This window comes from Pseudomonas helvetica, assembly GCF_039908645.1.
Lineage (GTDB): Bacteria > Pseudomonadota > Gammaproteobacteria > Pseudomonadales > Pseudomonadaceae > Aquipseudomonas > Aquipseudomonas helvetica.
Map to the genome: position 1 here is coordinate 1,071,956 of NZ_CP150917.1, position 57,671 is coordinate 1,129,626.

At 59.9% G+C, this 57,671-nt stretch carries 50 protein-coding genes, 1 other RNA gene and 1 pseudogene (2 of these 52 running past the window's edge); 30 read left to right on the top strand and 22 right to left on the bottom strand.

Features of this window, described 5'->3' with window-relative positions; translation table 11 throughout:
* Positions 1-324, bottom strand: the 5' portion of a protein-coding gene (locus AABM55_RS04820; protein ID WP_347928953.1) for a YraN family protein. The gene continues 39 nt to the left of window position 1, outside the view; 324 of the gene's 363 nt are visible here — the first part of the coding sequence; the start codon lies at positions 322-324; its stop codon lies beyond the left edge, outside the window.
* Complete coding sequence (locus tag AABM55_RS04825) at positions 324-2,135, bottom strand: penicillin-binding protein activator (RefSeq protein ID WP_347928954.1); 1,812 nt, start codon at positions 2,133-2,135, stop codon at positions 324-326. Before AABM55_RS04825 ends, AABM55_RS04820 begins: the two co-directional genes overlap by 1 nt.
* Before the next feature lie 208 nt (positions 2,136-2,343).
* Here AABM55_RS04825 and rsmI point away from each other — a divergent pair, with 208 nt between their 5' ends.
* The 18 genes from rsmI to lpxC all read left to right on the top strand — a co-directional run bounded on the left by rsmI (position 2,344) and on the right by lpxC (position 21,882).
* The gene (rsmI, locus tag AABM55_RS04830; protein ID WP_054598243.1) at positions 2,344-3,216 is read left to right on the top strand and encodes a 16S rRNA (cytidine(1402)-2'-O)-methyltransferase; all 873 of its coding nucleotides are present in this window, start codon (positions 2,344-2,346) and stop codon (positions 3,214-3,216) included.
* 75 nt (positions 3,217-3,291) lie between these two features.
* An RNA gene (rnpB, locus tag AABM55_RS04835) (RNase P RNA component class A) lies at positions 3,292-3,645 on the top strand.
* Positions 3,646-4,048: 403 nt separating this feature from the next.
* Positions 4,049-4,504 carry a division/cell wall cluster transcriptional repressor MraZ gene (mraZ, locus tag AABM55_RS04840; protein WP_019693566.1) on the top strand — a complete coding sequence of 152 codons (456 nt, stop codon included), beginning with the start codon at positions 4,049-4,051 and terminating at the stop codon, positions 4,502-4,504.
* A gap of 2 nt (positions 4,505-4,506) precedes the next feature.
* Complete coding sequence (gene rsmH / locus AABM55_RS04845; RefSeq protein WP_102667287.1) at positions 4,507-5,448, top strand: 16S rRNA (cytosine(1402)-N(4))-methyltransferase RsmH; 942 nt, start codon at positions 4,507-4,509, stop codon at positions 5,446-5,448.
* Positions 5,445-5,738: a cell division protein FtsL gene (gene ftsL / locus AABM55_RS04850; protein ID WP_054595708.1), complete on the top strand. Its 294-nt coding sequence runs from the start codon at positions 5,445-5,447 to the stop codon at positions 5,736-5,738. Before rsmH ends, ftsL begins: the two co-directional genes overlap by 4 nt.
* Complete coding sequence (locus tag AABM55_RS04855) at positions 5,738-7,477, top strand: penicillin-binding protein 2 (RefSeq protein WP_216741349.1); 1,740 nt, start codon at positions 5,738-5,740, stop codon at positions 7,475-7,477. Before ftsL ends, AABM55_RS04855 begins: the two co-directional genes overlap by 1 nt.
* The gene (locus tag AABM55_RS04860; protein WP_054595710.1) at positions 7,477-8,940 is read left to right on the top strand and encodes a UDP-N-acetylmuramoyl-L-alanyl-D-glutamate--2,6-diaminopimelate ligase; all 1,464 of its coding nucleotides are present in this window, start codon (positions 7,477-7,479) and stop codon (positions 8,938-8,940) included. Before AABM55_RS04855 ends, AABM55_RS04860 begins: the two co-directional genes overlap by 1 nt.
* The gene (murF, locus tag AABM55_RS04865) at positions 8,933-10,300 is read left to right on the top strand and encodes a UDP-N-acetylmuramoyl-tripeptide--D-alanyl-D-alanine ligase (protein ID WP_347928955.1); all 1,368 of its coding nucleotides are present in this window, start codon (positions 8,933-8,935) and stop codon (positions 10,298-10,300) included. The genes AABM55_RS04860 and murF overlap by 8 nt, the downstream gene beginning before the upstream one ends.
* The gene (gene mraY, locus AABM55_RS04870; RefSeq protein WP_054595712.1) at positions 10,300-11,382 is read left to right on the top strand and encodes a phospho-N-acetylmuramoyl-pentapeptide-transferase; all 1,083 of its coding nucleotides are present in this window, start codon (positions 10,300-10,302) and stop codon (positions 11,380-11,382) included. The genes murF and mraY overlap by 1 nt, the downstream gene beginning before the upstream one ends.
* Before the next feature lie 5 nt (positions 11,383-11,387).
* The gene (murD, locus tag AABM55_RS04875; protein WP_054595713.1) at positions 11,388-12,734 is read left to right on the top strand and encodes a UDP-N-acetylmuramoyl-L-alanine--D-glutamate ligase; all 1,347 of its coding nucleotides are present in this window, start codon (positions 11,388-11,390) and stop codon (positions 12,732-12,734) included.
* Positions 12,735-12,736: 2 nt separating this feature from the next.
* On the top strand, positions 12,737-13,948 hold the full coding sequence (gene ftsW, locus AABM55_RS04880) for a putative lipid II flippase FtsW (RefSeq protein ID WP_216741348.1): 1,212 nt from the start codon (positions 12,737-12,739) through the stop codon (positions 13,946-13,948).
* Positions 13,938-15,008 carry an undecaprenyldiphospho-muramoylpentapeptide beta-N-acetylglucosaminyltransferase gene (gene murG, locus AABM55_RS04885; protein ID WP_054595715.1) on the top strand — a complete coding sequence of 357 codons (1,071 nt, stop codon included), beginning with the start codon at positions 13,938-13,940 and terminating at the stop codon, positions 15,006-15,008. The genes ftsW and murG overlap by 11 nt, the downstream gene beginning before the upstream one ends.
* Positions 15,001-16,461, top strand: coding sequence for a UDP-N-acetylmuramate--L-alanine ligase (gene murC, locus AABM55_RS04890; RefSeq protein WP_054595716.1), 1,461 nt, complete (start codon positions 15,001-15,003; stop codon positions 16,459-16,461). Before murG ends, murC begins: the two co-directional genes overlap by 8 nt.
* Complete coding sequence (locus AABM55_RS04895; protein WP_347928956.1) at positions 16,458-17,426, top strand: D-alanine--D-alanine ligase; 969 nt, start codon at positions 16,458-16,460, stop codon at positions 17,424-17,426. Before murC ends, AABM55_RS04895 begins: the two co-directional genes overlap by 4 nt.
* 4 nt (positions 17,427-17,430) lie before the next feature.
* Positions 17,431-18,297: a cell division protein FtsQ/DivIB gene (locus AABM55_RS04900; protein WP_054595718.1), complete on the top strand. Its 867-nt coding sequence runs from the start codon at positions 17,431-17,433 to the stop codon at positions 18,295-18,297.
* A 14-nt stretch (positions 18,298-18,311) separates the two neighbouring features.
* A complete protein-coding gene (gene ftsA, locus AABM55_RS04905; protein ID WP_347928957.1) occupies positions 18,312-19,574 on the top strand; it encodes a cell division protein FtsA in 1,263 nt (420 codons plus the stop codon).
* A 90-nt stretch (positions 19,575-19,664) separates the two neighbouring features.
* Positions 19,665-20,858, top strand: coding sequence for a cell division protein FtsZ (gene ftsZ, locus AABM55_RS04910; RefSeq protein ID WP_054595719.1), 1,194 nt, complete (start codon positions 19,665-19,667; stop codon positions 20,856-20,858).
* 112 nt (positions 20,859-20,970) lie between these two features.
* Positions 20,971-21,882: a UDP-3-O-acyl-N-acetylglucosamine deacetylase gene (lpxC, locus tag AABM55_RS04915; protein ID WP_054595720.1), complete on the top strand. Its 912-nt coding sequence runs from the start codon at positions 20,971-20,973 to the stop codon at positions 21,880-21,882.
* Between the two features lie 351 nt (positions 21,883-22,233).
* Here the strand turns inward: lpxC and AABM55_RS04920 are convergent, their stop codons facing one another.
* From AABM55_RS04920 to AABM55_RS04960, 9 genes are all read right to left on the bottom strand, one after another.
* Positions 22,234-23,019, bottom strand: coding sequence for an AraC family transcriptional regulator (locus AABM55_RS04920; protein WP_347928958.1), 786 nt, complete (start codon positions 23,017-23,019; stop codon positions 22,234-22,236).
* An 11-nt stretch (positions 23,020-23,030) separates the two neighbouring features.
* Complete coding sequence (locus tag AABM55_RS04925; protein WP_347928959.1) at positions 23,031-24,413, bottom strand: MFS transporter; 1,383 nt, start codon at positions 24,411-24,413, stop codon at positions 23,031-23,033.
* Between the two features lie 431 nt (positions 24,414-24,844).
* Positions 24,845-26,347, bottom strand: a complete 1,503-nt coding sequence (locus AABM55_RS04930; protein WP_347928960.1) for a sensor domain-containing diguanylate cyclase — start codon at positions 26,345-26,347, stop codon at positions 24,845-24,847.
* A 149-nt stretch (positions 26,348-26,496) separates the two neighbouring features.
* Positions 26,497-27,816 carry an OprD family porin gene (locus tag AABM55_RS04935; RefSeq protein ID WP_347928961.1) on the bottom strand — a complete coding sequence of 440 codons (1,320 nt, stop codon included), beginning with the start codon at positions 27,814-27,816 and terminating at the stop codon, positions 26,497-26,499.
* A 194-nt stretch (positions 27,817-28,010) separates the two neighbouring features.
* On the bottom strand, positions 28,011-28,235 hold the full coding sequence (locus AABM55_RS04940; protein ID WP_347929992.1) for a hypothetical protein: 225 nt from the start codon (positions 28,233-28,235) through the stop codon (positions 28,011-28,013).
* A gap of 258 nt (positions 28,236-28,493) precedes the next feature.
* A complete protein-coding gene (locus AABM55_RS04945) occupies positions 28,494-29,858 on the bottom strand; it encodes a heavy metal sensor histidine kinase (protein WP_347928962.1) in 1,365 nt (454 codons plus the stop codon).
* On the bottom strand, positions 29,848-30,525 hold the full coding sequence (locus tag AABM55_RS04950; RefSeq protein WP_103319145.1) for a heavy metal response regulator transcription factor: 678 nt from the start codon (positions 30,523-30,525) through the stop codon (positions 29,848-29,850). Before AABM55_RS04950 ends, AABM55_RS04945 begins: the two co-directional genes overlap by 11 nt.
* An 8-nt stretch (positions 30,526-30,533) precedes the next feature.
* Entirely contained in the window at positions 30,534-33,629 is a 3,096-nt protein-coding gene (locus AABM55_RS04955) for a multidrug efflux RND transporter permease subunit (protein WP_347928963.1), read from the bottom strand.
* Positions 33,626-34,795, bottom strand: coding sequence for an efflux RND transporter periplasmic adaptor subunit (locus AABM55_RS04960; protein WP_347928964.1), 1,170 nt, complete (start codon positions 34,793-34,795; stop codon positions 33,626-33,628). Before AABM55_RS04960 ends, AABM55_RS04955 begins: the two co-directional genes overlap by 4 nt.
* A gap of 211 nt (positions 34,796-35,006) precedes the next feature.
* Here AABM55_RS04960 and AABM55_RS04965 point away from each other — a divergent pair, with 211 nt between their 5' ends.
* A complete protein-coding gene (locus AABM55_RS04965) occupies positions 35,007-35,252 on the top strand; it encodes a hypothetical protein (protein ID WP_103319149.1) in 246 nt (81 codons plus the stop codon).
* A gap of 23 nt (positions 35,253-35,275) precedes the next feature.
* Here AABM55_RS04965 and AABM55_RS04970 read toward each other — a convergent pair whose 3' ends face one another.
* The 5 genes from AABM55_RS04970 to norR all read right to left on the bottom strand — a co-directional run bounded on the left by AABM55_RS04970 (position 35,276) and on the right by norR (position 39,710).
* Positions 35,276-36,025 carry a YkgJ family cysteine cluster protein gene (locus AABM55_RS04970; protein ID WP_347928965.1) on the bottom strand — a complete coding sequence of 250 codons (750 nt, stop codon included), beginning with the start codon at positions 36,023-36,025 and terminating at the stop codon, positions 35,276-35,278.
* A gap of 83 nt (positions 36,026-36,108) precedes the next feature.
* The gene (locus AABM55_RS04975; RefSeq protein ID WP_054595727.1) at positions 36,109-36,420 is read right to left on the bottom strand and encodes a hypothetical protein; all 312 of its coding nucleotides are present in this window, start codon (positions 36,418-36,420) and stop codon (positions 36,109-36,111) included.
* A 91-nt stretch (positions 36,421-36,511) separates the two neighbouring features.
* Positions 36,512-36,994 carry an N-acetyltransferase gene (locus AABM55_RS04980; protein ID WP_347928966.1) on the bottom strand — a complete coding sequence of 161 codons (483 nt, stop codon included), beginning with the start codon at positions 36,992-36,994 and terminating at the stop codon, positions 36,512-36,514.
* Positions 36,995-36,997: 3 nt separating this feature from the next.
* A complete protein-coding gene (locus AABM55_RS04985) occupies positions 36,998-37,906 on the bottom strand; it encodes a chemotaxis protein (protein ID WP_347928967.1) in 909 nt (302 codons plus the stop codon).
* A 247-nt stretch (positions 37,907-38,153) separates the two neighbouring features.
* Positions 38,154-39,710 (bottom strand): nitric oxide reductase transcriptional regulator NorR, encoded by a 1,557-nt coding sequence (norR, locus tag AABM55_RS04990; RefSeq protein WP_054595730.1) that lies wholly within the window; start codon positions 39,708-39,710, stop codon positions 38,154-38,156.
* Positions 39,711-39,868: 158 nt separating this feature from the next.
* Between norR and hmpA the strand changes: the two genes are divergently transcribed.
* The 8 genes and pseudogenes from hmpA (at position 39,869) to AABM55_RS05030 (ending at position 48,448) form a co-directional block, all read left to right on the top strand.
* Positions 39,869-41,050, top strand: a complete 1,182-nt coding sequence (gene hmpA / locus AABM55_RS04995; protein ID WP_347928968.1) for an NO-inducible flavohemoprotein — start codon at positions 39,869-39,871, stop codon at positions 41,048-41,050.
* 300 nt (positions 41,051-41,350) lie between these two features.
* A complete protein-coding gene (locus AABM55_RS05000; protein WP_256585262.1) occupies positions 41,351-41,860 on the top strand; it encodes a disulfide bond formation protein B in 510 nt (169 codons plus the stop codon).
* Between the two features lie 815 nt (positions 41,861-42,675).
* Positions 42,676-43,626, top strand: coding sequence for a ubiquinol oxidase subunit II (cyoA, locus tag AABM55_RS05005; RefSeq protein WP_054595733.1), 951 nt, complete (start codon positions 42,676-42,678; stop codon positions 43,624-43,626).
* A gap of 3 nt (positions 43,627-43,629) precedes the next feature.
* Entirely contained in the window at positions 43,630-45,660 is a 2,031-nt protein-coding gene (gene cyoB / locus AABM55_RS05010; RefSeq protein ID WP_347928969.1) for a cytochrome o ubiquinol oxidase subunit I, read from the top strand.
* Between the two features lie 3 nt (positions 45,661-45,663).
* The gene (locus tag AABM55_RS05015) at positions 45,664-46,290 is read left to right on the top strand and encodes a cytochrome o ubiquinol oxidase subunit III (protein ID WP_054595735.1); all 627 of its coding nucleotides are present in this window, start codon (positions 45,664-45,666) and stop codon (positions 46,288-46,290) included.
* Complete coding sequence (cyoD, locus tag AABM55_RS05020) at positions 46,291-46,629, top strand: cytochrome o ubiquinol oxidase subunit IV (protein WP_054595736.1); 339 nt, start codon at positions 46,291-46,293, stop codon at positions 46,627-46,629.
* A gap of 11 nt (positions 46,630-46,640) precedes the next feature.
* The gene (gene cyoE, locus AABM55_RS05025; protein WP_347928970.1) at positions 46,641-47,528 is read left to right on the top strand and encodes a heme o synthase; all 888 of its coding nucleotides are present in this window, start codon (positions 46,641-46,643) and stop codon (positions 47,526-47,528) included.
* Between the two features lie 700 nt (positions 47,529-48,228).
* Positions 48,229-48,448 (top strand): annotated as a pseudogene (locus tag AABM55_RS05030) (transcriptional regulator).
* A gap of 60 nt (positions 48,449-48,508) precedes the next feature.
* On the opposite strand, the gene AABM55_RS05035 reads toward AABM55_RS05030, so the two are convergent.
* Positions 48,509-48,787, bottom strand: coding sequence for a DUF3077 domain-containing protein (locus tag AABM55_RS05035; protein ID WP_054595738.1), 279 nt, complete (start codon positions 48,785-48,787; stop codon positions 48,509-48,511).
* 544 nt (positions 48,788-49,331) lie between these two features.
* Between AABM55_RS05035 and AABM55_RS05040 the strand changes: the two genes are divergently transcribed.
* Positions 49,332-49,832 carry a phosphate-starvation-inducible PsiE family protein gene (locus tag AABM55_RS05040; RefSeq protein ID WP_347928971.1) on the top strand — a complete coding sequence of 167 codons (501 nt, stop codon included), beginning with the start codon at positions 49,332-49,334 and terminating at the stop codon, positions 49,830-49,832.
* Here AABM55_RS05040 and AABM55_RS05045 read toward each other — a convergent pair.
* The 3 genes from AABM55_RS05045 to AABM55_RS05055 all read right to left on the bottom strand — a co-directional run bounded on the left by AABM55_RS05045 (position 49,829) and on the right by AABM55_RS05055 (position 53,107).
* Positions 49,829-50,146, bottom strand: coding sequence for a DUF3509 domain-containing protein (locus AABM55_RS05045; protein ID WP_103318168.1), 318 nt, complete (start codon positions 50,144-50,146; stop codon positions 49,829-49,831). The two genes, AABM55_RS05040 and AABM55_RS05045, sit on opposite strands and share 4 nt — an antisense overlap.
* A gap of 219 nt (positions 50,147-50,365) precedes the next feature.
* Positions 50,366-51,667: a serine/threonine transporter gene (locus AABM55_RS05050; protein WP_347928972.1), complete on the bottom strand. Its 1,302-nt coding sequence runs from the start codon at positions 51,665-51,667 to the stop codon at positions 50,366-50,368.
* A gap of 63 nt (positions 51,668-51,730) precedes the next feature.
* Entirely contained in the window at positions 51,731-53,107 is a 1,377-nt protein-coding gene (locus AABM55_RS05055) for an L-serine ammonia-lyase (protein ID WP_347928973.1), read from the bottom strand.
* Positions 53,108-53,242: 135 nt separating this feature from the next.
* On the opposite strand from AABM55_RS05055, the gene AABM55_RS05060 reads away from it, so the two are divergent.
* Both AABM55_RS05060 and AABM55_RS05065 read left to right on the top strand, forming a co-directional pair.
* A complete protein-coding gene (locus AABM55_RS05060) occupies positions 53,243-54,190 on the top strand; it encodes a LysR substrate-binding domain-containing protein (RefSeq protein ID WP_019693524.1) in 948 nt (315 codons plus the stop codon).
* Positions 54,191-54,403: 213 nt separating this feature from the next.
* Positions 54,404-54,811, top strand: a complete 408-nt coding sequence (locus AABM55_RS05065) for an HPF/RaiA family ribosome-associated protein (protein WP_054595743.1) — start codon at positions 54,404-54,406, stop codon at positions 54,809-54,811.
* A gap of 131 nt (positions 54,812-54,942) precedes the next feature.
* Here the strand turns inward: AABM55_RS05065 and pbpC are convergent, their stop codons facing one another.
* Positions 54,943-57,258 carry a penicillin-binding protein 1C gene (gene pbpC, locus AABM55_RS05070; RefSeq protein WP_347928974.1) on the bottom strand — a complete coding sequence of 772 codons (2,316 nt, stop codon included), beginning with the start codon at positions 57,256-57,258 and terminating at the stop codon, positions 54,943-54,945.
* Positions 57,255-57,671, bottom strand: partial view of an alpha-2-macroglobulin gene (locus tag AABM55_RS05075; RefSeq protein WP_347928975.1) — the 3' portion only. 5,415 nt of this gene lie beyond the right edge of the window; 417 of the gene's 5,832 nt are visible here — the last part of the coding sequence; the start codon falls outside the window, past its right edge; its stop codon occupies positions 57,255-57,257. Before AABM55_RS05075 ends, pbpC begins: the two co-directional genes overlap by 4 nt.

Here is a 57,671-nt window from a genome sequence, read left to right on the forward strand (position 1 = left end):
CGCGCTGCCGTCTATGGCAACCACGTCGAAACGGCAGGGGGAGTTGGCCCAGCGCGACTCGCGCTGCAGAAAATACTGCGCGGCGAGTATCAATTTCTGACGCTTGCGCGCATCGATACTGCCGAGCGCGCCACCCCATTGGGTGTTTTGTCTGTAGCGGACTTCGACGAATACTACTGTATCGCCGTCAAGCATGACCAGATCAAGCTCGCCGCGTTTACACAACAAGGTCTGCGCCAGGAGGCGCAGACCTTGTTGCTGGAGATGCTTGAGCGCCTGGCTTTCAGCATCTCGACCACTTTGTTGGCGTGACCTGTCGGGCATCAGCGCGGCGTATCAGGCAGGCGTTGAACCTGGCCATTGATGAACTGTGCCCATGGCAGTTGACGCTGAACGCGTTGCGACGAGGTCATGCTCAGGGTGCCCGACTGACCTTCGATGGTGCTGTCTGGCAGTGCCTTGAGTTGGCCCAGGCGCGGCGCCAGGCGATAGGCGTCGACGCCCATTGCGTAAAGGCGGCCCAGGCTGCCCGCAGCTTGCGGCCATTGAGCGGTCACTTGTCTGCGCAGCGGGTCGTTGGCGTCCAGCAGCCATGGGGTTTCGCAGAAGCGAACGCCGTTCATGTCGTTGTACTGGTTCTGGTCGCCGCTGGCGCTGAATACGTGTGACGTGGCGTAAACCGGTACGTCACCTGCGTATTGGAAGTTCAGCGTTGGCTTGATCTGCTGGGCTTGCTGCGGTGTCGAGGCGAGGAAAATGAACTCGATGTCCTGGCGGCGCGAAGGCTGTGCAGCGACCTGCGAGCCTACGGTGCTTTGCAGGCTCTTGGCGCGACCTTCGCTCTGACGCAGTTGGAACAGGTCGGCGATTTGCTGGGCCAGGGCCACTGGCTGATCAACGCGTTCAATGCCCACGACGGTGCCGCCGTTGGCTTCCCAGTCCTGGCGGAAGGCTTTAAGCACGCGATCGCCCCATTCGCCTTTCGGCACCAGGGCAGCGGCGCGGTGCAGGCCGTCGGCGCGTGCCCGGCGGGAAACTTCGCGGGCTTCGTCTTCGGCAGCCAGGCCGAACTGGAACAGTTGGGCTGGTCCTTGCTCGCCTTCGCTGTAGTTCAGCGCCAGCGTGGTGATCGGCAGTTGCGGGCGAGCGCTGAGTTGTTTGACCAGCGGTTTTTCCAGCGGGCCGATGACCAGTTGCACGCCGTCGGCTTGTGCCTTGCGATAGAAGTCGTCCAGCGAGGTCAGGTGCGAGCTGTCATAGAACTCGATGGCAGGCGGCTTCTGCCCGGCTTGTTGAGCCTGGTAGTGAGCGGCCATGAAACCTTCGCGCAGTGCCTTGGCGACCGACGCCAGTGGACCGTCTTGCGGCAGCAGCAGGCCGATCTTGCTGATCGGTTGGCTGGCCAGTTCCTTGAGTTTGGTCAAGGGCAGTGGCAGCACAAGTGCAGCAGGGTGTTTAGGGTGCTGGGCGCGCCAGTTGTCGATGGCGGCCTGCTGCTGTTCCAGCGTAGCGGCGTTTTTCACCGCCACGGCCAGGCTCATCCAGCCGCCGAGGTCGTCGGTGGTGATGGGTTGCAGTTGATCGGCCGGCAAGGACGCAATGAGTGCCCAGATGGCCTCGTGGTTTTTGCTGGCCGCGTCATCCTTGAGCAGTGGGGCGATAAAGATGCGTTCGCGGGCGGCGGCCAGGGTCTGACCGTCGGCTTCAAGGGCGCGCGCATGGACGGTGCCAGTGCGTACTTGCTGCTCGACCGGCATCTCGCTCAGGTGTTGCTGGCTCGGATGGCTCAAGGCGGTCAGTGCTGCCTTGGGCTGGTTGCGAGTCATCGCCAGTTCGGCGGCCAGGGTGCTGGCGTATACCTGTTGGCCGGGTTTCAACTGGTCCATTGGGACCTGCTGAAGGATTTGTGCCGACTGGCCGGCATTACCCTGGCGGTAGGCCAGGTCTGCCGCGCTCAGGCGCAACAAGGCGGCCTTCTCCGGCGTTTTGCTGGTGGCGGCCTGTTCGAGCAATTGCTCGATACTGGCATCCGCAGTCCGTGGAAGTTCGCCAAGGCTGGAGGAGGGCGAGCTGGCGCAAGCCGCCAACAGAGCAGCGAGGCAGAGGGCAGAGAACAGCCGCAGGCAAGCGATCATGTAATGTTCCTGATACTCGATCAAATTAGCGTGGAATTGTACCCAAGCGCTGGCCGGGGCGCGATGTTACTGGCGTGAAACCTTCAATTTAGGTCGTGTAAATGTTACGGCGATCAACAAAAGGGCGTGGAGCAAGATGATCGCTGCGCGTATTCAAGGCACTTCTACGCGCTACAATGCCGGTTTTACCGATCATGAGGTGTGCGCTTTGACTGCTCCAGGTGCTTTGAATTCCGTTGCTGGCTCGCTTTATGTGGTGGCGACGCCCATCGGCAACCTGGATGACATCAGTGCGCGGGCGCTGAAAATCTTGCGTGACGTGGCGTTGATCGCGGCTGAAGACACTCGTCACTCCTTGCGGTTGCTGCAACATTTCGGGATCGCCACGCCGCTGGCGGCGTGTCATGAGCACAATGAGCGCGATGAAGGCAGTCGCTTCATCACGCGTTTGCTGGCTGGTGACAATGTCGCGCTGATCTCCGATGCGGGAACGCCGCTGATCTCTGATCCGGGTTATCACCTGGTGCGTCAGGCGCGGGCGGCAGGTATCAATGTAGTGCCGGTTCCCGGTGCCTGCGCGCTGATTGCGGCGTTGTCTGCGGCGGGGTTGCCATCCGACCGGTTCATCTTCGAAGGCTTTTTGCCGGCCAAGGCGGTGGGGCGACGTGCGCGCCTGGAGTCCATAAAGGAAGAGCCGCGTACGCTGATCTTTTACGAAGCGCCACACCGGATTCTCGAATGCTTGCAGGACATGGAGCTGGTATTTGGTCCTGAGCGTCCGGCGCTGCTCGCTCGCGAGCTGACCAAAACCTTCGAAACCCTCAAGGGGCTGCCGTTGGCCGAGTTGCGTGCATTTGTCGAGAACGATAGCAATCAGCAGCGCGGCGAGTGTGTGGTGTTGGTGTCTGGTTGGTCGGCGCCTGAGAGTGAGGAGGCGGTGAGTAGCGAGGCGATGCGTATTCTCAATCTGCTGCTCGAGGAAATGCCGCTCAAGCGTGCTGCGGCGTTGGCGGCGCAAATTACCGGTGAGCGCAAGAACGTTCTCTACCAGGTGGCCCTGGATAAACAGAAAGGCGAGTAAAAACGCGGGTTGTAGAGCGGCAAAAGGCTTTTATCGCTTGTTCTTCGGGCTCTCTGCCGTTAACCTTTGCGGCGGAGAGTCGATTGGACAGTCGCTGCCCTCTATGAAAATTAGGGGGGGGAGGAAAGTCCGGGCTCCATAGGGCGAAGTGCCAGGTAATGCCTGGGAGGCGTGAGCCTACGGAAAGTGCCACAGAAAATAACCGCCTAAGCACTTCGGTGCCGGTAAGGGTGAAAAGGTGCGGTAAGAGCGCACCGCACGACTGGCAACAGTTCGTGGCTAGGTAAACCCCACTTGGAGCAAGACCAAATAGGGTCCCAAGGCGTGGCCCGCGCTGGGACCGGGTAGGTTGCTAAAGATGTCCAGTGATGGCCATCGTAGACGAATGACTGTTCAAGACAGAACCCGGCTTATAGATCGACTCTCCACCTTTTTGTTCCTTCGGCTTGAATCTTTGGCGGAAGGACGTGGTAATACTGGTTGGCCATCTGCTGAGCCCCAAGCAGAGGCATTGATGTAGTGGCGATTACCCTCCCTGCTTGAATCAATAGCAGAAGCGCTTTTGTAATACCGAAAAAATCTTACTCTTAACAAATCACTTTAACTTCTGAACGTAGCCTTCAGTGCTGCTTCAAGTTATTGAGCAAAATCATCCGCCAAATACTCGTAACCCCTTCTTTTACAGCGCTAAATCTCCGATCTGTAAGGGTTTTCCTTCAATCCGTGCCTTGACGGTGTGGTGGGCGCATTCCTATAGTGTGCGCAAGTGGCGGAAAGTGGCATGAAGTGGGTTTTTTAAGCGTAAAACGCTAAAATTTGGAGAAACGCTGACGTGTTTCGCGGAGCTAACGCTATCAGTCTCGATGCAAAAGGCCGTCTCGCCATGCCGAGCCGGTATCGTGACGAGCTCGTTTCGCGAAGTTCCGGGCAGTTAATTGTCACAATTGATGCCGTTGATCCTTGTTTATGTGTTTACCCGCTCGATGAGTGGGAGCTGATTGAAACCAAACTGCGCGCACTGCCTTCGCTTCGCGAAGAGAACCGTCGTTTGCAACGTTTGCTGATTGGTAATGCCGTCGACCTCGAGCTCGATGGCAGTGGTCGTTTTCTGGTTCCACCGCGTCTGCGCGAATACGCCAAATTGGATAAGCGCGCGATGCTGGTAGGCCAACTGAACAAGTTCCAATTGTGGGACGAGGATGCCTGGGATGCGGTTTCTGCTGCTGACCTGGCTGCTATTCAACAACCGGGCGCTATGCCTGATGAACTGCGTGATTTGATCCTGTGACTATTGATAGCGGCTTTAACCACATCACCGTACTGCTTGACGAAGCCGTTGAGGCTCTCGCCGTACGCCCTGATGGCTGCTATCTGGATGGCACGTTCGGGCGCGGCGGGCATAGCCGCCTGATTCTCAGCCAGCTTGGACCCGATGGTCGGTTGCTGGGGTTCGACAAAGATCCTCAGGCGATTGCCACCGGGCAAACGCTAGCGGCCGAAGACGGCCGCTTTGTCGTTGTGCAGCGCAGCTTTGCCGAGCTCGGTTCGGAAGTTGCCGAACGCGGTCTGGCCGGCAAGGTCAGCGGCGTTCTGCTCGACCTGGGCGTGTCTTCGCCACAGCTCGACGACCCGGAACGTGGCTTCAGCTTCCTCAATGACGGCCCGCTGGACATGCGCATGGACCCGTCTCGCGGGATCAGTGCGGCAGAGTTCGTCAATACCGCACCCGTCGAAGAAATTGCCCGCGTGTTCAAGGAGTACGGCGAAGAGCGCTTCTCCGGTCGTATGGCCCGTGCCGTGGCCGAGCGCCGCGATATCAAGCCCTTCGAGCGCACTGGCGATCTGGCTGAAGTCCTGAAAGTCGCCAACCCTGCCTGGGAGAAGGGCAAGAACCCGGCTACCCGCGCGTTCCAGGGCCTGCGAATTCACGTCAACAACGAGTTGGGCGATCTTGAGACCGGCCTCGAAGCCGCGCTTGAAGCTCTCGAAGTCGGTGGTCGCCTGGTGGTGATCAGCTTCCACTCGCTGGAAGACCGCATCGTCAAACAGTTCATGCGCAAACTGGTCAAGGGCGAAACCGACAACCTGCCGCGCAACCTGCCGGTACGTTTCGAAGCCTTTGTGCCGAAAATCAAGATTCATGGCAAACCGCAGTTCGCTGGCGAAGCCGAACTCAAAGCCAACCCTCGTTCCCGTAGCGCCGTCATGCGTGTCGCGGAGAAACTTCGGTGAGCAAGCTCTTCGCCAAGCCACTTCCAGGCGGAAGCTTTTTCATGCTGCTGCTATTTATTGCCGTATTGGTCTCCGCGATCGGAGTTTCCTATAGCGCTCACTGGAACCGTCAACTGCTGAACTCGCTGTACAACGAGTTGAGTGTGCGCGACAAGGCGCAGGCAGAGTGGGGCCGGTTGATTCTTGAGCAGAGCACCTGGACCGCTCACAGCCGTATCGAAGTATTGGCCACTGAACAACTGAAGATGCGCATTCCCGGCGCCGCTGAAGTACGGATGGTGGCGCCATGATGAAACTCGAAGGGGCACTCTTTCCGTGGCGGTTTCGCGTGGTGCTTGGCTTGCTGGGTGTCATGGTGGTTGCCATCGCGTGGCGCATTGTCGACCTGCAGGTGATCGACCGTGACTTCCTGATTGGTCAGGGCGATGCGCGCAGTGTTCGACACATCCCGATCCCGGCTCACCGTGGTTTGATCACCGACCGTAACGGCGAGCCGTTGGCCGTGAGCACGCCGGTCACCACCCTGTGGGCCAACCCCAAGGAAATGCAGCTGGCCAAGGAAAAGTGGCCGGCACTGGCGATGGTGCTGGGCCAAGACCCTAAAGTCCTGGCCGAGCGACTTGAAGCCCAGGCGAATAAAGAATTCATCTATCTGGTGCGCGGGCTGACCCCCGAGCAGGGCCAGGTCGCGCTCGATCTGAAAGTGCCGGGCGTTTACGGCATCGAAGAGTTCCGGCGTTTCTACCCGGCCGGCGAAGTCACTGCGCACATGGTCGGCTTTACCGACATCGATGACCACGGGCGTGAAGGCGTGGAGTTGGCGTACGACGAATGGCTGGCTGGTGTCGCTGGCAAGCGTCAGGTCATCAAGGACCGGCGCGGCAGACTGATCAAAGACGTTCAAGTGACCAAAAACGCCAAGGCCGGCAAGCCCTTGGCGTTGTCGATTGACCTGCGTCTGCAATACCTGGCGAACCGCGAGCTGCGCAACGCGATCATCGAGAACGGCGCCAAGGCTGGCAGCCTGGTGATCATGGACGTCAAGACCGGCGAGATTCTCGCCATGGTCAACCAGCCGACCTACAACCCGAACAACCGTCGCAACCTGCAACCGGCGATGATGCGTAACCGCGCGATGATCGATGTGTTCGAACCGGGTTCGACCATGAAAGCGATCTCCATGAGTGCCGCGATCGAAACCGGCCGCTGGAAACCGAGCGACACCGTCGAGGTGTACCCGGGCAGCTTGCAGATTGGTAAATACACCATCAAGGACGTATCCAAGACCGAAGGCCCGGTGCTTGACCTGACCGGCATTCTGATCAACTCCAGTAACGTCGGCATGAGTAAGGTCGCCTTCGATATCGGCGGCGAAACGATTTTCCGTCTTGCGCAGAAAGTCGGCCTCGGCCAGGACACCGGCCTGGGTTTCCCGGGCGAGCGCGTCGGCAACCTGCCGAACTACCGCGAATGGCGCAAGGCCGAGACGGCCACGCTGTCGTACGGCTACGGCATTTCGGTGACCGCCATTCAGCTGGTCCACGCCTTCTCGGCGCTGGCCAACAACGGCCGTATCGCACCGCTGACCCTGATCAAGACTGACAAGGCCGCGCAAACTACTCAAGTGATTCCTGAAGCCGTGGCGAAAACCATGCAGGGCATGTTGCAGCAGGTGATCGAGGCGCCGCGCGGCGTATTCCGTGCGCAAGTGCCGGCCTATCACGTCGCTGGCAAGTCCGGTACTGCACGTAAGACATCGGTGGGCACCAAAGGCTACGCAGAGAACTCCTACCGCTCGCTGTTCGCAGGTTTTGGTCCCATGAGCGACCCGCGCTACGCGATCGTCGTGGTCATTGATGAACCGAGCAAGGCCGGTTACTTCGGTGGTCTGGTTTCGGCTCCGGTGTTCAGCAAGGTGATGTCCGGGACTCTGCGTCTGATGAATATCACACCGGACAACCTGCCGCCCACCCAGCAAGCCAACGCGGCCCCGGTTACCCCTGTTAAAGCCAATGGAGGGCGTGGCTGATGTCGCTTAGCCTGAACAAGATTTTCGCCCACGCTGACCGTGATCTATTGATTCGCGAACTAACCCTGGACAGCCGTAATGTCCGAGCGGGCGACCTGTTCCTGGCCGTCCCAGGCGCTAAATTCGACGGTCGTGCGCACATTGCCGATGCCTTGCAACGTGGTGCCGCCGCAGTCGCCTACGAAGTCGAAGGTGCGACTGTTCTGCCGATTACCGATGTGCCGCTGATTCCGGTCAAGGGCCTGGCCGCGCAATTGTCGGATATTGCCGGGCGTTTTTATGGCGACCCGAGCCGTAACCTGAACCTGGTTGGCGTGACCGGCACCAACGGCAAGACCAGCGTGACCCAACTGGTCGCGCAAGCGCTGGACCTGTTGGGGCAGCACTGCGGCATTGTTGGCACTCTGGGCACCGGTTTCTACGGCGCACTGGAAAGCGGCCTGCACACCACGCCGAACCCGATTGCAGTACAGGCAACCCTGGCCGACCTGAAAAAGGCCGGCGCCAAAGCCGTGGCCATGGAAGTGTCCTCCCACGGCCTGGATCAAGGGCGCGTGACGGCATTGGCGTTCGATGTGGCGGTGATGACCAACCTGTCGCGCGATCACCTGGATTATCACGGGACCATGCAAGCCTATGGCGAGGCCAAGGCCAAGCTGTTTGCCTGGAACGATCTGAAGTGCCGGGTGATCAACCTGGACGACGCGTTCGGTCGGCAACTCGCGGCTGAAAAGGGTGAGTCGCGACTGATCACTTACAGTCTCGAAGACGCCAGCGCCTACCTCTATTGCCGTGAAGCGCAGTTCGACGATGAAGGCGTGCGCGCCACACTGGTAACGCCGCAGGGCGAACACCATTTACGCAGTGCCTTGCTCGGCCGTTTCAACCTGAGCAACGTACTGGCCGCTGTCGGTGCCTTGCTCGGTCTGGATTACGCGCTGGATGAAATCCTCCACGTACTGCCACAACTCGAAGGTCCGGCCGGTCGCATGCAGCGTCTGGGCGGCGGTACTCAGCCGCTGGTGGTGGTCGACTACGCCCATACCCCGGATGCGCTGGAAAAAGTCCTGATGGCCCTGCGTCCACACGCCAAGGGCAAATTGCTCTGCCTGTTCGGTTGCGGCGGTGACCGCGATCGCGGCAAGCGTCCGCTGATGGCCGAAGTGGTCGAGCGTCTGGCTGACGGCGTGCTGGTCACCGATGACAACCCGCGCAGCGAAGACCCTGCACAGATTTTCGACGACATCCGCGCCGGTTTCACGGCGGTGGATAACGTTCGATTCGTCGCCGGTCGTGGCCAGGCGATTGCCCAGTTGATCGCCAGCGCCAGCGCCGATGACGTGATTGTGCTGGCCGGTAAAGGTCATGAGGACTACCAGGAAATCAACGGCGTGCGCCATGACTTCTCCGATCTGGTGGAGGCCGACCGTGCCTTGACCGCGTGGGAGGTGGCCCATGCTTAAAGCCTTGAAATTGAGCGAAGTGGCTGGCCCATTGGCCGGCCGCCTGCTGACTGCCGACAGCAGCTTCGATGGCGTCAGCATCGACAGCCGGGCGATCAAGCCGGGCCAGTTGTTTGTTGCCCTGACCGGGCCGCGTTTCGATGGACATGACTACCTGAATGACGTGGCTGCCAAAGGCGCGGTCGCGGCCCTGGTCGAGCGTGAAGTGACGAACTCCACGTTGCCTCAGCTACTGGTCACGGATACTCGTCAGGCCCTTGGCGAACTCGGCGCGCTGAATCGTGCGGCGTATTCGAATCCGGTCGCGGCGATTACCGGCTCCAGCGGCAAGACCACGGTCAAGGAAATGCTCGCGAGCATCCTGCGCACGCGCGGTCCGGTACTGGCGACCCGTGGCAACCTGAACAATGACCTCGGCGTTCCGCTGACCTTGCTCGAACTGGCTGCGGAACACACCGCAGCCGTTATCGAACTGGGTGCTTCGCGGATCGGCGAGATTGCCTACACCGTCGGCATGACCAAGCCGCATGTAGCCGTGATCAACAACGCCGGGACCGCCCACGTCGGCGAATTCGGCGGCCCGGAAAAAATCGTTGAAGCCAAGGGCGAGATTCTCGAAGGGCTGGACGCCGATGGCGTCGCCGTTCTGAACCTCGACGACAAGGCGTTTGATATCTGGAAGAAGCGTGCCGTGGGTCGTCAGGTGCTGAGCTTTGCCCTGAACGACAGCCGTGCCGATTTCCATGCCACTGATCTGGCTCGAGACGTCCGCGGTTGCCCGTCCTTCACGCTGCACAGTCCGCAAGGCGTCGAACAGGTTCAACTGAACCTGCTTGGCACCCACAACGTTGCCAATGCCTTGGCCGCCGCGGCTGCCGCGCATGCTCTGGGTGTGTCGCTGTTCGGTATCGCCACGGGGTTGAATGCGGTGCAACCGGTCAAGGGCCGTGCCGTGGCGCAACTGGCGACCAATGGCATGCGCGTAATTGATGACTCTTACAACGCGAACCCCACCTCAATGTGCGCCGCCGTTGATATACTCGCCGGCTTTTCCGGCCGCACCATTCTGGTGCTCGGAGATATTGGCGAGTTGGGCGAGTGGGCGGAGCAGGGGCACCGTGACGTTGGCGCGTACGCCAGCGGCAAGGTTTCCGCGCTTTATGCCGTTGGCCCGATGATGGCGCATGCCGTCGCAGCCTTCGGTGAACAGGCTCGTCACTTTGCCAATCAGGCTGATCTGATCGCGGCGCTGGGCGCCGAACACGATACAAACACCACTATTTTGATCAAGGGCTCGCGAAGCGCTGCGATGGAAAACGTCGTTGCGGCTTTGTGCGGTTCGAGCGGGGAGAACCATTAATGCTGCTGTTGTTAGCGGAGTATCTGCAACAGTTCTACAAAGGCTTCGCGGTCTTTCAGTACCTGACCCTGCGCGGGATTCTCGGTGTGCTGACCGCGTTGTCGTTGTCGCTGTGCCTGGGTCCATGGATGATCCGCACGTTGCAGAACCGCCAGATCGGCCAGTCTGTCCGTAATGACGGCCCGCAATCGCACTTGTCCAAGTCGGGCACTCCGACCATGGGCGGCGCACTGATTCTGACCGCCATCGGTGTCAGCACCTTGCTTTGGGCAGACCTGCACAACCGCTATGTGTGGGTCGTGTTGCTGGTCACGCTGCTGTTTGGTGCCGTGGGCTGGGTCGACGATTACCGCAAAGTCATCGAGAAAAACTCTCGTGGCTTGCCGAGCCGCTGGAAATACTTCTGGCAGTCGGTGTTCGGCCTGGGCGCGGCGATATTCCTTTATATGACTGCACCCAGCGCGGTTGAAACGACCTTGATCGTGCCGATGTTCAAAGACGCCAGCATCGCGCTCGGCATTGGCTTCGTGGTCCTGACCTACTTCGTGATCGTTGGCTCCAGCAACGCGGTCAACCTGACTGACGGCCTCGATGGCCTGGCGATCATGCCAACCGTGATGGTCGGCGGCGCGCTGGGGATCTTCTGCTACCTGTCGGGTAACGTGAAATTCGCCGAATACCTGCTGATCCCTTATGTACCGGGCGCAGGTGAGCTGATCGTGTTCTGCGGTGCGCTGATCGGCGCCGGCCTGGGTTTCCTCTGGTTCAACACCTACCCGGCTCAAGTCTTCATGGGCGACGTCGGCGCACTGGCGCTGGGCGCAGCGTTGGGCACCATCGCAGTGATTGTCCGCCAGGAAATCGTCCTGTTCATCATGGGCGGCGTGTTCGTGATGGAAACCCTGTCGGTGGTCATTCAGGTTGCCTCTTTCAAGCTGACCGGTCGCCGCGTGTTCCGCATGGCACCGATTCACCACCACTTTGAACTCAAGGGCTGGCCCGAGCCACGCGTGATCGTCCGTTTCTGGATCATCACCGTGATTCTCGTACTGGTCGGCCTTGCCACCCTGAAGCTGAGGTAGAACAAGTGTCTCTGATCGCTTCTGACCACTTCCGCATCGTTGTCGGCCTCGGCAAGAGCGGCATGTCCCTGGTTCGCTTCCTGGCGAACCGGGGAGTGTCGTTCGCTGTCGCCGATACGCGGGAAAATCCACCGGAGCTGGCCACGCTGCGTCGTGACTACCCGCAGGTGGAAGTGCGTTGTGGCGAGCTGGATGTCGAATTCCTCTGCCGTGCCGACGAGCTCTACGTGAGCCCTGGCCTGGCCTTGGCGACACCGGCCCTGCAGGCGGCGGCTGCCCGTGGCGTGAAGCTGTCGGGTGATATCGAATTGTTCGCACGTAATGCGAAGGCGCCGATTGTCGCCATTACCGGCTCCAACGCAAAAAGCACCGTGACCACGCTGGTCGGCGAAATGGCGGCAGCGGCCGGCAAGCGCGTGGCGGTGGGCGGTAACCTCGGTACTCCGGCACTCGATCTGCTGAGCGACGACGTCGAGCTATACGTGATGGAACTCTCGAGCTTCCAGCTGGAGACCACCGATCAGCTGGGCGCCGAAGTGGCCACCGTGCTGAACATCAGCGAAGACCATATGGACCGTTACAGCGGTCTGCCGGCCTATCACCTGGCCAAGCACCGGATCTTCCGTGGCGCGAAGCAAGTGGTGGTCAATCGTCAGGATGCGTTGAGTCGTCCGTTGATGGGCGAGGGCCTGCCGTGCTGGACCTTCGGGCTGAACAAGCCGGATTTCAAGGCCTTTGGTCTGCGCGAGGAAAATGGCGAGAAGTATCTGGCCTTTGAATTCCAGAACCTGATGCCGGTACGCGAGTTGAAAATTCGTGGCGCGCATAACCAGTCCAACGCCCTCGCGGCCTTGGCCCTGGGGCACGCCGTGGGCCTGCCGTTCGATGCCATGCTCTCGAGCCTGCGGACTTTCGCCGGGCTTGAGCATCGCTGCCAGTGGGTCCGCGATCTGAATGGCGTGAGCTACTACAACGATTCCAAAGCCACCAACGTTGGCGCTGCCTTGGCCGCTATCGAAGGCCTGGGCGCAGATATACAAGGCAAGCTGGTGCTGATCGCCGGTGGCGATGGCAAAGGTGCCGAGTTCAAGGACCTGCGTGATCCGGTCGCGGCCAACTGCCGCGCCGTAGTGTTAATGGGGCGTGACGCCGAGCTGATTGGCCAGGCCATCGGCGATGCCGTGCCACTGATTCGCGTCAACTCGCTGATCGAAGCGGTCGAGCAATGCCGCGCCATCGCCCAGCCAGGCGATGCGGTGCTGCTGTCGCCGGCGTGCGCCAGTTTTGACATGTTCAAGAACTACGAAGAGCGTGGGCACCTGTTCGCCCGGGCCGTGGAGGACTTGGCATGAGCTTGAGAAATATCATCAAGCCGTACCCGTCGCCGATCATCACCGGGCGCGGTATCGACCTCGACTTCCCGATGCTCGCCGGTTGCATGGCGTTGCTGGGGCTGGGGCTGATCATGATTGCATCGGCATCGACCGAAGTGGCGGCAGTGCAGTCGGGCAGTGCCCTGTATTACATGATTCGTCACCTGATTTACATCGTGCTCGGCTTGGGTGCCTGCATCGTCACCATGATGATTCCGATCGCTACCTGGCAACGCCTGGGCTGGCTGATGCTGATCGGTGCATTCGGTTTGCTGGTGATGGTAATCGTCCCGGGGATCGGCCGTGAGGTGAACGGTTCGATGCGCTGGATCGGTTTCAGCTTCTTCAACGTCCAGCCTTCCGAGATTGCCAAGGTCTTTGTGGTGATCTACCTCGCTGGTTATCTGGTGCGTCGCCAGAAAGAAGTGCGCGAAAGCTGGATGGGCTTCTTCAAGCCGTTCATCGTGCTGCTGCCAATGGCCGGCCTGCTGCTGATGGAGCCCGACTTCGGTGCCACCGTCGTGATGATGGGGGCCGCGGCGGCGATGCTGTTTTTGGGCGGCGTCGGGCTGTTCCGCTTCACCTTGATGGTGATACTGGCGGTGGTGGCGGTGGTGCTGCTGATCAAGATGCAGCCTTATCGAATGGCGCGTCTGACCACCTTCACCGATCCTTGGGCCGACCAGTTCGGTTCCGGCTACCAGTTGACCCAGGCACTGATCGCCTTCGGTCGCGGTGAGTGGCTGGGCGTTGGCCTGGGCAACAGCGTGCAGAAACAGTTCTACCTGCCGGAAGCGCACACCGACTTCGTGTTCTCGGTTCTGGCCGAAGAACTGGGCGTGGTCGGCTCCCTGGCCACCGTCGCGCTGTTCGTCTTCGTGTGCATACGCGGCATGTACATCGGGTTGTGGGCAGAAAAGGCCAAGCAATTCTTTGCCGCCTATGTCGCCTACGGCTTGTCGTTCCTGTGGATTGGTCAGTTCCTGATCAATATCGGGGTGAACGTCGGCCTGCTGCCGACCAAGGGCCTGACCTTGCCGTTCCTCAGTTACGGCGGCAGTTCGTTGGTGATCTGCTGCGCCTGTCTTGGCTTGTTGTTGCGCATCGAATGGGAGAGTCGAACCCACTTGGGCAGCGAAGAGATGGAATTCAGCGAGAGTGACTTCGCCGAGGAGCCGACCCATGGGCGCTAACGTGCTGATCATGGCGGGCGGCACCGGTGGCCACGTGTTCCCGGCGCTGGCCTGCGCTCGCGAATTTCAAGCGCGCGGCTATACCGTGCACTGGCTCGGGACGCCTCGCGGAATCGAAAACGAACTGGTCCCGAATGCCGGCCTGCCGTTGCACCTGATCAACGTCAGCGGCCTGCGTGGCAAGAGCAAGCTGTCGCTGCTCAAGGCACCTTTTGTATTGCTCAAGGCGATCTGGCAGGCCCGTGCCGTCATTCGCCAGCTGAAGCCGGTCTGCGTCCTGGGCTTTGGCGGATATGTCACCGGTCCTGGTGGCGTAGCCGCCAAACTGGCTGGCGTGCCCGTGATCGTTCATGAACAGAACGCCGTCGCCGGTACCGCCAATCGGTTGCTGGTGCCGTTGGCCGCGCGAGTCTGCGAAGCTTTCCCGGACACCTTTGCTGCCAGTGGCAGCCGGCGCACTACCGGTAACCCGGTGCGCACCGAGTTGTTCCTCGATACAGCGCGTCCAGCCCTGGCCGGACGCAAAGCGCGTTTGCTGATCCTGGGCGGAAGCCTGGGCGCAGAACCGTTGAACAAATTGCTGCCTGAAGCCCTGTCGCAGGTGCCTGTTGAACTGCGTCCGGAAGTGTTTCATCAGGCCGGTAAAAACCACGATGAAGTGACTGCCGAGCGCTATCGCACGGCCGGTGTCGAGGCGCAAGTGCAGCCTTTCATCAAAGACATGGCCCAAGCCTATGGCTGGGCCGACCTGGTGGTCTGTCGCGCTGGCGCGCTGACTGTCAGTGAGCTGGCTGCTGCCGGTCTGCCCTCGATGCTGGTGCCTTTGCCCCACGCGATCGACGATCACCAGACCCGCAATGCCGAATATTTGGCTCGTGAAGGCGCTGCCTTCCTGATGCCGCAAAGAACGACTGGCGCAGCGGATCTCGCTGCACGCCTGACAGAGGTCTTGATGCAACCGCAACGACTCAACGACATGGCTGGCGCCGCTCGTCGCCTGGCCAAACCTGATGCAACCCGCAACGTGGTCGATATCTGCCTGGAGGTGGTTCATGGTTGAAAATCAGAAAGCCATGCCGCAACCGGAAATGCGCCGCATCCGTCGCATCCACTTCGTCGGAATCGGCGGTGTGGGCATGTGCGGCATTGCCGAAGTGTTGCTGAACCTGGGCTATCAAGTGTCCGGTTCCGACCTGAAGGCGTCGCCGGTGACCGAGCGTCTCGAATCGTTCGGCGCCCAGATTTTCATCGGCCACCGCGCCGAAAATGCCGCGACCGCCGATGTACTGGTGGTGTCGAGTGCCGTGAACCCTTCCAACCCGGAAGTCGCGACGGCCCTTGAACGTCGTATCCCCGTGGTGCCGCGTGCCGAAATGCTCGCCGAGCTGATGCGCTACCGCCACGGCATCGCCGTCGCCGGTACTCACGGCAAAACCACCACCACCAGCCTGATCGCTTCGGTGTTCGCGGCCGGTGGCCTGGACCCGACCTTCGTGATCGGTGGCCGCCTGAATGCAGCAGGCACCAATGCCCAACTGGGCACCAGCCGTTACCTGATCGCCGAAGCCGACGAAAGCGACGCCAGTTTCCTGCACCTGCAGCCGCTGGTGGCCGTGGTCACCAACATCGACGCCGACCACATGGCGACCTACGACGGTGACTTCAACAAACTGAAGAAAACCTTCGTCGAGTTCCTCCACAACCTGCCGTTCTACGGTTTGGCGGTGATGTGCCTGGACGACCCGGTGGTGCGTGAAATCCTGCCGCTGGTCAAACGTCCGACCATGACCTACGGCTTCAGCGAAGATGCCGACGTACGCGCCATCAATGTTCGCCAGCAAGGCATGCAGACCTTCTTCACCGTGCTGCGCCCTGATCGCGAACCATTGGATGTCTCGGTGAACATGCCGGGCAATCACAACGTACTGAACTCGCTGGCGACCATCTGCATTGCGACCGACGAGGGCGTCAGCGATGAAGCCATCGTTCAGGGGCTGTCGGGCTTCCAGGGTGTTGGCCGACGCTTCCAGGTCTACGGCGAACTGCCGGTCGAAGGCGGCAACGTGATGCTGGTGGACGACTATGGTCACCACCCGACCGAAGTTGCAGCGGTGATCAAAGCCGTGCGCGGTGGCTGGCCAGAGCGCCGCCTGGTGATGGTTTACCAGCCGCACCGCTACAGCCGCACCCGCGACCTGTACGACGATTTCGTCAATGTCCTGGCCGACGCCAACGTGCTGCTGCTGATGGAAGTCTACCCGGCCGGCGAAGAGCCGATTCCGGGGGCTGACAGCCGCAAACTGTGCAACAGCATCCGCCAGCGCGGTCAGCTCGACCCGATCTACATCGAGCGCGGTGTCGACCTCGCGCCTGTGGTCAAGCCGCTGCTGCGTGCCGGCGACATCCTGTTGTGCCAGGGCGCCGGTGATATCGGTGGTCTTGCACCGAAACTGTTGAATAGTCCGTTGTTCGCGGGTGCGGTTGTCGCTCCTAACGAAGGAAAGTTGAAATGACTGCAGCCTACGCCAACCTGTTCTCGACAATCGCTCCGAAAGACTTCGGCCGCGTGGCCGTGCTGTTCGGTGGCAAAAGCGCCGAGCGTGAGGTTTCGCTGAAATCCGGTAACGCGGTGCTTGAAGCGCTGCAGTCCGCTGGCGTGGATGCGTTCGGCATCGACGTCGGCGACGATTTCCTGCAGCGCCTGCTGAACGAAAAAATCGACCGCGCGTTCATCATTCTCCACGGTCGTGGCGGTGAAGACGGCAGCATGCAGGGTTTGCTCGAATGCCTGGGTATTCCGTACACCGGCAGCGGCATCCTTGCCTCTGCACTGGCCATGGACAAGCTGCGGACCAAACAGGTCTGGCACAGCCTCGGCATTCCGACGCCACGTCACGCGGTACTGACCAGCGAAGCCGACTGTATTTTGGCGGCGACGGAACTGGGCTTCCCTTTGATCGTCAAACCGGCGCATGAAGGTTCAAGTATCGGTATGGCCAAAGTGACTTCGGCAGCAGAATTGATCGAAGCCTGGAAAGCGGCCAGTACCTACGATTCGCAAGTGTTGGTCGAGCAATGGATTCAAGGTCCGGAGTTCACCATTGCGACCCTGCGTGATCAGGTGTTGCCACCGATCGCTCTGGGCACGCCTCACACTTTCTACGACTACGACGCCAAGTACCTGGCTTCCGATACCCAGTACCGGATCCCGTGTGGCCTCGATAGCGCTAAAGAACAAGAACTCATGGACCTCACGGCAAAAGCCTGTGAGGCGCTGGGTATCGCCGGTTGGGGAAGGGCTGACGTGATGCAGGACGCCGATGGGCAGTTCTGGTTCCTGGAAGTCAATACCGCACCGGGCATGACCGACCACAGTCTGGTCCCGATGGCCGCACGCGCCGCCGGTCTGGATTTCCAGCAGTTGGTGCTGGCGATCCTGGCGGCCAGTGTTGGCAGTCACGTAGAGCCGCGAGGTTAAGACCATGCAAGGCGCCCAGCTACGTCATCAGCCATCCGCACCCGGCCGCAAGCCGGTGCCGCGGGGTGCCAGCCGAATGGTGGCCAAAGAGCCGATGTCGGTGCGCCTGCCGAAAGCCAATTTTGGTTTTCTCAAAGCCTTGTTCTGGCCCGTGCTGTTGGTCGCGTTGGGGTTCGGTACTTACGAAGGTGCACAGCGCTTGCTGCCGTACGCCGATCGGCCGATCACCAAGATCAACGTGCAGGGCGATTTGAGTTACATCAGCCAGCAAGCAGTGCAGCAGCGGATCGCCCCGTACGTGGCGGCGAGCTTCTTCACCATTGACCTGGCGAGCATGCGTACCGAGCTGGAACAGATGCCATGGATTGCCCACGCCGAAGTGCGTCGCGTCTGGCCTGACCAGGTGGTGATTCGCCTGGAGGAGCAACTGCCCGTGGCCCGTTGGGGTGACGAAGCGTTGCTGAACAACCAGGGGCAGGCGTTTACGCCGCGTGAATTGGCCAACTACGAACATTTGCCACAGCTGTTCGGCCCACAACGGGCCCAGCAGCAAGTGATGCAGCAGTATCAGGTGTTGAGCCAGATGTTACGGCCATTGGGCTTCTCGATTGCCCGGCTGGAATTGCGTGAACGCGGCAGCTGGTTTCTGACCACTGGCGCGGGTAGCGCGGGCCCTGGGATCGAGCTGTTGCTGGGACGCGATCACCTGGTGGAAAAGATGCGCCGCTTCATTGCCATCTACGACAAGACGCTTAAAGAACAGATTACGAACATTGCGCGCATCGACCTGCGTTATGCCAACGGCCTGGCCGTTGGCTGGCGGGAACCTGTAGCGCCCACGACGGCCCAACGCGCTGTCGCGAAGAATTGAGAAGAGGCAGGACCATGGCAAACGTGCAAAGCGGCAAAATGATCGTCGGTCTGGATATCGGCACCTCCAAGGTGGTGGCGCTGGTAGGCGAGGTCGCGGCCGATGGCCAACTGGAAATCGTCGGGATCGGTACTCACCCCTCCCGCGGCCTGAAGAAGGGCGTGGTGGTGAATATCGAATCCACCGTGCAGTCCATTCAGCGTGCGATCGAAGAAGCGCAACTGATGGCTGGCTGCCGGATTCACTCGGCGTTCGTCGGTGTGGCGGGCAATCACATTCGCAGCCTGAACTCCCACGGCATCGTGGCGATTCGTGATCGCGAAGTCAGCTCGGCCGACCTTGAGCGCGTGCTCGATGCGGCCCAGGCCGTGGCGATTCCGGCGGATCAGCGCGTACTGCACACGCTGCCGCAGGATTACGTGATCGATAACCAGGAAGGCGTGCGCGAGCCTTTGGGCATGTCCGGCGTACGTCTGGAAGCCAAGGTCCACGTGGTCACCTGCGCGGTGAACGCTGCACAGAACATTGAGAAATGCGTGCGTCGTTGTGGCCTGGAAATCGACGACATCATTCTCGAACAACTGGCGTCGGCGTACTCGGTACTGACCGATGACGAGAAAGAGCTGGGCGTGTGCCTGGTGGACATCGGTGGCGGTACCACCGATATCGCGATCTTCACCGAAGGCGCGATTCGTCACACCGCGGTGATCCCGATTGCCGGTGACCAGGTGACCAACGACATCGCCATGGCGTTGCGCACTCCGACCCAGTACGCCGAAGAAATCAAGATCCGCTACGCCTGCGCCCTGGCCAAACTGGCCGGCGCCGGTGAAACCATCAAGGTCCCAAGCGTCGGTGATCGTCCGCCGCGCGAGCTGTCCCGTCAGGCCCTGGCCGAAGTGGTCGAGCCGCGTTACGACGAGCTGTTCACGCTGATCCAGGCCGAGCTGCGTCGTAGCGGCTACGAAGACCTGATCCCGGCCGGCATCGTGCTGACCGGCGGTACTTCGAAGATGGAAGGCGCGGTCGAACTGGCCGAAGAGATTTTCCACATGCCGGTACGCCTGGGCGTACCGCATGGCGTCAGAGGCCTGGACGACGTAGTGCGCAACCCGATTTATTCCACCGGCGTTGGTTTGCTGATGTATGGCCTGCAAAAGCAGTCCGATGGCATTTCCTTCTCGGGGATCAGCAGCAGTCGCGATAGCTACAACAACGAAGAGGCCAAAAGCCCGTTGATCGATCGCATCAAAAGCTGGGTCCAGGGCAATTTCTGAAGATTTACCGCAACACCGTGACACCGCAGCACCGTTGTACGCAGTAGGCGCAGTAGGCGAAAAAAACTAGAGAATGTAAGGAGAGGGAAAATGTTCGAACTCGTAGACAACATCCCCGCAAGCCCGGTTATTAAAGTTATCGGTGTTGGCGGTGGCGGCGGCAACGCTGTGAATCACATGGTCAAGAGCAACATTGAAGGCGTTGAGTTCATCTGCGCCAACACTGATGCCCAAGCGCTGAAAAGCATCGGCGCGCGGACCATCCTGCAATTGGGCACCGGCGTGACCAAAGGTCTGGGTGCTGGCGCGAACCCTGAGGTCGGTCGTCAGGCCGCTCTGGAAGACCGCGAGCGCATCGCCGAAGTGCTGCAAGGCACAAACATGGTGTTCATCACCACCGGCATGGGCGGCGGTACCGGTACCGGTGCTGCGCCGATCATTGCCGAAGTGGCCAAGGAAATGGGGATCCTCACCGTTGCGGTAGTGACTCGTCCGTTCCCGTTCGAAGGTCGCAAGCGCATGCAGATCGCAGACGAAGGCATCCGCCTGCTGTCTGAAAGCGTCGACTCGCTGATCACCATTCCCAACGAGAAGCTGCTGACCATCCTCGGTAAAGACGCAAGCCTCTTGTCGGCTTTCGCCAAGGCCGACGATGTACTGGCCGGTGCCGTTCGCGGTATCTCCGACATCATCAAGCGTCCGGGCATGATCAACGTCGACTTCGCCGACGTCCGTACCGTGATGAGCGAAATGGGCATGGCGATGATGGGCACTGGCTGCGCCAGCGGTCCTAACCGTGCGCGTGAAGCGACCGAAGCGGCTATCCGTAACCCGCTGCTCGAAGACGTGAACCTGCAAGGTGCACGCGGTATCCTGGTGAATATCACCGCCGGTCCTGACCTGTCTCTGGGTGAGTACTCCGACGTGGGTAGCATCATCGAAGCCTTCGCTTCCGAACACGCCATGGTCAAGGTCGGTACCGTTATCGATCCGGACATGCGCGACGAGCTGCACGTTACCGTGGTTGCCACCGGTCTGGGCGCGAAAATCGAGAAGCCTGTCAAGGTCATCGACAACACCGTTCACACCTCCATGGCTTCGCAGCCACAACAACAATCCCCTGCACGCCAGGAACAGCCAGCGGTAAACTACCGTGACCTGGACCGTCCGACCGTCATGCGCAACCAGGCTCAAGCCGGTGCTGCGACTGCCGCGAAGATGAATCCGCAAGACGATCTGGACTACCTGGACATCCCGGCATTCCTGCGTCGTCAGGCCGATTGATGGAATGTATCAGGGCTATGAAGGTGATTGGTGTTCAGCAAAGGTCTGGTCTGCTATTATCGCCAGCCTTTGTTGATACCAGTTCGCAATTTGCGCTGAAGCGGCCCAAGCCATGATTAAACAACGCACCCTGAAAAATATTATCCGTGCCACAGGTGTAGGCCTGCACTCCGGGGAGAAGGTATACCTGACCCTCAAGCCAGCACCTGTAGACACCGGCATCGTGTTTTGTCGTGCCGACCTGGACCCTGTGGTGCAGATTCCTGCTCGCGCGGAAAACGTTGGTGAAACCACTATGTCGACGACACTGGTCAACGGTGACGTCAAAGTGGACACGGTGGAGCATTTGCTCTCGGCCATGGCTGGCCTGGGCATCGATAACGCCTACGTCGAGCTCTCCGCGTCCGAAGTCCCGATCATGGATGGTAGCGCTGGACCCTTCGTATTCCTGATTCAATCGGCTGGCCTGGAAGAACAGGACGCAGCCAAGAAGTTCATCCGGATCCTGCGTGAAGTGACAGTGGAAGATGGCGACAAGCGCGCCACTTTCGTCCCTTTCGAAGGCTTCAAAGTGAGCTTCGAGATCGATTTCGATCACCCGGTGTTTCGTGACCGCACTCAAAGTGCCAGCGTGGATTTTTCCAGCACTTCGTTCGTAAAAGAAGTCAGCCGCGCCCGGACCTTTGGTTTCATGAGTGATATCGAGTACCTGCGCAAGCACAACCTCGCACTCGGCGGTAGCGTTGAAAACGCCATCGTGGTCGACGCGGATGGAGTACTGAACGAAGACGGCCTTCGCTACGAAGACGAATTCGTTAAGCACAAGATCCTCGATGCAATTGGTGACCTCTACCTGCTGGGCAATAGCCTGATTGGTGAGTTCAAAGGCTTCAAGTCGGGCCACGCACTGAACAACCAGCTTCTGCGCAAATTGATTGAGCAGAAAGATGCTTGGGAAGTCGTGACGTTTGAAGACGCCAGTACTGCACCGATCTCTTACATGCGTCCCGTTGCGGCCGTGTAAGCAAAAACCTCTCTAGTTTTTAAAGGCTGCCTTCGGGTGGCCTTTTTTTATGGTGCGTAAGGCATGCATGGCGCGTTGCGCGCAAACGCAACCAGCTTGGCTGTGGTGGCGACGCTGGTGACTCGGAGGTGGACGTCTTCTACACCCGACAAAAGGGAAGTGTTAGCCAAGGGCAATGATGCTGTGGACGGCCGTGCGTTATTTTTCGGTAGTATGCCAAGTGGCGCATCAGAAGATTTTCAGGGTTAACAGATCCAGGTCAAAATGGCTTTGCAGCATCACCAGCAAGATCAGTGACGTGCATGTCGCCTGACCTACAACCCCCGGATGGATCTGCTGAGCAGCCGGCAGTCATTGCTCGGAGCCCGTGCTCACGGCCTGCAAGGTACTGCGCACCTGGCCTGGGCTACTACCGGTGACGCGCCGAAACCAGTGACCAAACGAATCGCCCGAGGCAAATCCCAGGTGCTGCGCCAGGGTCTCGTTGGTGTTCTCGACCGCCAGGCCACGGTATGCCTCCACGAGCAGCAGACGGTTGTGCCAGTCCGTGTAACGTAAACCGGTATCCTTGCGAAACAGGCGCGCCAGAGTCCGCTCGGTGGCGCCTACCTCGCGACCCCATTCGGTCAGGTTCCTACGCATCCCAGGCTTGGCAATCAGTTGCTCGGTGACACGCTTGAGCCGTGCGTCACGCGGTAAAGGCAGGACCATATTGCTGGGCGCCAGTTCTTCGATGTCCTCGAACAACAATTGCAACATGCTGCCGCGCCGTTGTTTGGAAAGCGGCCGAGTGCTTTCCTCGGCCAATCGGTCGCACAGGGCGATGATCAGCAGGGAGGCATCGATCAGCTTGATGCTCGGAGAGAGGCGTTCGCACAGTTCAGGGCCAAGGTACAAGACCGTGAGGTCTACCTGTGTGTAAGCCTCACCAGAGTGCAAGGTCTGTGGCGGAATCCAGACCGCCATTCCCGGTTTGAGTAACCAGCGTTGCTCGATGGCATTGCCATGGAGCACGCCCTTTTTCACTAACACGAATTGCCCGAGATGGTGTCGATGAGGCTCGCTCTCCTCATCGGCCATCCTGCTCAACTGCCTTTCAATAACTAATGCTGTGTGATCCATGTCAGCGAAACGCATTGCTACTCCGTCTACCTTTTTTGCGGTCCGCCGCGCGAAGGCAGTCCAAAGGCAAAGAGTAAACCGACCGTCATCAAAAGACCTAGCAGCAGGAAAGTGACCTGGTAGGCCCGGTTGGGCGGCAGGTACAGCGCAATAGCCACCATCGCATTGACGCCGAACGCCGCGCCAAGGTTACGCAGAAATTGCACCGTGGACGTGTAGGCTCCCAGCTGATCATGCGGGGCGCTGTTCTGCGCGAGCACCAGGGTCGTAGTGGCCGTCAAGCCCATCCCCAGTCCGACCAGTACCTGGCCTGCACCAATGGCCAACCACTGCGACCATTGCAGTCCCGCAGCCACCCCTATGCAACCGAGCATCAGCATCGACATCCCAGCTATTGCCATGGACCTGAAGCCGACGCTCGACAGACGCTTGCCACAGACGGTCGCGCCTACCACCCAGCCCAACGCGGCCAGCATGATCAGCAACCCTGTCGACAATGCGCTGCCCGACGTACGGCTGAGAGCGATGGGCAACAAGCTGACCGTGGCGTACAAGCCGATGCTCGAGATAACCACCAAAGCCATGACCGCTCCCAGCGCTGGCCGATCAAAGAAACTCAACGGCACCGGACTGCCGGCGGGTGCCGCGCGAACTCGAGCTACCAGTGCTACAACACTGATGAGCATCACAATCGCCAGCGTCGATATCGGGTGCGGGATCATGTCAAGGTGCTGACTGCTTAACATGAACAGTCCTGCACAAGCGGCGATGGCCAAAAAAACCTGCGCTATGGGATCCACAGTCCTGGCTGATCGGCCTCGGCCGATCACGGGGGTGAAAAGCAGCACCATCAATGCCAAAAAGCCCAGTGGCAGATTGAGCCAAAAAACTGCACGCCAGCTCAAGGTGCTGCCCAGTGCCGTACCCGCTACAGGGCCCAATACTGCAGCCAGGCCCCAGACACTGCTGAGCATTCCCTGCATGCTGGCACGCTTTGGCCCTTCGAAGAGTGATGCCAGCATCGAGTAGGAAAGAACGATGATGCCACCCGCCCCGATACCTTGCAGGGCTCTGCCTGCAATCAGCATGACCATGCTCTGGCTACTGGCAACCACTGCCGATGCGGCGATGAAGATCAGCAGGCTGCCTTTCATCATCGAAGAAATTCCGAACCGATCAGCCAGTGCGCCGGCCAGCGGCGCAATCAGTGCCAGAGGTAGCAAGAAGCCCGAGACAACCCAGGGATAGAGCGTTGTGTCCTGCATTTGCGCATTGATCTGCGGCAGTATGGTGCTGACTGCAGTGCTGTCCATGGCAGCGAGAAACAGAGCGACGAGCACGGCCAGGACACTCAAGGAATGCTTCTCCTGGCTGATCGAGTCAATGGGTGCAAGCGTTTGCGGCGTCATGCCGGCGTCCTCAGTGGAAGTATTGGGTGTGAATCGCGTTGGCCCTGGAAAACTCCCACACGATGGCCGCAGTATCGAAATCCATGTGCTCATCGACATTGCGAATCAGGTCGTGCGACTGGAAGATCTCTTTGAAGCGCAGGCGGTTAGCGTTCCGCTCGTGCGGTCGCGACGGGAAATCAGCTTACGTAACTGCCTGGGTTACGAAAATGCTCAATCAGGACAACTAATCGAATGAAACGGACGATGGCCATCGGTCGTGCTTCAGCACTCTCGACGTCCTGACAGTGACTCAATCAACTGTCTTTTTTGAGAACCTGCATCCCGTAGAGGCTGCTCAAAAGAAAAAGGCCAACGCTCGGCGTTGGCCTTTCATGGTTCTTTTAAAAGATCCGCAGCCTGCGGCAGCTCCGACGACTGGCTGCGATCTTTCAACTGGCGACCACCCGGTTACGTCCGCGATGCTTGGCCTGATACAGCGCCTTGTCGGCCGCATACATCAGGTTTTCCAGGCTCTCGCCCGGTTGTCCTGTAGAGGTACAGAGGCCGATGCTGACGGTGATGGGGGACTCGTCGCCTTCGAACGGTGGCAGTTGCTCGACTGCAGCGCGGATATTTTCGGCAATTCGCAGTGCACCGCTTCTGTCAGTCTCGGCCAGCACCACGGCAAACTCCTCACCGCCATAGCGCGCGGCGAGATCGGAGGGGCGACGGATGTTTTCGCTGATGACCCTGGCGAGCACGCGCAAGGCATCGTCGCCGCTCTGATGGCCGTGGCGGTCGTTGAACGACTTGAAGTGATCGGCGTCGATCATCAGCACCGACAACGGTTTGCCCGAGCGCTGGGCGCGGGACCATTCATGGTTCAGGGCCTGGTCGAGGGTGCGCCGGTTAGCCACGCCGGTGAGGGCATCGATGGCGGCCTGTTGCGCCAGTTCCTGCTCGGCGTGATGGCGCAGGCGTAATTCGCGGCATAGCAGCAAGGTCAGCCACATCAAGCCGATACACAACACACCGGTTGCGCCACTGATCACGTACGCGGTGCGTCTCCAGCTGGCGAAGATTTCGTCCATGGAGAGCGCGACGCTGACCGTCAACGGCAGGTTGCCGACGCGCGAGAAGGTGTACAGACGTTCCTGGTGGTCCATGCTCGACAGGCTACTGAAGCTGCCACTGCCTTCACGCATGATGCGTATGACGTTGGGACGATTGCCGAAACTCTTGCCAATGCTGGCATCGGTCAGCATGGGCTTTTGCGCCAGCAGTATGCCGTCCTTGTCGAGCACGTTGAGGGTACTGTTGGAGCCGATGTCCAGGCTGCTGAACAGCTCGTCAAAGTACGCCAGTTGCATGGACGCGACGGCAACGCCAAGAAACTCGCCGGTGGGCGAAGAGATGCGCCGGCTGAAGCTGATGCGCCACTGATCGTTCTCGGGGCAGTCGCAACGGGGTTTGAACGGGCGACTGATAAACATCCCGCTATCGCTGTTGCCGACGTGAGCCTGGAAGTAGTCACGGTCAGAAAAATTGCCCTGTTTGGGCTGAATTGACGACGAGTTGGCGATTACCTTGCCCTGCTGGTCGAGTAGCAGTACATCGCCCTTGTAACGTGCGGTGCTTGCGCGGTCGAACAGCACCAGATGGCGGATCTGCGCCGAAACCTTCTGCAGGTCGTCACGTTGGGCGGCAGCGATCAATCCTTGCAGTGACAGGTCATAGAGCTCGACGTTGCGCAGCACATCGGCGTCGATCAGTTGCACGATGTTGGTCGCACCCCGCGTGGCCGCCTGCATGGCATTGGCGTGTTCGCGGATCAGCAGGAAGGTGACGATGGCGATGATCGCGACGACGGTCAGCGAGCTGCCGAGAACCAGCAGCAATTCCGGTCGGCGGGCGGAGCCTGTTATGGCGTGGTATGTGCGGTTTGCACTCATGGTTCTGATTTCTGCACAGGGACATCATCAGCGTAGTTCCCGGACACGCCGGGCGGCATTGCAGATATCAGTTCGTTGATCTCAGTGCATGTATAGATCCCGGATACAAAAAAGGCCAGCACCGGTGCTGGCCTTTTTGTGAATTTTTCTCAGAAAACGTTCAGTGGGTAGTCGACGATCACCCGGTATTCATCGGTGTCGGTATCCAGCGCGCCGTAGCCGTTGCCGCCGCGATTGGTGGCCCATTGCAGACGCACCGCCAGATCCTTGGCCGTACCGCCCTGGACCACGTACTTGAGATCGACATCACGCTCCCAGTGTTTGGCATTTTTACCCGCTTCGTTATAGAAGCTGGCATAACCGCGACTGTTCGGGTCAACCTTGGTCAGGTCCAGCGTGCCACGCGAATACGACACGGCGGAGGTCAGGCCCGGCACACCGACGCCAGCGAAGTCATAGGCATACTTGAGCTTCCACGAACGCTCGTTCGGGCCGTTGAAGTCCGAATACTGCTGTGAGTTGTCGAGGAAGATGCTGTCGCCCTGAGCGATGTAATCGAACGGCGTGTTGCCGTTCACGCGCTGGTAAGCGGCGGTGACGCTGTGGCTACCGACGCCCACGGTGAAGTGCAGGCTGTAGGTGTTGTTGTCGATTTTTCCGAGCAGTGCGTCGCCAGTGTCCTGGGTGTGATAGTAGTGCAGGCCCGGGTTGAGGCTGATCAGCTCATTGACCGCGTAGGTGTAGTCCAGGTCGTAGTAGTACTGGTTCCAGATGTCCTTGAGCTCGGACGCATAGAGGCTGCTGGTCAGGCCCGGCAGGCCGCTCCAGGCTACGCCGGCCCAGTTCAGGTGCTGGCTTTTGTCGCCGTCTGCCAGTTTGCCGTAGGACGTCCCGATACGCTGGTGCCCGCTCTGGTTGTAAGGCTTGGTGAAGCTGGCCTGGCCGCCCTCGATCAGCCAGCCGTCGAAGCTGTGGTTGGTCAGGCTGACACCGCGAAAGGTCTGCGGCAGCATGCGGCTCATGCCACCGGCGATTACCGGGTTGTTGAGGAACAGGTCGCCGGCTTTCAGCTCGGTGTCGAGGGCGCGCATTTTCAGGGCACCGCCAGCGCTTGAAAACGAGCCCGGCGCTTTGCTGTTGTCATCGCCGATCGGCAGGATGCTCGAACCACCGGTGCCGCCGCCACCGTCGAGTTTGAGCCCGAGCATGGCGTTGGCATCCACGCCAAAACCGACCGGGCCCTGGGTGTAGCCCGATTCGAAGATACCGAGGAAACCCTGGCCCCATTCGATGTTGTCGTTAGTCTGCTGCTGACGGTTGCGGTTCAGGTAGTAGTTGCGGGCATTGAGTTTAAGGCTTGCACCTTCAACGAAACCTTCGCGGCTGGAATCGTCGGCGGCCTGGACGTTTGCGGCCATCGTTGCGGCCATTGCAATGAATAGCGGACTGAGTTTGAGGGTGATGCTCACGCGGGGTACAGCTCCTTGGGTCAATAACAAGCGTTGTTATAGTTAATAATCCGGGTGTTTCTTATTGGGTAATAACGAAGGAATGCCTGACAAATACACAACGAAAAAAAGCCGCTGATAGCAGCGGCTTGAAGACAACTTCTCAAGGGAAAGAGCCCTGAGAAGTGTCGAGGGAAACTGAGTGGTGTTGCCGATCAGCTGTCTTTTTCAACCTGTGGTTGAGCCTGGCTGGCCGATGTTTGCCGGGTTTGCTCAGACTTCTGTGCTTTTGCGGTCAGTTCAGCCTGGGCCTTGTCGAAGGCTGCGGCACGCGCAGCATTATGCGCGACAAATGCCGGCGATTCTTCAGCCATGGCAAAGGGAGACAACAACAAGGACGACAAAACGAAAGCGCTGGCAATACCCATACTGTTGGACATCTTGAAAACCTTCTTGCTTGGCAAGTGCTGTTTGGTGTGGCCAAGGTAAAGGTCTTGGGGGGTGGGAAAAAGAGCGGATTGCATAAAGGACTGTTGCATCAAGAGCAACAGTCGCACCGACCTGTGGCGAGCGAGCTTGCTCGCGCTCGGCTGCGTAGCAGTCGTAATTCGGGGCAGGTGGTATATCTGATTAAACACGGTTGATTGTCTTGGGGCCGCTTCGCAGCCCAGCGCGAGCAAGCTCGCTCGCCACAGGAATCAAATCGGCAAATAGATCCCGAAGGTATTCACGCCGTTATCGCTGTGCACAAACACATTGCCGCCGTGCATCAGCGCGATCGCCTTGACGATGGCCAGCCCCAGTCCATGGTTGGCGCCGCTGTTGCTGCGCGAGGCGTCGACCCGGTAGAAGCGCTCGAACAAGCGCGGCAGGTGTTCGCTGGCGATGGGCTCACCAGGGTTGGCGACGCCGATACTGACCTGATGCTCCTGAACATCAATCTGCACCCGAATGACCTGGCCGGGAGCGGTGTGCTGCACGGCGTTGTTCAACAGGTTGATCAGCGCCCGACGCAGGTGGGCGATTTCAATCTGCACCTGGGCATCGCCGCTGACCTGAACCTTGACCTGCGCATCTTCGAGGATGAAATCCAGGTAGTCCAGAGTGGTGGCGACTTCATCCGCAAGCGAGGTGGTGGTCAGTTTGGTGGCCTTGCTGCCCTGGTCGGCGCTGGCCAGAAACAGCATGTCGTTGATGATCGAGCGCAGCCGTTCGAGTTCTTCGAGGTTCGATTGCAGCACTTCGAAGTAGTGCTCTGCCGAGCGCCCACGGGTCAGGGCAACCTGGGTCTGACCGATCAGGTTGGTCAGCGGCGAGCGCAGTTCGTGGGCGACATCGGCGTTGAACGATTCAAGTCGCGTGTAGGCTTGCTCGACCCGCTCCAGCGTCGAGTTGAACGAGCTGACGAACTGATTGAGTTCTGGCGGCAGCGGCGACAGTTGCAGCCGTGAGGACAGCAACGGCGGTGCCAGTCGTTGCGCTTCCTGCGACAACTTGATCAACGGTTTGAGGCCGATTCGCGCCACCCAGTAACCCAGCGCCGAAGCCAGCAGCACACCGATGATTGCCAGGCTGATCAAGGCGATCAGCAAGTGATGCTGGGTCTCATAGAAGGTTTGCGTGTCGATGCCGATCATGAAGCGCAGCGGTGGACGCTGGTCCTTGGCCGGAAACTGGCTGACCAGCACTTTCATCGGATAGGGCTGCCCCGGCAGTTGTACGTCGCGCTTGCCGGTTGGCCCTTGCGCCAAGGCACGGATCTGCGGGGTGATGTTGCCGTACTCGTAGTTGGCATCGCCGCTGATGATCCAGAAGCTGATGCGCTTGTCCTCTTCGCTAAGCAGGTTGAGTTTGTTGTTGATCTTCACCCAGTGCTCTGGCGTACCAAAGCGCCCGACCGTGGATTCGAGCACGCTGTAACGCGCATCCAGTTCGGCTGCCGGCAACAGCGCCAAACCCTTTTCGACCTGTTGATACAGCGCCCAGCCGATCAACAGAAACACCAGCGCCGCCACCAATGTGAACATGCCGCTCAGGCGCAGGGCGATACTGTTACTGCGCACTGCGGCTCTCCAGCACATAGCCCATGCCGCGAATGGTGTGCAGCAGTTTCTCTTCGAACGGCCCGTCGATCTTCGCCCGCAGACGCTTGATCGCAACTTCGACGACGTTGGCGTCGCTGTCGAAATTGATGTCCCAGACCATCTCGGCAATCGCGGTTTTCGAGAGAATTTCACCCTGACGCCGGGCCAGCACGCTGAGCAGCGAGAACTCCTTGGCGGTCAGGTCCAGCCGCGTACCGGCACGGGTGGCCTTGCGGCTGATCAAGTCGACCCACAGGTCGGCGATGGTCACTTGCACCGGTTCATGGCCACCGCTGCGGCGGGTCAAGGCTTGCAGGCGGGCGACCAGTTCGAGGAACGAGAAAGGTTTGCCCAGGTAATCGTCGGCACCGTCGCGCAGGCCTTTGATCCGGTCTTCGACACGCTCGCGGGCGGTCAGCATGATCACCGGGGTCTGTTTGCGGGCACGCAGGGCGCGCAGCACGCCGTAGCCGTCGAGACCCGGCAGCATCACGTCGAGGATGATCACCGCGTAATCGTTTTCGAGCGCCAGGTGCAAACCTTCGACGCCGTCCGGGGCGCGGTCCACGGTGTAACCCTGTTCGGTCAAGCCGCGGTACAGATAGTCCGCGGTTTTCTCTTCGTCTTCGATAATCAGAACGCGCATGACCCGCCTCAGTGTGTGGTCGCCAGCGCAGGCGCTGGTGTGGAGCGATGGAACACCCGCTCAAGCCATAAGTATATGACTGGCGTGGTAAACAGCGTCAGCGCCTGGCTGACCAGCAAACCGCCGACCACCGCGATCCCCAGCGGTTGACGCAGTTCGGCGCCGGTGCCGTAACCGAGCATCAGCGGCAGCGCGCCGAGCAGGGCGGCGAGGGTGGTCATCATGATCGGCCGGAACCGCGTGAGGCATGCCTCGAAAATTGCTTCTTGCGGGGACAGCCCGCGATTGCGCTGGGCGTCGAGGGCGAAGTCGATCATCAGGATGCCGTTCTTCTTGACGATACCGATCAGCAGCACCAGGCCGATCAACGCCATGATCGAGAAGTCCTGGCCGAGGATCCACAGCAGTATCAAGGCGCCGAGGCCAGCGGAAGGCAAGGTCGAGATGATCGTCAGCGGGTGCACGAAACTTTCATAGAGCACGCCAAGAATGATGTATACCGCCACCAGCGCCGCCAGAATCAGCCACGGCTGGCTGGCCAGCGAACTCTGGAATGCCTGGGCCGCGCCCTGAAAGTTGCCGTTGACCGAGGCCGGCATACCGATGTCGTTCTTCGCCTGATTGAGCAAAATCACCGCATCACCCAAGGCCACGCCGGGCGCCAGGTTGAACGACAGGTTGGCGGCCGGGAACATGCCGTCGTGGGCGATGGACAACGGGCCGATGGTTGGCGCATCGAAACGGGCCAGCGCCGACAACGGCACCATCTCGCCACTCAGCGGCGAACGCAGGTAGAAATAGGCGAGGCTTTCAGCCTTGCCGCGCTGGCGGGTGTCGAGTTCGAGGATAACGTTGTACTGGTTTATTTCGGTCTGGAACTCGTTGACCTGCCGTTGGCCGAAGGCGTCATAAAGCGCCTCGTCGACATCGCTGGCGGTCAGCCCGAAACGCGCCGCAGCGGCACGGTCGATGTGGATGTGGGTGATGCTGCCGCCCAGTTGCAGGTCGTTGGAAATGTCGCGGAACGCCGGGATGCTGCGCAGTTTTTCGGTCAGGCGCTGGGTCCAGAGGTTCAGTGTCGGACCGTCGTTGCTCTTGAGCACGTATTGATACTGGGCGCGGCTGGGGCCGGAGCTGAGGTTGATGTCTTGCCCGGCGCGCAGGTACAGCACAATGCCCGGGACCTTCAGCAGTTGCGGACGAATCCGGTCGATGAAGGCGCTGGCGGACACATCGCGGTCGCCGCGTTTTTTCAAGGAGATCCAGAAGCGCCCGTTGGCGATGGTCTGGTTGCTGCCGGAAACACCCACCGAATGCGAAAAGGTCTGCACTGCCGGGTCGGCGGCGAGGATGTCGGCCAGGGCCTGGTGCTTTTTCACCATCTCCGGAAACGACACGTCGGCGGCGGCTTCGGTAGTGCCGAGGATAAAACCGGTGTCCTGTATCGGGAAGAAACCTTTGGGGATAAACACGTAGCCGGCAACCGCCATGCACAGCGTCAGGCTGAAGATCCCCAGCATCAGTTTCTGATGCGCCAGGGCGCGGCGCAGTGCGCGTTCATACAGCGCCAGCAGGCGCTCTCCGAAACCGGGTTTGGCATGGGCGTCGTGTACCGGCGCGCGCATGAACAGGGCGGCCATGGTCGGTGCCAGGGTCAACGACACCACCACCGAAATCATGATGGTCGAGGTGGCGGTCAAGGCGAACTCCTTGAACAACCGGCCGACCACGCCGCCCATGAACAGCAGCGGAATAAACGCCGCCACCAGCGAGAAGCTGATCGAGACCACGGTAAAGCCGATCTCTCCAGCGCCCTTGATCGCGGCCTCGCGCATGCCGTCGCCGGCCTCCAGGTGGCGGTGGATGTTCTCCACCACCACAATCGCATCGTCGACCACAAACCCCACGGAAATGACGATCGCCACCAGCGTCAGGTTGTTCAGGCTGAAGCCCATGATGTACATCAGCGCGATACTGGCGATCAGCGAGACCCCGAGTACGCTGGAAACGATCAGCGTCGCCGACCACTGGCGCAGGAACAGCGCCATCACCGCGACCACCAGCAGGACCGCGATCAGCAGGGTGACTTCCACTTCGTGCAGTGAAGCGCGGATGGTCTGGGTCCGGTCGATCAGCACGTTGACCTGTATCGACGCCGGAAGCATCGCTTGCAGGCCCGGCAACGCGGCTTGAATCCGGTCCACGGTGTCGACGATGTTCGCGCCCGGTTGCCGCAGGATCACCAGGTTGACCCCCGGCCGATCGCCAGACCAGGCCTGGACATAGGCGTCTTCCGAGCCACTGACCACGGTGGCGATGTCCCGGAGCTGGACCGGTGCACCGTTCTTGTAGGAGACGATGAGCTGACCGTACTCGTCGGGATGGAACAGCTGATCGTTGGTCGATAGCGTGGAAATGCTCGACTCACCGTACAGCGCACCTTTGGCCAGGTTGAGACTGGTTTTCTGAATGGCCAGGCGCACATCGGCCAGGGTCAGGCCGATGGCGGCGAGTTTGTCGGCCGAGGCCTGGACCCGGATCGCCGGGCGTTGCTGGCCGGTGATGTAGATCTGGCCGACGCCGTCGATCTGGCTCAATTGCCGCGCCAGCAGGGTTTCGGCGTAGTCGCTGAGTTCGGTGCCGGGCATTTGCGTCGAGCTGACGCTGAGGATCAGCACCGGGCTGTCGGACGGGTTGACCTTGCGCCAGGTCGGCAGCGTCGGCATGTCCTTGGGCAGCTTGCCGGCGGCGGTGTTGATCGCGGCCTGAACTTCCTGCGCGGCGGTGTCGATGCTTTTGTTGAGGGTGAATTGCAGGGTCAGGTTGGTCGAACCCAAGGCGCTGCTGGAGGTCATTTGGGTCATGCCGGGGATGGCGCTGAATTGCACCTCCAACGGTGTCGCCACCGACGAAGCCATGGTGTCGGGGCTGGCGCCGGGCAACTGCGCGGCGACCTGAATGGTCGGGAACTCGGCTTCCGGCAAAGGGGCGACGGGCAGGCGCGGGAAGGCGATCAAGCCCAGCAGCACCAGGGCGAAGGTCAGCAGTGCCGTGGCGACCGGATGGTCGATGCACCAGGCCGAAATACCGCCATGGACTTTCATGGCTGTTGCTCCGCCGCAGTGCTTTGCGTGAGCGCTGGCGGCTCGCCGAGAATCTGCACGCTGGCCCCTGGCTTGAGCCGCGACTGACCATCGCTGACCAGCACATCACCGGCCTTTACTCCTGTGATGATGTTCAGCCCGCTGTCCTGATAGACCATTTGCACCGGAACCGATTCGACCTTGTCGCCGTTGACCCGGTAAACGAAATGCTGATCCAGCCCGCGCTGGACCACCGACGGCGGCACCACCAGCGCATGCTGGTCGACGGCGGTCTGGATCTTCACGGTCACCAGTTGCCCGGGCCAGAGTTTTTGCCCGGCGTTGCTGAATTCGGCCTTGGCGCGAATGGTCCCGGTGTTGGCATTGATCTGGTTGTCGATGAGCGTCAGATGGCCTTCGCCGAGCAAGTCGCCGGTCTGGCCATTGGTGTCGGCGCCGAGGTAGGCATTCACGTCAGCCGGCGGGGTTGCGCTGATCAACCGTTGCAGCGTCGGCAGCATTTGCTGTGGCAGGGAGAACTCGACGGCAATCGGGTCGATCTGGGTGACCGAGAACAATCCCTGGGTATCGCTCATGCGCAGGAAGTTGCCTTCATCCACGGTGCGAATACCGACGCGGCCCGTCACCGGCGAGCGAATCTGTGTGTAGGAGAGTTGTACCTGCGCCGCATCGATGGCCGCCTGATTGCCCTGCGCCGTGGCTTTCAACTGATTGACCAGGGCTTGTTGCTGGTCGTAAGTCTGCTTGGAAACCCCGTCATCGACACTCAGCAATTTGTAGCGTTTGAGGTTGACCTCGGCGACCTGCAACTGCGCCTGGTTTTCGCCCAATTGCGCACGGGCCTGATCGAGGCTGGCGCGGATCGAGCGATCGTCGATAGTTGCCAGCAGGTCACCGGCCTTCACCAACTGACCTTCCTTGACCAGTAGTCGGGTGAGGATGCCATCGATCTGCGGACGAATAACCACGCTGTGCAACGACAGCACCGAGCCAATCGCGCTGACGTAGCGCGGCACGTCGCGTTCGACGACGCTGACCACCCGCACCGGAATCGCGGTGGGGGTCGAGAGTTTGCTCGTTGCCGGTTTGAGCGCAACGCCAATGGCCACGGCAGTGACCGTCACCAGCAACGCGGCGATCAGCAGTTTTTTTCCTGGAATGGGCATGAGCATCGAACGCCGGGGCAAAAAGACGGGAAATAATGGCCTAGTTATAGTCCTTCGTTGCGGTCAGCAGGGTGACGGCTAACTGACAGGGCTGTCAGCAAAGGTGACCATTCATGCGTCGGGAGGTTAAAGATCACGGGCGCGCAGGTATACTGCCGGCCTTTCGCGGCCCACCCATCGGGCCCGACTCACTGTAACACCCGGAGCATTCATGACTTCCCCGATACAAGCGCCTGCTGCTGACGAACAGGCTGACCTGCCAGACAGCGTCGACTCCAGCGCCGACAGCGAAACCAAAGCGGCGATTCCGGCCTTCAAGTTCCCGTTCAAACCGGGCGAGTTGGCCTCCGCCAAAAACGCCAGCCAGCCGTGGTACAAGAACGGCGCCAAGAATGGCCACACCAAGGTCCCGGGCGCAGCGCCTCCTGGCACCCGTCGCTCGATGGGCAAGCGCTGAGTGGTCCCTCTCGGTTATAAATCTCAGGCCGCGCGCAACGAGATAAACGCATAGTTCAGCGGTTCTGCCGTGACCACGTTCGCGCCAGCGGCCTGCACTTGCTCAGCAATGTCGTTGCCCGACACATGGAACAGCCATTCACCGGCCGAACCCGGCAACGGCGCTGCCTGAACCTGATCAATCGCCGAGGCAAACGCCGCCATGTCCGGCAGGTAGGCGGTAAACCCGTCACCCTTGAGCGCCGTGGTGCGAATCCCCAGAAGTTCGCAAATCGCTTCCTTGGCCTGGACATCGTCGCGGTCTGCCTGACGCGAGCGCTGGATCAGGTCGGCCAATGCCTGATCAACCAACTGACCGCCGACAATCAACGCAGGACCTTGCTCCCACGATTCGGGCGGGCAGTCCTTGGCGGTTGGCGTCAGGGGAATGTGCGGATTGATTTCCATCGGATAGATGCGGCACACCAGCGGCCGGCGATCGTAGATGCGGCAGAGGTTGTCTTCGTCAAGATTCCGGCAGCGACCGGCGTTGTATGCAGCGAAGGTAATCGCTACGTGGGCCTGGGTCGCACCGCTGGGCACCACCACGGAACGGCGTTCGGCGTGCTCGCGTTGCAAGGCCGGAAGGCCCAGGCCATTGCCGAGAAAACCTTCCACCAGCACGATCACGGTACCGCCGTCAGCCGCCCACATTCGGGTCTCGGCGAGGGTCAGGGGCACATGGTGGTCGGTGCAGCACTTGCCGCAACCTACGCAGGAAAACGTCGTATTCATTAGGCGACCGGTCACATTCCAGAGGCGTCAGCGATGGCGGAAAACCACCGCGCGGGAGGGGGCCAAAGCAAGTTGTGCGCCAGTCATGGACGTACAGAATCCCATTCGGTGATATACGCGGTTTTACTCTTTTTGTTGTAGAGGCACAGTTCAGTGCCTTGTTGGCCTTTCATATGTTTTTGCGGGTACTGGCCTTGCAGCAACAGTGCGGTATAGCCGACGCGATCATCGAACTGCGCAGCATTGCCAACGGGTTTGGCGTGACTCAATTGGCTGGCTTTGGTGCAACTGGCGAGAACGGCTTTGTCATGGGCGGCCCATGCATCCGGGCTAGAAGCGAAGGCTTGGCTGGTGATTGCGGTCAGGCTGATGAATATCAGACTTGAGGCTTTCATGGTTCGGGCATCCTTGGGTGAATTTTGGCCAAGGATTGAGTATGCCTGAAGGATTGAGGAGGGTTGTGCGGGGAGCTTCGCGATAGCGGTATCAGTCTGGAACCAGCTCCCGGCGCACCACACGCATCCCGGCGCTTTCATACAGTCGCCGAGCGCGCTGGTTATCTTCCAGTACCTTGAGGTCAACAAACCCTTCGCGGCGCTGTTGAAACACACTGAAGGCATGCAACAACAACGCTCGTCCCAAGCCTTGACCCTGAGCCCGTGGATGCACCACCAGATTCTTGATGTAGGCGCTGGTCCAGCACTGGGCCACGCCGACAATGCCTTGAGGGTCCGAGGCGATGAAACACAGCGCCGGGTCATATTCCGCATCGCTTTCAAAGCGCTCGCGCCACACCTCCAGCGCTGGTACTCGACCGCCGCCGTGCTGATAACCCTGCTCCATCAGTTGATGAACCGCTTCGGCCAGCTCGGGGCGGTATTGGTTCAGCGCAATGCCTGGAGGCCAGGCAATGGCGGGCAACACTCCAGCGAGGTCGCGCCGCAGCAGCAGGCAATACTCTTCAGCCAAGGCTCAATGACCTTGTTCTTGCTGCGCGACAGCTTTTGCGGCGGCGATCAGGCATCTGGTCAGCTCTGGCGAGGAGAACTTGGTCAGCACCGCATTTGCCCCGGCCAGACGGGCTTTTTCGCTGTTCATCGCACTGTCCAGCGAGGTGTGCAGCAGGATATAGAGGTGGGAAAAGTCCGGGGTTTCACGCAGGGTCCGGGTGAGGGCGTAACCGTCCATCTCGGACATTTCGATGTCCGAGACAATCAGGTTGATCTGCTGTGCAGTGCCTTGCAGGTCCAGCAGGCAGTCGATGGCTTCCCTGGCGCTGCGTGCGGTGTGGCATTGCAGGCCGAGGTTGCGCAGGGTGTGTACCGATTGTTGCAGCGCCACCTGGCTGTCATCGACCACCAGAATGCGTGCGTTGCCCAGTACTTCGGCGTCTTCCATGCTCAGCTCGGTCGGGGCTGTTTCGATCTGTGCCGGGGCGATGCCGTGGATGACTTTCTCGATGTCGAGCACCTGCACCAGCGTGCCGTCGACCGAGGTCACGCCGGTGATGTACGCGCGCACGCCGCCGGAGCCGTAGGGTGGCGGGCGGATGTCGGTGGTCAGGCAATGGACGATCTTGCTCACCGCCTGAACGTGCAGGCCCTGTTTGGAACGGCTGACGTCGGTAACGATCAGGCAGCCACCGTCCGGGTCTTCCAGCGGCCGCTCACCGATCGCCCGGCTCAGGTCGATGACCGACAGCGAGGTGCCGCGCAGGGTGGCGATGCCTTTGACGTGCGGGTGCGACTCCGGCAGCCTGGTCAGCGGCGGGCAGGGGATGATTTCACTGACTTTCAGCAGGTTGATCGCCATCAGCTTGCCACTGCGCAAGGTAAAGAGCAGAAGCGAAAGTGAATCTGCGCGGGCTTTGTTGGAGGACATAAAAACCTTCTGTGGAAAAGGTGATGGGCGATTGTAGGACCGCCAGCAACTATTGATATCGGGTTATCGACGTAAGCGGGGCGGGCTTTAATGCCAAACGGCAAACCCTGTGGCGAGGGAGCTTGCTCCCGTTCGACTGCGCAGCAGTCGCCAAATCGGTACCTGTGTACTGTCTGTTGCAATGTGGTGGCTGATTTGGGAGCGCTTCGCACTCCAGCGGGAGCAAGCTCCCTCGCCACATTGGTTACTACTTCATGCCCAACCGCTTGGCCATCCGCCCAAGGTTCGCCCGGTCCAAGCCTAGCTCACGGGCGGCGCTGGCCCAGTTGTTTTGATGGCGCTCAAGACAAGCGGTGATCAACTGGCGTTGATAGTTCTCGGTGGCCTGGCGCAGGTCGCCGAACACTTCAACGGTGGGCGCCGGTTCAATGCTGGCTGGCGCAGAAGGCGTTTCAAGGGGCGTGTGGGGCAAGTCCAGATCCGCCGCGCTCAAGCTGAGAATCTTCGGCCGTTCCCGCGAGTTGCCCAGCGCTTTCAAGGCACTGCGACCAATCAAGTGCTCCAGTTCGCGGACGTTGCCCGGCCAACTGTAGGCCAGCAATGCCGCTTGGGCGTCGCTGCTCAGGCGCAGGCTGTTGAGGCCCATCCGCGAGCGGTTCTGTTCAAGAAAGTAACCGCTGAGCAACAACACATCCCGACCGCGATCACGCAGCGCCGGCACCAGCAACGGGTAGACGCTGAGGCGATGGTAGAAGTCGGCGCGGTAGCGGCCACTGCGCACCTCGAAGGCGAGGTCACGGTTGGTCGCGGCGATCAGGCGCACGTCGACCTGATGCTCCTTGTCCGAACCCAAGCGCTGTAACTGACCGCTTTGCAGCACACGGAGCAATTTGGCCTGCACCGCCAGCGACAACTCGCCCACTTCATCGAGAAACAGCGTGCCGCCGTTGGCCAGTTCGAATTTGCCACGCCGGTCGTTCAGCGCCCCGGTGAAGGCGCCGCGCACGTGGCCGAACAACTCGCTTTCTACCAGCGTGTCGGGCAGCGCGGCGCAGTTGAGGCTGATGATCGGTTTGTCGGCACGCGGTGAAGCGGCGTGGATCGCCTGGGCCACCAACTCTTTACCGACCCCGGTTTCTCCGGTGATCAGCACCGTCAGGTCGCTACCGCCGACCAGGTTGATTTCTTCCACCAAGCGCTTGTGCGCTTTGCTCTGGCCGATCATTTCGCGACTCTGCTGACCGCTGGCCTGGCGATAGACCTCGGCGCGCTGGTGTTCGTCCTCGGCTCGATTGGCCAGTCGTTCGATACGTTCGGCGGCGTTGACCGTGGCGGCGGCGAGGCTGGCAAAGGCTTGCAAGGCGTCCAGTTCGATCGGCTCGAAGCGCTCCGGGTCCAGCGCATCGAGGGTCAGCAAACCCCACGGACGCTCATCGATAAACAGCGGGCAGCCCATGCAGTCGTGGACTTCCAGGTGATCGCCGTGGCCGTCGACCAAACCGTCATAAGGGTCGGGCAAGGTGCTGTCGCTGGGGAAACGCGTCGGCTCCGAGCGGCTGAGCAACGCTTCAAAGCGCGGGTGTTCGCTGACCTTGAAGCGCCGGCCGAGGGTGTCGGTGCTCAGGCCATCCACTGCCAACGGTACCAGCCATTCACCGTCGAGCCGCAGCAGGGCGGCGGCATCGCAGGGGAGCAGCGCGCGCATGGCTTCGAGCAGGCGCCGGTAGCGCTCGCCTTCGGGCAATTCGCGGGAAAGGTCGGAGACCAGTGGCAGCAACGCGGTGAGCAAGGGTTTTGCAGTCATATTGACTCCATGTAGTCGAGGTGACTATAAATCCGCTTGTGTCGTTATGACTACATGTTTATTAACTTATTGATTTATATGGTTTTAATTGTTGGCACGGAAACTGAAACGTCATGGGTAGAAAACTATAAACCCAGTCGTTCAGGAGTACCCCCTTAATGCTTAGCGCTCAAGACCGTGCCATCGTCAAATCCACCGTACCGTTGCTGGAAAGCGGCGGCGAAGCCCTGATCACGCACTTCTACCGCATGATGCTCTCCGAGTACCCAGAGGTTCGTCCGCTGTTCAATCAGGCGCACCAGGCCAGCGGCGACCAGCCACGGGCTTTGGCTCGCGGGGTGCTGATGTATGCGCGGCACATCGATCAGCTCGACCAGTTGGGCGATCTGGTGGCGAAGATCATCAACAAGCACGTTGCCCTGCAAATCCTGCCGGAGCATTACCCGATTGTCGGCGCCTGCCTGCTGCGGGCGATTTCCGAAGTGCTCGGTGACGAGATCGCCACGCCAGAAGTGATGAGCGCCTGGGGCGCCGCCTACAACCAATTGGCCGATATCCTGATCGGCGCCGAAACCGCGATCTACGACCAGAAGGCCGCAGCGGTCGGCGGCTGGCGCGGGGCGCGGGAATTCAAACTGGCCAAGCGGGTGGAAGAGAGCGCGGAAATCACCTCGTTCTATTTTGAACCGGCGGACAAGGGACCGATCCTCGCGGCAGAACCGGGTCAGTACATCGGCATGAAACTGATCCTCGATGGCGAAGAAATTCGTCGCAACTACTCGCTGTCGTCCTTGGGCGACAACGGTCAGTACCGCATCAGCGTCAAGCGCGAAGAGGGCGGTCGTGCCTCGAATTACCTGCATGACCAGTTTCATGTCGGTGCGAGCATCCAGCTGTTTCCGCCAGCAGGTGAGTTCACCCTGACCGCCAGCGACAAACCGCTGGTGCTGATCAGCGGCGGCGTCGGCATCACGCCAACCCTGCCGATGCTGGAAGCGGCGCTGGCCACCGAGCGTCCGGTGCACTTTATCCACTGTGCGCGTAACGGTGGCGTGCATGCCTTCCGCGACTGGATCGACGGCCTGGCCGAGCGTCACCCGCAACTCAAGCGCTTCTACTGCTACGCCGAAGATGACGGCGTCAGCCCTGCGGCGGATAAGGTCGGGCTGTTGAGTCAGGAGCAGTTGGCCGACTGGTTGCCGCAAGAGCGCGACCTGGACGCTTACTTCCTCGGCCCGAAAGGCTTCATGGCCGCGATCAAGCGCCACCTCAAGGCCTTGGGTGTTCCAGAGAAGCAGAGCCGCTACGAGTTCTTCGGCCCGGCTGCTGCGCTGGAGTAAGCGTAGGGTGGCGACTCAGTCAGACCGGGTCGCCTTCATCGCGGGCAAGAGCTAGGCGCCCCCCCTGCTCCTACAGGTACTCACAATCCTGTAGGAGCAAGGCTTGCCCGCGATGGCGTTATCAGTTTCGCCACCGATCAATCTGTTTAATCCGCTGTTAATAAGCCTGCCGTTAATTCCCTCCTGTTAATCCACCCCGATGGCTAGCGTGTAAACTTGCGATCAATTGATACGTATAAAATCCACTGCGGCCGGTGGGTCTGTTGAATACAACCAGCACTTTTGGCAAAGGAAACGGGAATGAACGAGGAAATGATGCGGATGGGCCGTGAGCGGCGCTTCCTGGTCTTGCTGGGCATCATCTGCCTGGCGCTGATCGGCGGCGCGCTGTACATGCAAGTGGTGCTGGGCGAGGCGCCATGCCCGCTGTGCATCCTGCAACGCTATGCGCTGTTGCTGATTGCGATCAGTGCCTTTATCGGTGCCGCCATGCGCACCCGTCGCAGCATCACCGTGTTTGAAGGGCTGGTGGTGATCTTCGCCCTCGCGGGCGCTGCAGCGGCCGGGCATCACGTCTATACGCAGTTTTACCCGGCGGTCAGCTGCGGCATCGACGTGCTGCAACCGATTGTCGACGGCTTGCCGCTGGCGAAGATCTTCCCGCTGGGTTTCCAGGTCGACGGCTTCTGCGAGACGCCGTACCCGCCGATCCTCGGCCTGTCGCTGGCACAGTGGGCGCTGGTGGCCTTCGTGTTGACCGTGGTGCTGGTGCCACTGCTCATTTCGCGTAACCGCAAACACCTGAACTGAGGCTTCTCGCCGCAGCCACAGGTCTTGAATAAAGCGCCCCGGACCTCGAAAAGAGGCCGGGGCGCTTTGCGTTTCAGCGGGTCTGTCAAAGGATCGTGACGCGCGGCAAAGAAGGGTGCGACACGTGTGCGACATGTTGTCACAGCAAAGGTGTCGCAACTCATTTCAAAGACGATTGTCGTCGCTGAAACTGACAGGGAATTTATCTTGCTGACGGGCCTCTCCGGAAGCCGGAAAATGCGGTGCAGCAGGCAGTTTTAACAGGCTCGGACGAATGGCTAAAGGCCTTGTGACAAGGGGGCTTGCGCGAGGTCAGCGATGCTTCGAGAGGGGTTGAAGCTGTCTGAACTGCGGACAGTAGCGCTGGTTTTTTCGGGGTTGTTATTGAGAATCTGTCTCGATATCGTGGATAATCTTTGCAGATTTCGTTAATGATTGTTGCGGTATCCGATAAAAATTATTTCGAGTTGAGACATGGTTTATACAACGTTACATATCTACAATCGCCCGCACTGAAATTCCGGGGCGGCACTCTCCTTGGCACAAGGGGTGGTCGTGGGGCTGTAACGGGCTTCATTCGACGCCAGGTGTCGGCGCCTTCCAACTATCCGCACCAAATGGAATTGGTCTGTAACAAGGCCTTTGACCACGAATTCGAATAAGAACTCACCGCTAGCCCAGGATGTGTCGACCAGCGTTTAGCGCGCGACGGGCAAGCCCTTATTCAATCCAAGAAAAATGCCAACCCTTGGCAGGGTGAAGTGTTGGCGATCAAAACCCAACTGCATTGCGCAAGCTGCTTTAGAGGTCGTGAGATGAGTAAAAACAGGTACCCCAGACTACTAGGCTTATTGCCGCTGCTCGGCACGCTGTTGCTGGGAGGCTGCAACATGACCCTGCTCGATCCCAAGGGCCAGGTCGGCCTGGACGAGCGCAACCTGATCATCACCGCAACGCTGCTGATGCTGTTGGTCGTGGTTCCGGTCATCGTCATGACCTTCCTGTTCGCCTGGAAATACCGCGCTTCCAACAAGGACGCCGTCTACACCCCGAAATGGTCGCACTCCACCAAGATTGAAATCGCGGTGTGGGCTGTCCCAGTCCTGATCATCATTGCCCTGGGTTACGTCACCTACAAGTCGACCCACGCCCTGGACCCTTACCGTCCGCTGGAATCCGACGTCAAGCCGATCACCATTCAAGTGGTCGCGATGGACTGGAAGTGGCTGTTCATCTACCCGGAACAAGGCATCGCCACCGTCAACAAGATGGTGTTCCCGGCCAACACGCCAGTTAACTTCAAAATCACCTCCGACACCGTGATGAACTCGTTCTTCATTCCGGGCCTGGGCGGTCAGATCTACGCGATGGCGGGCATGGAAACCAAGTTGCACCTGATCGCCAATCAGAATGCCGAGTTTGACGGTATCTCCGCCAACTACAGCGGTGCTGGCTTCACTGGCATGAAATTCAAAGCAATCGCCACCTCTCAGGCAGATTTCGATGCCTGGGTCAGTGATGTCAAGAAAGCACCTAAACAGCTTGAAAAAGCTGAATACGAAGCCCTTTCCAAACCAAGCCAGAACAACCCGGTTGAACTCTACTCCTCGTACGCGCCGAACCTGTTCCAGACCATCATCGACAAGTATGAAGGCATGAAACCGGGCAAGCCGATGCACCACGAGAAGAAAGAACACGAAGTGGCCGGCGCCGGTATGGAAGGGATGGACATGAGTTCGCATTCAGCTGCCGGGGCAGAGGAGTAAACGATGTTTGGTAAATTAAGTTGGGAAGCGATCCCGTTCCACGAGCCGATCGTGATGGTGACCATCGCCATGATCGCGCTCGGTGGTCTGGCGGTATTTGCTGCAATCACCTACTTCAAGAAGTGGACCTATTTGTGGACCGAGTGGCTGACGTCGGTCGACCACAAGAAAATCGGCGTGATGTACATCATCGTTGCCATGATCATGCTGCTGCGTGGTTTTGCCGACGCCGTGATGATGCGCTCCCAGCTGGCCCTGGCCACTGAGGGTTCGCCTGGCTACCTGCCACCTGAACACTATGACCAGATCTTCACCGCTCACGGTGTGATCATGATCATCTTCATGGCGATGCCATTCTTCACCGGCCTGATGAACCTTGCAGTGCCGCTGCAGATCGGCGCGCGTGACGTTGCCTACCCGTTCCTGAACTCCCTGAGCTTCTGGCTGCTGGTTTCCGGCGTGGTACTGGTGAACGTGTCCCTGGGTGTCGGCGAATTCGCCCGTACCGGTTGGGTTGCGTATCCACCGCTGTCGGAACTGGGCTACAGCCCGGGCGTGGGTGTGGACTACTACATCTGGGCATTACAACTGTCCGGACTGGGTACGACATTGACGGGGGTCAATTTCCTGGCCACTGTGCTGAAAATGCGCACCCCGGGCATGAAAATGATGGACATGCCGATCTTCACCTGGACCTGCACCTGGGCCAACGTACTGATCGTCGCTTCCTTCCCGATCCTGACCGCTACCCTGGCACTGCTGACGCTTGACCGTTACATGGATTTCCACATTTTCACCAATGAACTTGGTGGCAATCCAATGATGTACGTCAACCTGTTCTGGGCCTGGGGTCACCCCGAGGTTTACATCCTGATTCTGCCGGCGTTCGGGATCTTCTCCGAAGTCATCTCGACTTTCTCCGGCAAGAAACTGTTCGGCCACCACTCGATGATCTACGCCAGCGGCGCGATCTCGATCCTGGGCTTCATGGTTTGGCTGCACCACTTCTTCACCATGGGTTCGGGTGCCAACGTCAACGCCTTCTTCGGTCTGGCGACGATGCTGATTTCGATCCCGACCGGGGTGAAGCTGTTCAACTGGCTGTTCACCATTTACCAGGGCCGTCTGCGTTTCACCAGCCAGGTGCTGTGGACCCTGGGCTTCATGGTGACCTTCGCCATCGGCGGCATGACCGGCGTACTGCTGGCCATCCCGGGTGCTGACTTCGTACTGCACAACAGCCTGTTCGTGATCGCGCACTTCCATAACGTGATCATCGGCGGCGCCGTGTTCGGCTACATCGCCGGCTTCGGCTTCTACTTCCCTAAAGCGTTCGGCTTCAAGCTGCACGAAGGTTGGGGCAAGGCAGCGTTCTGGTTCTGGATCTCGGGCTTCTTCGTCGCGTTCATGCCGCTCTATGTACTGGGCTTCATGGGCATGACCCGTCGTCTGAACAGCACCACCAACCCTGAGTGGACGCCATACCTGCACGTTGCAATGGTCGGTGCGGTACTGATCGCCTTCGGTATTGCCTGCCAGTTGATCCAGTTGTACGTGAGTATCCGTGATCGCAAGCTGCCACAGAACATGTGCGAAGCCGGCGACCCGTGGAATGCCCACACGCTGGAATGGTCGACCTCGTCGCCACCACCGTTCTACAACTTCGCTGTACTGCCGAAAGCCGACGGTATCGACCCGTTCACCGAAGCCAAGGAAAACGGTACTGCGTACCAGGCTCCGGCCAAGTACGAGCCGATCCACATGCCAAACAACACCGCGACCGGCCTGGTCATGGGTGCTCTGTTGACCGTGTTCGGTTTCGCGATGATCTGGCACATCTGGTGGATGGCCATCGCAGGCCTGGCTGGCACCGTGATCTATTTCGTGATCCACGCTGCCCGTGATGATCAAGGCTACATGGTGCCGGTCGATGTGATCGAGCGCATTGAAGCCGAGCAGCACAAGCGTCTGGTTGCGGCCAAAGCGATTCCGGCCACCGCCACCCGTGTTGAAACCTCGTTGGAACAGGCTTAAACCATGTCGAACTTAGTGACCAATGTTGGACACGCCCATGGTCATGACCATGGGCACGATGACCATCACCACGACTCGGGCGAGATGACCGTATTCGGTTTCTGGCTCTACCTGATGACCGACTGCATTCTGTTTGCGTCGATCTTCGCGGTGTACGCGGTACTGGTAAACAACGTAGCCGGTGGCCCGTCGGGCCACGACATCTTCGAACTGCCTTACGTGCTGGGCGAAACCGCCTGCCTGTTGCTCAGCTCGATCACCTACGGCTTCGCCATGCTGGCGTTGTTCAAAGGCAAGAAGACTCAGGTGCTGGGCTGGTTGGCCATCACCTTCCTGTTCGGTCTGGGCTTCATCGGCATGGAGATCAACGAGTTCCATACGCTGATCTCCGAAGGCTTCGGTCCGAACCGTAGCGGCTTCCTGTCCGGGTTCTTCACCCTGGTCGGCACCCACGGTCTGCACGTGACCAGCGGTCTGATCTGGATGGCGATCATGATGTATCAGGTCCAGAAGAATGGCCTGACGGCGACCAACAAGACCCGTCTGAGCTGCCTGAGCCTGTTCTGGCACTTCCTGGACGTAGTGTGGATCTGCGTATTCACCGTTGTTTACCTGATGGGGACTCTGTAAATGGCTAACGCAGCTCACTCACACGATAGTCACGACGACAGCCACGGCAGCGTCAAGTCCTACGCTATCGGCTTCATCCTGTCGGTGATCCTGACCATCATTCCTTTCGGCCTGGTGATGTACCCATCCCTGCCGAAAGCCATGACCCTGGCGATCGTACTGGCCTTCGCAGTGATCCAGGTGCTGGTGCACCTGGTCTACTTCCTCCACCTGGACCGCTCTGCCGCCCAGCGTAACAACGTGATTGCGTTTGTTTTCGCGGCGCTGGTTATCGTCCTGTTGGTCGGTCTGTCGCTGTGGATCATGTACAGCATCCATTCCGTCATGATGGCGCACTGAGGAAAGTCCGGATGTCCTTAAAGCACTTTATCCAAATCACCAAACCGGGGATCATTTTCGGTAACGTGCTTTCTGTGGCAGGCGGGTTTTTCCTGGCCTCGAAAGGGCATGTCGATCTGGCCATTTTCCTGGCTGCGATGATCGGCACGTCCCTGGTGGTTGCGTCGGGTTGCGTGTTCAACAACTGCATCGACCGTGACATCGACCTGAAGATGGAACGCACCAAGAACCGTGTGCTGGTGCAGGGCCTGATCTCCCTGAAACTGGCACTGGTTTATGCGACCGTCCTGGGTATCGCCGGCGTGGCCTTGCTGTATCGCGTGGCCAACCCGCTGGCGGCGTTGTTCGCGGTGATCGGCTTTGTCATCTATGTCGGCTTCTACAGCCTGTACCTCAAGCGCAAGTCGGTTCACGGCACGCTGGTGGGCAGTCTGTCGGGGGCGATGCCGCCGGTGATCGGCTATGTCGCAGTCAGCAATAACTTCGACATGGCGGCGCTGACGCTGCTGGTGATGTTCAGCTTGTGGCAGATGCCGCATTCCTATGCGATCGCGATCTTTCGCTTCAATGATTACCTGGCAGCATCGATTCCGGTGTTGCCGGTGAAGCGTGGGATTCAGGTGGCGAAGAAGCACATCCTGCTGTACATCCTGGCGTTCCTGGTGGCGACCTTGATGCTGACGTTCAGTGGTTACGCTGGCATGAGTTATCTCGCGGTTGCGGCGGCCATGGGCATGTACTGGTTGTACATGGCCTGGACGGGCTACAAGGCGGTGGATGACACGGTTTGGGCACGTAAGCTGTTTGTGTTTTCGATTTTCACCATCACGGCGTTGAGCGTGATGATGTCGTTGGACTTCAAGGTGCCGACCGAGTTGTTGCTGACTTACGCGCCTTAAGGTTTTGCGGTTGTACATAAAGCCCCGCCTTCGAGAGAAGCGCGGGGCTTTTTATTCCGCGGGCTGCGATCTGTTGATCTTGGCGGCCTGACAGCCGACCTGTCTCTTGCAGATGTACATCGATCCATTGTGGGAGCCGGGCTTGCCCGCGATGGCGGCCTGACAGCCGGCCTATCTCTAAGCAGGTGTACATATCCATTCCTGCGGTAACGGCCACTTAGGGTTTCGCCCTTACGGCGAGTCCCTTTTTCAAACGCCAAAAAGGAACCAAAAGGCTTCGCCCCAAGCGTACGGCACCTCGCCTAGGCTCGGCGTTCCCTCACTCCGGTGTCCATCAGGGGGCATCGCCTACGGTCTGCTTCGCGACGACCTCCTCTCGATGTGTCCGGCTGCGCCGTACGGCGCTGCGCGCCCACCCCCTGCTGAACACCTGCGCTCGGCCTTCCGATAGGGGCGGGTGGATCAAGATCAACAGCAAAGCACGGCGGCCTGACAGCCGGCCTGAGTGGTTGGGGCGCGTCACTTCATTGTGGGTGAGTGATATTCGGAGCTGCCGAAGGCTGCGATCTTTTGATCTTGGCGACCTGGCCACCAATTGCCGAGCTATAAGCAACATGTCTATAGTTTTGCGATGGTCGCCGACCAAGTTAATGCGCTCAAAAAAGCCATTGAGGCAGAGTTGAAAGCGAGAGGTAGCTTCATGAAAAAGCGCGACCTGTTCGTAGAGTTAATGCGAGGCGTTGGCGAGATGGTGGCTCAGCGCGAAGGTGAGATCGCACTGCGCAGTCATTCCGTGCAGGACAAACCGGCTCCCGAGCTGGGCGCGAAAGAAAACGTCGAAGCCCAATGCGCAGGCCGCCTTGTTGATCAGGCTGGTGGAGAAATTCCCCGACATGGTTGAGCGGCTAGGAGCCGTTTGAGCAAATAGTCGAACACCTGAAAAGCCCCGCCTTCATAGAGAAGCCCGGGGCTTTTTCCATTCAATCGCGGTTATTACCCGGTGCCCCCAGCACCTTCACCACGTCATCGATCACCGCCTTACTCATTTCCTGCAAATAATGCGACGCCCAGGCATAGCGGTCCTTGCCGCGTTCCATCGCCGCGTCTTCGGCCAGCAGTTTGGAGAGGTGGAGCAAGTCGGACACGTGGGACAAGGCTTCGTGGATCGAGACTCCGCTGTTGACGCGGAAGAGGGGGTGGTCGGAATGGATGGAGAAGGGTGTGAGGCCAGCGGTTGTCAGGTCTTTGAGGTTAGTCATTGCAAAACTCCCGTGTCAAAGTTGGAGCTACCACGTTCGTTCTCAGGCGAATGGGTGGCAGCTATGCGCAGGCTGAGAAACCGGGGATACGGGAACCCGGCAGACCCGAAGGTCTCCCGCGCACAGCCGCCATTGCACAGATTACGGGCATAAAACGCCAGTAATTGTGAGGTGGGACGTTGGTGCGCCAGTATCTTACCCAGGTTCTCAGGCCCGGTCGCTGAATGGGCAGCGACGGTTTGACGTTAGCGTGCAGAGATTGGCGGGCACAATCGTAGCGATGTGCTGGCTCTGTATGGTTTTTTAGCGCCTGGGAGGCTGCTAATCGCTGCAGGGCAGGTTCCTGCTGACCCGACCCCCAGAAATCCATCCGATGCCCAAAAACCAAATTCAGAACGGTCCTACATTTACCCAAAGCACTCCAACGTGCCTCATATCATCCCGCTACCATCTCACTCCATGCCGCTGGCCTTTTTTCTGCATGCAGAACTACCGTCACGTCAAACCGGCATCATCGGTCGAACCGACCTAAGGAAGAACAACCGTGAATATCAATTGGGCTGAAAAGCTTCGCCAGAGCGTCCATGAGCTGGCCGGATCGCTGGGTAACCTGTTCGTTGAGACGTTCCATTACCTGGCACTGTTCGCCATCGGTGCAGTCACTGCCTGGGCGGCGGTGGCGGAGTTTTTGTTGATGATCAAGGAGGGTGACATCAAGATCGATGACATCCTGCTGCTGTTCATCTACCTCGAGTTGGGCGCGATGGTCGGGATTTACTTCAAGACCAACCACATGCCGGTGCGCTTTCTGATCTACGTGGCGATCACCGCGTTGACGCGCCTGCTGATCTCCAACGTGTCGCACCACAACCCGCCGGACATCGGAATCATCTACCTGTGCGGCGGCATTCTGCTGCTGGCGTTTTCGATTCTGGTGGTGCGCTATGCCTCGTCGCAATTTCCGTCGGTGAAGATCGCACACCCGCAGCGCAAGACCGGGGCGGGCTCCGGTGAGCATCCGGAAGTCGAGAGGGGCGAGCTTTAAAACCTTGCCGGCCGAGGGGGTGGAGTCTTGGGTGAGGGCGGCGGTAATTTGAAGTTGTCGCCGTTGGTCATCGCTTCAAGGATCGCCACGGCGCTGTGGCCCTGTTCGATGGCGATGCCGAACTGAATGCTTTGCACCAGCCGTTTCAGGCGTTGCGGGTCATTGCGTTGTGCGGCGCTGATCATCCGCTTGGCGACGATTCGGCCGGTTTTGGAGAGGGTCAGCATGATGCTGCCGTCGAGTCCCTGAATGCTCAGGTTGACCTGATAATCCGGCGCAAAAGCGTCGGTGATCAGTTGGAAAGGGTTATCCATAATGCGTCACCGCTTGATGGGATCGTGCAGTCATTGACCGGACGGGATCAGGATTGGTTCGCTTTTCCAGACCACCGGCAGGCCGTTCGCTGAGGTTTCAACAACATCCGTGTGCCTCCATTCTGACGAAGCAAGGGCCATGCCGGTCCTGCTCCGGGTCAATAAACCGGCAATAAAAAGGCGAGCCCAATGGCTCGCCTTTTTCATTCATGGTCCGTTTCAGGGCATGACGGAGTAGATGATCGCTGACAGTGCGATCAGGCCGATCAACACCACGAACACGTTCGAGGCTTGCCCCGAATACTGGCGCAGCGACGGCACGCGGCGGATCGCGTACATCGGCATCAGGAATAGCAGGCAGGCGATCACCGGTCCACCGAGGGTTTCGATCATGCCCAGGATGCTCGGGTTGAAGGTCGCCACCGCCCAGCAACTGAGGATCATGAACAGCGCGGTCACGCGGTTCAGCCAGCTGGCTGGCATTACCCGGCCACGGCCGCGCAGGCTTTTCACGATCAGGCCCTGGAAGCCTTCGCTGGCACCGATGTAGTGGCCGAGGAAGGATTTGGTGATTGCCACCAGCGCGATCAACGGCGCGGCATAGGCGATGACCGGGGTCTGGAAGTGGTTGGCCAGGTACGACAGGATCGAGATGTTCTGCGCCTTTGCGGCTGCCAGGTCGGCCGGCGACAGGGCCAGCACGCAGCTGAAGCAGAAGAACATCACCGTCAGCACCATCATGCTGTGGGCGACGGCGAGGATGCCGCTGCTTTTCGGCTCGGCCTGGGTGCCGTAACGCTGTTTCTGATCGACGGCGAAGGCGGAGATGATCGGCGAATGGTTGAACGAGAACACCATCACCGGAATCGCCAGCCACAGGGTTTTGAAGAACAGCGGCAACGGCATGCCTTCACTGGCCGAGGCGAAGAACGCGCCGTTCCAGTTCGGGATCAGGCTCACACCGAGCAACAGCAACGCGGCGACAAACGGGTAAACCAGCACGCTCATGCATTTGACGATCACGCCCTGACCGCAACGGACGATCGCCATCAGCCCCAGAATCAGCGCCAGCGACAACACCGAGCGCGGTGGCGGTGCGATGTGTAATTGATGCTCCATGAAGCTGCTGAGGGTGTTGGTCAACGCCACGCTGTACACCAGCAAAATCGGGAAGATCGCAAAGAAATACAGCAGGGTGATCAGCTTGCCGGCACCGATGCCGAAGTGCTCTTCCACTACTTCGGTGATGTCCCCGGAACGCCCGGACAGCACGAAGCGGGTCAGGCCGCGGTGGGCGAAGAAGGTCATCGGGAAGGCCAGCAGCGCCAGCACCAGCAACGGCCAGAAACCGCCGACACCGGCGTTGATCGGCAGGAACAGCGTGCCTGCACCAATCGCCGTGCCGTAAAGTCCGAGCATCCAGGTGGTGTCGTGTTTGCTCCAGCCTTTGCTGGTTGTTGCGGTACTACGGGGCAGTTCTACAGCAGGATTATCGGCAGCAGGTGTACGTACATCGGTCATCAGTATCGCCTCGTTATTATTCTTGCTCGGGCTCACGTAATGCAGGCGGTCAGGGAATGCTCGTCAGCACTCCACCCAGCTCACAGCCAGGCCGCCCCGTGAAGTTTCTTTGTATTTGTCATGCATATCGGCGCCGGTATCGCGCATGGTGCGGATCACCCGGTCCAGGGAAATAAAGTGTTTGCCGTCGCCGCGCAGGGCCATTTGGGTGGCGTTGATTGCCTTCACCGCGGCAATTGCGTTGCGCTCGATGCACGGCACCTGAACCAGCCCGCCGACCGGGTCGCAGGTCAGGCCGAGGTTGTGTTCCAGGCCGATTTCGGCGGCGTTTTCCAGTTGTTCGGGTGTCGCGCCCAATACCTCGGCGAGGCCGGCAGCGGCCATGGCGCAGGCGGAACCGACTTCACCCTGGCAGCCGACTTCGGCACCGGAGATCGAGGCGTTCTTTTTGCAGAGGATGCCCACCGACGCCGCGGCGAGGAAAAACGCCACGACATCGTCGTCCGAGGCGTCGGGGTTGAACTTCATGTAGTAATGCAGCACCGCCGGGATGATCCCCGCCGCGCCGTTGGTCGGTGCGGTGACCATGCGGCCGCCGGCGGCGTTTTCTTCGTTCACGGCGAGGGCGAACAGGTTGACCCATTCCATCGCCGAGAGGGTCGAACTGATGACGTTCGGTTTGCCGATTTCCAGCAGGCTGCGGTGCAATTTCGCGGCGCGGCGCGGCACATCCAGGCCGCCCGGCAGCACGCCTTCGTGGCGCAGGCCTTGCTCGACGCATTCACGCATCACTGACCAGATGTGCAGCAGGCCGCTGCGAATTTCCGCATCGCTGCGCCAGGCCCGTTCGTTGGCCATCATCAGCTCGGAAACCCGCAAGCCGTGCTGGTTGCACAGCGACAGTAATTCCACGGCACTGGAAAATTCGTACGGCAACACCACGTCGCTGGCGGCCGGCACGCCCGACTCGGCTTCGGCCGCTTCGACGATGAAACCGCCGCCGACCGAATAGTAGGTTTGTTCCCACAACTGGCCGTTTTCGCCAAAGGCTGTCAGCGACATGGCGTTAGGGTGGTAGGGCAGGCTTTCGTCGAGCAGCAGCAAATCACGTTGCCAATCGAAGGCAATGTTCCGGCGACCGGCCAGCAGCAGTTCGCCGCTTTCACGCAACTGCTGGATACGCGGGCCGATGCAGCTCGGGTCGATGCTGTCGGGCCATTCGCCCATCAGCCCCATGACGCAGGCGCGATCGGTGGCGTGGCCGACGCCGGTGGCGGACAGCGAGCCGTAGAGACGGACTTCCACCCGTCGGGTTTGCTCCAGCAAACCCTGGTCAAACAGCGCCTGGGCGAAGGTCGCCGCAGCGCGCATCGGGCCGACGGTGTGGGAACTGGACGGACCGATACCGACTTTGAAGAGATCGAAAACACTGATAGCCATGCTAAAGCCTTACAAGCAATGGAGTAGGAATCGCCGCCATTTTTTGTAGGACAAGCGCAATGTAGGCGATACTGCCTACCTCGGTCAGCGCTGACCAACGAAACTTCCTAAGACAGGCTTTAGTAGGACTAAACGATGAGTCGTCAATTTCATGCCCAGACCTACGTCTGGCTGCATGTGTTTTCCTGTGCGGCACGCCACTTGTCGTTCACCCGCTGCGCCGAAGAACTGCACATCACCCCCGGCGCCGTCAGCCAGCAGATCCGCCAGTTGGAAGAGCGCCTGGGGTTTCGCCTGTTCCACCGCCGCGCCCGGGGTGTCGAATTGAGTGCCGAAGGCCAGCGGCTGGCGATCACAGTTAACGAAGCCTACGGCAGCATCGACGCGGAACTACGCCGGCTGGATGCGGGAATGATCAGCGGCATCCTGCGTTTGCGCTCGATTCCTTCGTTTCTCGGCAAATGGCTGACGCCGCGTCTGCCGCGTTTGCAGCAGCGGTTTCCGGATATCCAGTTGCGGCTGGTGGCCGAGGACAGCAGCGTGGCGCTGCACGAAGGTGACTTCGACCTGGCCATCGACTTGAACGATGGCAGTTACCCGGGATTGTTATCCACAGCCTTGCTCGATGAGCAGATTTTCCCGGTCTGCGCGCCGAGCCTGCTGCGCGGTCGACCGCCGCTGCACGGGCCGGCGGATCTGGTGCATTTTCCGTTGTTGCACGACATCACCGCCTGGCGCGGCAGTTATGAATACGCGGAGTGGGAGTTTTACCTGAACGCTATCGGCTTCGACGGTGCCGACGTACGGCGCGGGCATACCTTCAACCGCAACCACTTGACCATCGAGGCAGCGATTGCCGGGATGGGCGTGGCCATCGCCCGCCGGACCTTGCTCAACGATGAGCTGGAGCGGGGCACGCTGATCGTGCCGTTCGGCGTCGCGGTGCCCAACTACAAACGCTATGTGTTGCTGTATTCACCGGGGGCGCTGAGCCATCCGGGCGTGCGCGCGGTGCATGACTGGCTGGTGGAGGAGGCGGAGATTTTTCGCGGGTTGCACCCCCTGGGTGAGGGGCAATTGTGAGGGTTTTTTGCGGCGTTGCAGGTCGAGTCGACTCCCGACAGTAACAGCGCTTTTGCCCGTTGTCCGGCTTTTTTTGCGTATGAATATTTATCTTTTTTTAGGGGTTGAATTGTTTCTCCGTCTGCCCAACTCTGTAACCAAGAGGTCACGGTCAACCAGATTTCAAACACCGCACCGGATCTCTCGCGAGCTAGCTGAAATAAGGGATGAACTATGCAAATCCAAGTCAATAGCGATAACCATATTCAAAGCAGCATCCGACTGGAGGAGTGGGTACGTACTACCATTGAGAGCACGCTCGAACGATACGAAGAAGACCTGACACGGGTCGAAGTCCACCTGCGGGACGAGAACGGCGATAAACCCGGTCCACACGACATGCGCTGCCAACTTGAAGCGCGGCCAAAAGGCCATCAACCGGTTTCCGTTACTCATAAAGCCGACACACTGGAACTGGCCATCGAAGGGGCGGCCACCAAACTTGAACATGCGCTGGAACACCTGTTCGGCAAATTGCGCGGTAAACGCGCCACCGTCACGCCGATCAACTCGGGTGCCCATGCCGACGCGCTGCTGGAAGAAGAATTTCTTGAGAACGAACAGGCCGCTTTCAATAGCTGATGCCTGAAACACCCTTACCACCCCACTGAAAACGGGCCTGCAGATGCAGGCCCGTTTTGGTTTCAACTGCGCCCTGCATCAAGTCATGGCTAATGCGTGGTCATGCGACCCCAGGGTCGCTCCTTGCTCGGCTAAGGCAAAAACTCTACCCGTAATCCTCGGCTCACGCTGCGGCCCTGATCATCACTGACTCGCAAGTGATACTCGCCCGACTTGCCTGGCCGCCAGTTCAGTGTGGCTTGGGGTGGACCCTGACCGATCAGGGTCTGGTCGGCGAACCAATACAGGGTCAAGGCATCACTCGCGGCGTTGGCGTTCAGGGGAATGCTTTCCTGGGGGTGGGACAGGCGCAGCTGATAGGTGACCTGGGTCAGCGGCGAGCGGATTTGCGGGGCTTCGCTCTGATCGCCGTGGCGATTGGGCTGGCAGCTCTTGAGCACGTCAGGCGGCGTGCGCCGTGGCAGGCCGGCGGCGCGGAACAGTCGTTGTACATCGCTGGGCCAGAATTCGAATACCTCTTCGCGGGTGTACTGCGGATCGAACGGCGGGCAGGCAGCCTTGCCGGTACGGGTGTCGAGTAGCACCGGGCGATGCAGGTTGGACACACGAATGGGTGAGACCCCGGGGATATACCAGGTCTTGCGGGTCGAGGGGCACCAGCGGTTGGGCAGCTCGCCGGAGGCGGCGCAGACGTCGATCCGCGTCAGTCCTGCAGGTGGCTTGTCGACTTTGTCGGCGACCGTGGGCAATGCCAGAGGCAGGGCGTCGGCGATGCGAAAGAACAGTGGCGCTGCCGTCTTTGCGCCAATGAACGCCGGGTTGGGCCTGCCGTCGAAATTGCCGACCCACACGATTAACACGTACGGGCCGACGATTCCGGCGCTCCAGGCATCGTGAAAGCCCCAGGAAGTGCCGGTTTTCCAGGCCGTGCGCCAGTGCCGACTAGCGCTGTTGGCCGGCAAGCCATCCGGGCGCGGGTTGTGCCTGAGCATATCGCGCACCATGAACGCGGCTTGCGGCGTCAGCAGCGCGGCACCGCTGGTCTGAGGCTGCTCGACGAGGTAGCGCAACGACCGCAAATGCCCGTCGCCGGCCAACATCAGGTACAGCCGCGCCAATTCTTCGGGGGTCATCTCGCCACCGCCCAGGGCCAGGGCCAGACCGTAATGGCTCTCGCCCCGCAATCCCTTGATCCCGGCCCTTTGCAAAAAGCCGTACAACGAAGGGGATTTGACCTTGCTGGCCAGCCACACCGCCGGAATATTGCGGCTGCGAATCAACGCGTCCCGGGCTGTCAGTGGGCCGACAAAACTGCCATCGAAATTTTCCGGCTGGAAGTAGCCGAAGTTACTGGGCATGTCCTTGAGAATGCTCATGGGGTGGATCAACCCCTGATCCAGCGCCAGCCCATAGAGAAACGGCTTGAGGGTGGAACCGGGTGAGCGTCGCGCCAGTACGCCGTTGACCTGCCCGTGAATGGCCGTGGATAAGTAATCCGCCGAGCCTACCAGCGCCTTGACGCTCTGGTCGCGGCTGTCCACCAGGATTGCCGTGGCGTTCTCGATACCGGTGCTGCGGCGTTCGGCGATAAAGCCGCCAATCAAACGTTCCAGCAGCCGTTGCAAGGGCAGGTTGAGAGTACTGTTGAGCTCATTACCGGTCTGGGACGTCAGCAGCTGTTCGCTCAAATGAGGCGCCAGGAAAGGAATCTGCTGACGAGTGCGCGCCTCCAATGGCAGCTCCAGCAAACTGCTGTTACGCGGATCTTCGGGATAGGTCTCGCGCCAGTCCGCCATCAGCCGCAGGCGAGCGTTTTGCAGCGACGGTCCGAAGCTGGCGCGCCGTCCTGGCTGCTGGGGAATCACCGCCAGCGCGAGGGCTTCGGATAACGACAACTGCGCTGCCGCTTTACCGAAGTAAATCCGGCTTGCCGCTTCGGCACCTTCGATATTGCCGCCCATGGGCGACAGGTTGAGATAGGCCTCGAGGATGTCGTGTTTGCTGTAACGCAGCTCCAGCCAAAGCGCCAGGGCCATTTGTTGCAGTTTGCCGGGGACCTGCCGGGTATTGAGGTCCCACAGCCGTCGCGCCAGTTGCATGCTTAAGGTCGAGCCGCCCTGGCGCTGGCCCCCGCTGTAAGTGGCCGTGGCCGCCCGCAGCAATGCTGGCGGGTTGATTCCCGGGTGCCAATAGAAGTTGCGGTCTTCCTTGAGCAGCAACGCCTCGACCAGTGATGGCGAGATGCGCTCCAGGGGCAGCCACAGCCGATACTGGCCGTCGGCGGCCAGGGTCATGCGCAGCAGCGAACCGTCGTCGGCCAGCACCAGTCGTGAGAATGAGGTGGTTTGCTCCAGTGGCTGATGGGGCCACAGTCGCAGCCCCACCAGCACGCCCACTGCCAGCCCAACTGCCAGCAGGGGTTTCAAGCGCCGTCCCGGATGTTTCAAGGCTTGACGATTTCAAGCTGGCCGACCTTGCCACGGCCTTGCAAGGTGGTTTGGTACAGGCCTTCGGCATAGGCCGGTGGCGTGTTGAAGGTCCCGGCGTTGGTGGCCCGTACGCGGTAGACGAAGGTGCCGACGTCCCGCAGCGCCGTGCCATAAAACACCACCCGGTCATCGCGCACATCAATGTAATCCGGTTGCCAATTGCTCAACTCGCTCTCACCAATAGGCGCTTGCCAGGCGTTGGCCTCTTCGCTGTTTTCGGCGTATTGCGATTCTTCGCCTTCACCTTCACTGGCGGCCTGCGGCTCTGGCGGCAGGCGATACACCGGCTCGACGCCGCCCGGCAACAAATCGACCACCGCCACTTGCTGCACCTGATCCCGATCCGTGGCCCGCAGTCGCAGGCGCACCAG

Bases quoted from the DNA above. Each gene is read 5' to 3' on its own strand.
- AABM55_RS04825 (WP_347928954.1), bottom strand. From the start codon at position 2,135: ATGATCGCTTGCCTGCGGCTGTTCTCTGCCCTCTGCCTCGCTGCTCTG.
- AABM55_RS04855 (WP_216741349.1), top strand. From the start codon at position 5,738: ATGAAACTCGAAGGGGCACTCTTTCCGTGGCGGTTTCGCGTGGTGCTT.
- AABM55_RS04860 (WP_054595710.1), top strand. From the start codon at position 7,477: ATGTCGCTTAGCCTGAACAAGATTTTCGCCCACGCTGACCGTGATCTA.
- murF (WP_347928955.1), top strand. From the start codon at position 8,933: ATGCTTAAAGCCTTGAAATTGAGCGAAGTGGCTGGCCCATTGGCCGGC.
- mraY (WP_054595712.1), top strand. From the start codon at position 10,300: ATGCTGCTGTTGTTAGCGGAGTATCTGCAACAGTTCTACAAAGGCTTC.
- murG (WP_054595715.1), top strand. From the start codon at position 13,938: ATGGGCGCTAACGTGCTGATCATGGCGGGCGGCACCGGTGGCCACGTG.
- murC (WP_054595716.1), top strand. From the start codon at position 15,001: ATGGTTGAAAATCAGAAAGCCATGCCGCAACCGGAAATGCGCCGCATC.
- AABM55_RS04895 (WP_347928956.1), top strand. From the start codon at position 16,458: ATGACTGCAGCCTACGCCAACCTGTTCTCGACAATCGCTCCGAAAGAC.
- AABM55_RS04900 (WP_054595718.1), top strand. From the start codon at position 17,431: ATGCAAGGCGCCCAGCTACGTCATCAGCCATCCGCACCCGGCCGCAAG.
- ftsA (WP_347928957.1), top strand. From the start codon at position 18,312: ATGGCAAACGTGCAAAGCGGCAAAATGATCGTCGGTCTGGATATCGGC.
- ftsZ (WP_054595719.1), top strand. From the start codon at position 19,665: ATGTTCGAACTCGTAGACAACATCCCCGCAAGCCCGGTTATTAAAGTT.
- lpxC (WP_054595720.1), top strand. From the start codon at position 20,971: ATGATTAAACAACGCACCCTGAAAAATATTATCCGTGCCACAGGTGTA.
- AABM55_RS04920 (WP_347928958.1), bottom strand. From the start codon at position 23,019: ATGCGTTTCGCTGACATGGATCACACAGCATTAGTTATTGAAAGGCAG.
- AABM55_RS04925 (WP_347928959.1), bottom strand. From the start codon at position 24,413: ATGACGCCGCAAACGCTTGCACCCATTGACTCGATCAGCCAGGAGAAG.
- AABM55_RS04930 (WP_347928960.1), bottom strand. From the start codon at position 26,347: ATGAGTGCAAACCGCACATACCACGCCATAACAGGCTCCGCCCGCCGA.
- AABM55_RS04940 (WP_347929992.1), bottom strand. From the start codon at position 28,235: ATGTCCAACAGTATGGGTATTGCCAGCGCTTTCGTTTTGTCGTCCTTG.
- AABM55_RS04950 (WP_103319145.1), bottom strand. From the start codon at position 30,525: ATGCGCGTTCTGATTATCGAAGACGAAGAGAAAACCGCGGACTATCTG.
- AABM55_RS04955 (WP_347928963.1), bottom strand. From the start codon at position 33,629: ATGAAAGTCCATGGCGGTATTTCGGCCTGGTGCATCGACCATCCGGTC.
- AABM55_RS04960 (WP_347928964.1), bottom strand. From the start codon at position 34,795: ATGCCCATTCCAGGAAAAAAACTGCTGATCGCCGCGTTGCTGGTGACG.
- AABM55_RS04965 (WP_103319149.1), top strand. From the start codon at position 35,007: ATGACTTCCCCGATACAAGCGCCTGCTGCTGACGAACAGGCTGACCTG.
- AABM55_RS04970 (WP_347928965.1), bottom strand. From the start codon at position 36,025: ATGAATACGACGTTTTCCTGCGTAGGTTGCGGCAAGTGCTGCACCGAC.
- AABM55_RS04975 (WP_054595727.1), bottom strand. From the start codon at position 36,420: ATGAAAGCCTCAAGTCTGATATTCATCAGCCTGACCGCAATCACCAGC.
- AABM55_RS04985 (WP_347928967.1), bottom strand. From the start codon at position 37,906: ATGTCCTCCAACAAAGCCCGCGCAGATTCACTTTCGCTTCTGCTCTTT.
- norR (WP_054595730.1), bottom strand. From the start codon at position 39,710: ATGACTGCAAAACCCTTGCTCACCGCGTTGCTGCCACTGGTCTCCGAC.
- hmpA (WP_347928968.1), top strand. From the start codon at position 39,869: ATGCTTAGCGCTCAAGACCGTGCCATCGTCAAATCCACCGTACCGTTG.
- AABM55_RS05000 (WP_256585262.1), top strand. From the start codon at position 41,351: ATGAACGAGGAAATGATGCGGATGGGCCGTGAGCGGCGCTTCCTGGTC.
- cyoA (WP_054595733.1), top strand. From the start codon at position 42,676: ATGAGTAAAAACAGGTACCCCAGACTACTAGGCTTATTGCCGCTGCTC.
- cyoB (WP_347928969.1), top strand. From the start codon at position 43,630: ATGTTTGGTAAATTAAGTTGGGAAGCGATCCCGTTCCACGAGCCGATC.
- AABM55_RS05015 (WP_054595735.1), top strand. From the start codon at position 45,664: ATGTCGAACTTAGTGACCAATGTTGGACACGCCCATGGTCATGACCAT.
- cyoD (WP_054595736.1), top strand. From the start codon at position 46,291: ATGGCTAACGCAGCTCACTCACACGATAGTCACGACGACAGCCACGGC.
- cyoE (WP_347928970.1), top strand. From the start codon at position 46,641: ATGTCCTTAAAGCACTTTATCCAAATCACCAAACCGGGGATCATTTTC.
- AABM55_RS05035 (WP_054595738.1), bottom strand. From the start codon at position 48,787: ATGACTAACCTCAAAGACCTGACAACCGCTGGCCTCACACCCTTCTCC.
- AABM55_RS05045 (WP_103318168.1), bottom strand. From the start codon at position 50,146: ATGGATAACCCTTTCCAACTGATCACCGACGCTTTTGCGCCGGATTAT.
- AABM55_RS05050 (WP_347928972.1), bottom strand. From the start codon at position 51,667: ATGACCGATGTACGTACACCTGCTGCCGATAATCCTGCTGTAGAACTG.
- AABM55_RS05055 (WP_347928973.1), bottom strand. From the start codon at position 53,107: ATGGCTATCAGTGTTTTCGATCTCTTCAAAGTCGGTATCGGTCCGTCC.
- AABM55_RS05060 (WP_019693524.1), top strand. From the start codon at position 53,243: ATGAGTCGTCAATTTCATGCCCAGACCTACGTCTGGCTGCATGTGTTT.
- AABM55_RS05065 (WP_054595743.1), top strand. From the start codon at position 54,404: ATGCAAATCCAAGTCAATAGCGATAACCATATTCAAAGCAGCATCCGA.